At 66.4% G+C, this 57,671-nt stretch carries 48 protein-coding genes and 4 pseudogenes (2 of these 52 running past the window's edge); 20 read left to right on the top strand and 32 right to left on the bottom strand.

The genetic code is table 11. The annotated features are described in order from the left end of the window. The 6 genes and pseudogenes from MICSW_RS04860 to MICSW_RS04835 form a co-directional block, all read left to right on the top strand. Positions 1-146 carry the final stretch of a GntR family transcriptional regulator gene (locus MICSW_RS04860; RefSeq protein WP_292733238.1) on the top strand. 568 nt of this gene lie to the left of the window's left edge, so 146 of the gene's 714 nt are visible here — the last part of the coding sequence; the start codon falls outside the window, past its left edge; the stop codon is at positions 144-146. Next, positions 143-961 carry a 1-aminocyclopropane-1-carboxylate deaminase gene (locus MICSW_RS04855; RefSeq protein WP_464497114.1) on the top strand — a complete coding sequence of 273 codons (819 nt, stop codon included), beginning with the start codon at positions 143-145 and terminating at the stop codon, positions 959-961. The genes MICSW_RS04860 and MICSW_RS04855 overlap by 4 nt, the downstream gene beginning before the upstream one ends. Positions 962-1,001: 40 nt before the next feature. Next, complete coding sequence (locus tag MICSW_RS04850; RefSeq protein ID WP_464497110.1) at positions 1,002-1,967, top strand: IS481 family transposase; 966 nt, start codon at positions 1,002-1,004, stop codon at positions 1,965-1,967. A 7-nt stretch (positions 1,968-1,974) separates the two neighbouring features. Further along, a pseudogene (locus tag MICSW_RS04845) lies at positions 1,975-2,250 on the top strand (1-aminocyclopropane-1-carboxylate deaminase); the annotation flags it as partial. 94 nt (positions 2,251-2,344) lie between these two features. After that, positions 2,345-4,111, top strand: a complete 1,767-nt coding sequence (gene treS, locus MICSW_RS04840) for a maltose alpha-D-glucosyltransferase (RefSeq protein ID WP_464497107.1) — start codon at positions 2,345-2,347, stop codon at positions 4,109-4,111. After that, positions 4,108-5,553, top strand: coding sequence for a maltokinase N-terminal cap-like domain-containing protein (locus tag MICSW_RS04835; protein ID WP_292728934.1), 1,446 nt, complete (start codon positions 4,108-4,110; stop codon positions 5,551-5,553). The genes treS and MICSW_RS04835 overlap by 4 nt, the downstream gene beginning before the upstream one ends. A gap of 36 nt (positions 5,554-5,589) precedes the next feature. Here the strand turns inward: MICSW_RS04835 and ispG are convergent. Together ispG and MICSW_RS04825 are read right to left on the bottom strand one after the other, a co-directional pair. Then, positions 5,590-6,719 (bottom strand): annotated as a pseudogene (ispG, locus tag MICSW_RS04830) (flavodoxin-dependent (E)-4-hydroxy-3-methylbut-2-enyl-diphosphate synthase). An 80-nt stretch (positions 6,720-6,799) separates the two neighbouring features. Continuing rightward, positions 6,800-7,081 (bottom strand): 2TM domain-containing protein, encoded by a 282-nt coding sequence (locus MICSW_RS04825; RefSeq protein ID WP_228177682.1) that lies wholly within the window; start codon positions 7,079-7,081, stop codon positions 6,800-6,802. Between the two features lie 197 nt (positions 7,082-7,278). On the opposite strand from MICSW_RS04825, the gene MICSW_RS04820 reads away from it, so the two are divergent. Continuing rightward, positions 7,279-9,204 (top strand): anthranilate synthase family protein, encoded by a 1,926-nt coding sequence (locus tag MICSW_RS04820; protein WP_464497103.1) that lies wholly within the window; start codon positions 7,279-7,281, stop codon positions 9,202-9,204. A 30-nt stretch (positions 9,205-9,234) separates the two neighbouring features. Here the strand turns inward: MICSW_RS04820 and MICSW_RS04815 are convergent, their stop codons facing one another. Continuing rightward, positions 9,235-10,548, bottom strand: a complete 1,314-nt coding sequence (locus MICSW_RS04815) for a M50 family metallopeptidase (protein ID WP_375237154.1) — start codon at positions 10,546-10,548, stop codon at positions 9,235-9,237. Between the two features lie 64 nt (positions 10,549-10,612). Here MICSW_RS04815 and MICSW_RS04810 point away from each other — a divergent pair, with 64 nt between their 5' ends. The 4 genes from MICSW_RS04810 (at position 10,613) to pflA (ending at position 15,821) form a co-directional block, all read left to right on the top strand. Beyond that, the gene (locus MICSW_RS04810; RefSeq protein WP_375237153.1) at positions 10,613-12,256 is read left to right on the top strand and encodes a Mur ligase family protein; all 1,644 of its coding nucleotides are present in this window, start codon (positions 10,613-10,615) and stop codon (positions 12,254-12,256) included. A gap of 32 nt (positions 12,257-12,288) precedes the next feature. Beyond that, positions 12,289-12,552, top strand: a complete 264-nt coding sequence (locus tag MICSW_RS04805) for a GlsB/YeaQ/YmgE family stress response membrane protein (RefSeq protein ID WP_228177678.1) — start codon at positions 12,289-12,291, stop codon at positions 12,550-12,552. Between the two features lie 184 nt (positions 12,553-12,736). Next, positions 12,737-15,007: a formate C-acetyltransferase gene (pflB, locus tag MICSW_RS04800; protein ID WP_375237152.1), complete on the top strand. Its 2,271-nt coding sequence runs from the start codon at positions 12,737-12,739 to the stop codon at positions 15,005-15,007. A gap of 1 nt (position 15,008) precedes the next feature. Further along, complete coding sequence (pflA, locus tag MICSW_RS04795) at positions 15,009-15,821, top strand: pyruvate formate-lyase-activating protein (protein ID WP_228177676.1); 813 nt, start codon at positions 15,009-15,011, stop codon at positions 15,819-15,821. A gap of 123 nt (positions 15,822-15,944) precedes the next feature. Here pflA and dxr read toward each other — a convergent pair whose 3' ends face one another. Both dxr and MICSW_RS04785 read right to left on the bottom strand, forming a co-directional pair. Next, the gene (gene dxr / locus MICSW_RS04790) at positions 15,945-17,018 is read right to left on the bottom strand and encodes a 1-deoxy-D-xylulose-5-phosphate reductoisomerase (protein WP_464497083.1); all 1,074 of its coding nucleotides are present in this window, start codon (positions 17,016-17,018) and stop codon (positions 15,945-15,947) included. A 48-nt stretch (positions 17,019-17,066) separates the two neighbouring features. Further along, positions 17,067-18,017, bottom strand: a complete 951-nt coding sequence (locus tag MICSW_RS04785; protein WP_375236619.1) for an FKBP-type peptidyl-prolyl cis-trans isomerase — start codon at positions 18,015-18,017, stop codon at positions 17,067-17,069. Positions 18,018-18,204: 187 nt separating this feature from the next. Between MICSW_RS04785 and MICSW_RS04780 the strand changes: the two genes are divergently transcribed. Continuing rightward, positions 18,205-18,921, top strand: a complete 717-nt coding sequence (locus MICSW_RS04780; protein WP_228177825.1) for a lysophospholipid acyltransferase family protein — start codon at positions 18,205-18,207, stop codon at positions 18,919-18,921. A 9-nt stretch (positions 18,922-18,930) separates the two neighbouring features. Here the strand turns inward: MICSW_RS04780 and MICSW_RS04775 are convergent, their stop codons facing one another. Then, the gene (locus MICSW_RS04775; RefSeq protein ID WP_228177673.1) at positions 18,931-19,413 is read right to left on the bottom strand and encodes an OsmC family protein; all 483 of its coding nucleotides are present in this window, start codon (positions 19,411-19,413) and stop codon (positions 18,931-18,933) included. A gap of 83 nt (positions 19,414-19,496) precedes the next feature. Next, complete coding sequence (locus MICSW_RS04770) at positions 19,497-20,690, bottom strand: integrase (protein ID WP_228179575.1); 1,194 nt, start codon at positions 20,688-20,690, stop codon at positions 19,497-19,499. Between the two features lie 135 nt (positions 20,691-20,825). On the opposite strand from MICSW_RS04770, the pseudogene MICSW_RS04765 reads away from it, so the two are divergent. Beyond that, positions 20,826-21,814 (top strand): annotated as a pseudogene (locus MICSW_RS04765) (asparaginase). Positions 21,815-21,826: 12 nt separating this feature from the next. On the opposite strand, the gene MICSW_RS04760 reads toward MICSW_RS04765, so the two are convergent. The 18 genes from MICSW_RS04760 to prmC all read right to left on the bottom strand — a co-directional run bounded on the left by MICSW_RS04760 (position 21,827) and on the right by prmC (position 41,480). Continuing rightward, positions 21,827-24,625, bottom strand: coding sequence for an FtsK/SpoIIIE domain-containing protein (locus tag MICSW_RS04760; protein WP_228177671.1), 2,799 nt, complete (start codon positions 24,623-24,625; stop codon positions 21,827-21,829). Between the two features lie 95 nt (positions 24,626-24,720). Further along, a complete protein-coding gene (locus tag MICSW_RS04755; protein WP_464497068.1) occupies positions 24,721-25,497 on the bottom strand; it encodes a PP2C family protein-serine/threonine phosphatase in 777 nt (258 codons plus the stop codon). Positions 25,498-25,603: 106 nt separating this feature from the next. After that, positions 25,604-27,625, bottom strand: coding sequence for an ABC transporter ATP-binding protein (locus tag MICSW_RS04750; protein ID WP_292733212.1), 2,022 nt, complete (start codon positions 27,623-27,625; stop codon positions 25,604-25,606). Next, a complete protein-coding gene (locus MICSW_RS04745) occupies positions 27,622-29,355 on the bottom strand; it encodes an ABC transporter ATP-binding protein (protein WP_464497063.1) in 1,734 nt (577 codons plus the stop codon). Before MICSW_RS04745 ends, MICSW_RS04750 begins: the two co-directional genes overlap by 4 nt. A gap of 183 nt (positions 29,356-29,538) precedes the next feature. Further along, positions 29,539-30,240: a DUF5684 domain-containing protein gene (locus tag MICSW_RS04740; RefSeq protein ID WP_228177668.1), complete on the bottom strand. Its 702-nt coding sequence runs from the start codon at positions 30,238-30,240 to the stop codon at positions 29,539-29,541. A gap of 110 nt (positions 30,241-30,350) precedes the next feature. Continuing rightward, a complete protein-coding gene (locus MICSW_RS04735) occupies positions 30,351-31,103 on the bottom strand; it encodes a YaaA family protein (protein ID WP_228177667.1) in 753 nt (250 codons plus the stop codon). Positions 31,104-31,230: 127 nt separating this feature from the next. After that, a complete protein-coding gene (locus MICSW_RS04730; RefSeq protein WP_228177666.1) occupies positions 31,231-31,491 on the bottom strand; it encodes a F0F1 ATP synthase subunit epsilon in 261 nt (86 codons plus the stop codon). A gap of 2 nt (positions 31,492-31,493) precedes the next feature. Then, positions 31,494-32,942, bottom strand: coding sequence for a F0F1 ATP synthase subunit beta (gene atpD, locus MICSW_RS04725; RefSeq protein WP_228177665.1), 1,449 nt, complete (start codon positions 32,940-32,942; stop codon positions 31,494-31,496). 23 nt (positions 32,943-32,965) lie between these two features. Then, entirely contained in the window at positions 32,966-33,862 is an 897-nt protein-coding gene (locus tag MICSW_RS04720) for a F0F1 ATP synthase subunit gamma (protein WP_228177664.1), read from the bottom strand. Positions 33,863-33,884: 22 nt separating this feature from the next. Beyond that, positions 33,885-35,522 carry a F0F1 ATP synthase subunit alpha gene (gene atpA / locus MICSW_RS04715; protein ID WP_228177663.1) on the bottom strand — a complete coding sequence of 546 codons (1,638 nt, stop codon included), beginning with the start codon at positions 35,520-35,522 and terminating at the stop codon, positions 33,885-33,887. A gap of 72 nt (positions 35,523-35,594) precedes the next feature. Further along, entirely contained in the window at positions 35,595-36,383 is a 789-nt protein-coding gene (locus tag MICSW_RS04710) for a F0F1 ATP synthase subunit delta (RefSeq protein WP_292728370.1), read from the bottom strand. Continuing rightward, the gene (locus tag MICSW_RS04705; RefSeq protein ID WP_228177661.1) at positions 36,383-36,937 is read right to left on the bottom strand and encodes a F0F1 ATP synthase subunit B; all 555 of its coding nucleotides are present in this window, start codon (positions 36,935-36,937) and stop codon (positions 36,383-36,385) included. The genes MICSW_RS04710 and MICSW_RS04705 overlap by 1 nt, the downstream gene beginning before the upstream one ends. A 29-nt stretch (positions 36,938-36,966) precedes the next feature. Next, complete coding sequence (atpE, locus tag MICSW_RS04700; protein ID WP_292728372.1) at positions 36,967-37,200, bottom strand: ATP synthase F0 subunit C; 234 nt, start codon at positions 37,198-37,200, stop codon at positions 36,967-36,969. A gap of 42 nt (positions 37,201-37,242) precedes the next feature. After that, entirely contained in the window at positions 37,243-38,034 is a 792-nt protein-coding gene (gene atpB, locus MICSW_RS04695) for a F0F1 ATP synthase subunit A (RefSeq protein WP_464497032.1), read from the bottom strand. 165 nt (positions 38,035-38,199) lie between these two features. Beyond that, positions 38,200-38,667 (bottom strand): hypothetical protein, encoded by a 468-nt coding sequence (locus tag MICSW_RS04690; protein ID WP_292728376.1) that lies wholly within the window; start codon positions 38,665-38,667, stop codon positions 38,200-38,202. Further along, positions 38,664-39,821 (bottom strand): MraY family glycosyltransferase, encoded by a 1,158-nt coding sequence (locus MICSW_RS04685; protein WP_292733124.1) that lies wholly within the window; start codon positions 39,819-39,821, stop codon positions 38,664-38,666. Before MICSW_RS04685 ends, MICSW_RS04690 begins: the two co-directional genes overlap by 4 nt. Further along, positions 39,818-40,525 carry an L-threonylcarbamoyladenylate synthase gene (locus tag MICSW_RS04680; protein WP_464497023.1) on the bottom strand — a complete coding sequence of 236 codons (708 nt, stop codon included), beginning with the start codon at positions 40,523-40,525 and terminating at the stop codon, positions 39,818-39,820. Before MICSW_RS04680 ends, MICSW_RS04685 begins: the two co-directional genes overlap by 4 nt. An 88-nt stretch (positions 40,526-40,613) precedes the next feature. Next, on the bottom strand, positions 40,614-41,480 hold the full coding sequence (prmC, locus tag MICSW_RS04675; protein WP_464498237.1) for a peptide chain release factor N(5)-glutamine methyltransferase: 867 nt from the start codon (positions 41,478-41,480) through the stop codon (positions 40,614-40,616). Positions 41,481-41,618: 138 nt separating this feature from the next. Here prmC and cysK point away from each other — a divergent pair. Beyond that, positions 41,619-42,556, top strand: a pseudogene (gene cysK, locus MICSW_RS04670) (cysteine synthase A). A gap of 2 nt (positions 42,557-42,558) precedes the next feature. Next, the gene (gene epsC, locus MICSW_RS04665) at positions 42,559-43,137 is read left to right on the top strand and encodes a serine O-acetyltransferase EpsC (protein WP_464497018.1); all 579 of its coding nucleotides are present in this window, start codon (positions 42,559-42,561) and stop codon (positions 43,135-43,137) included. Positions 43,138-43,226: 89 nt separating this feature from the next. Here epsC and MICSW_RS04660 read toward each other — a convergent pair whose 3' ends face one another. Genes MICSW_RS04660 through MICSW_RS04650 form a run of 3 tightly spaced genes read right to left on the bottom strand, consistent with a single transcriptional unit; the run spans position 43,227 to position 45,883 of the window. Next, positions 43,227-43,712, bottom strand: coding sequence for a hypothetical protein (locus MICSW_RS04660; protein WP_292733116.1), 486 nt, complete (start codon positions 43,710-43,712; stop codon positions 43,227-43,229). Continuing rightward, positions 43,709-45,439, bottom strand: coding sequence for an amidohydrolase (locus MICSW_RS04655; protein WP_464497010.1), 1,731 nt, complete (start codon positions 45,437-45,439; stop codon positions 43,709-43,711). The genes MICSW_RS04660 and MICSW_RS04655 overlap by 4 nt, the downstream gene beginning before the upstream one ends. Positions 45,440-45,478: 39 nt before the next feature. Further along, positions 45,479-45,883: a hypothetical protein gene (locus MICSW_RS04650; protein WP_267189575.1), complete on the bottom strand. Its 405-nt coding sequence runs from the start codon at positions 45,881-45,883 to the stop codon at positions 45,479-45,481. Positions 45,884-46,020: 137 nt separating this feature from the next. Between MICSW_RS04650 and MICSW_RS04645 the strand changes: the two genes are divergently transcribed. Next, entirely contained in the window at positions 46,021-47,037 is a 1,017-nt protein-coding gene (locus MICSW_RS04645) for a sodium:calcium antiporter (RefSeq protein WP_464497006.1), read from the top strand. A 43-nt stretch (positions 47,038-47,080) separates the two neighbouring features. Here MICSW_RS04645 and prfA read toward each other — a convergent pair whose 3' ends face one another. Next, positions 47,081-48,163 carry a peptide chain release factor 1 gene (gene prfA / locus MICSW_RS04640; RefSeq protein ID WP_228177649.1) on the bottom strand — a complete coding sequence of 361 codons (1,083 nt, stop codon included), beginning with the start codon at positions 48,161-48,163 and terminating at the stop codon, positions 47,081-47,083. A 30-nt stretch (positions 48,164-48,193) separates the two neighbouring features. Next, positions 48,194-50,275 (bottom strand): transcription termination factor Rho, encoded by a 2,082-nt coding sequence (gene rho / locus MICSW_RS04635; RefSeq protein WP_464497001.1) that lies wholly within the window; start codon positions 50,273-50,275, stop codon positions 48,194-48,196. Positions 50,276-50,581: 306 nt separating this feature from the next. Here rho and MICSW_RS04630 point away from each other — a divergent pair, with 306 nt between their 5' ends. From MICSW_RS04630 to MICSW_RS04620, 3 genes are all read left to right on the top strand, one after another. Next, positions 50,582-50,788, top strand: coding sequence for a hypothetical protein (locus MICSW_RS04630; protein ID WP_464496987.1), 207 nt, complete (start codon positions 50,582-50,584; stop codon positions 50,786-50,788). Between the two features lie 114 nt (positions 50,789-50,902). Next, on the top strand, positions 50,903-51,685 hold the full coding sequence (locus MICSW_RS04625; protein ID WP_464496982.1) for a tyrosine-type recombinase/integrase: 783 nt from the start codon (positions 50,903-50,905) through the stop codon (positions 51,683-51,685). Positions 51,686-51,720: 35 nt separating this feature from the next. Further along, positions 51,721-52,038, top strand: a complete 318-nt coding sequence (locus MICSW_RS04620; RefSeq protein WP_464496977.1) for a hypothetical protein — start codon at positions 51,721-51,723, stop codon at positions 52,036-52,038. A 78-nt stretch (positions 52,039-52,116) separates the two neighbouring features. Here the strand turns inward: MICSW_RS04620 and MICSW_RS04615 are convergent, their stop codons facing one another. Then, entirely contained in the window at positions 52,117-53,877 is a 1,761-nt protein-coding gene (locus tag MICSW_RS04615; RefSeq protein WP_464496973.1) for an N-acetylmuramoyl-L-alanine amidase, read from the bottom strand. A gap of 192 nt (positions 53,878-54,069) precedes the next feature. Here MICSW_RS04615 and MICSW_RS04610 point away from each other — a divergent pair, with 192 nt between their 5' ends. Further along, positions 54,070-55,449, top strand: a complete 1,380-nt coding sequence (locus MICSW_RS04610; protein ID WP_464496969.1) for an O-antigen ligase family protein — start codon at positions 54,070-54,072, stop codon at positions 55,447-55,449. Between the two features lie 6 nt (positions 55,450-55,455). Here MICSW_RS04610 and MICSW_RS04605 read toward each other — a convergent pair whose 3' ends face one another. After that, positions 55,456-57,671 carry the 3' portion of a glycosyl hydrolase family 28-related protein gene (locus tag MICSW_RS04605; RefSeq protein WP_464496964.1) on the bottom strand. It continues 238 nt past the right edge of the window, so only the last 2,216 of its 2,454 coding nucleotides appear in the window; the start codon falls outside the window, past its right edge; its stop codon occupies positions 55,456-55,458.

Here is a 57,671-nt window from a genome sequence, read left to right as displayed (position 1 = left end):
GCTGCGCCCTCGGCGACGCGCTGGGCGCTGCGGAGATCGCCGAGTCTATCTGGACCTACCTGCTTACCGAGGGCGATGCCAACGTCTCGGACCCCGCCACCGCCGACACCGGCACGAGCAACGAAACCGAGGATTCCCACGCATGAAGCTCCATGAGTTCCCCCGCTACCCGCTCACGTTCGGACCGAGCCCGGTCCACCACCTCGCTCGCCTGAGCAACCACCTCGGCGGCGCGCAGATCTGGGCCAAGCGCGAGGATGTCTCCAGCGGCCTGGCGTACGGCGGTAACAAGGTCCGCAAGCTCGAGTACATCGTCCCCGACGTCATCGCCTCGGGCGCAGACACCCTCGTGTCCATCGGCGGTTACCAGTCCAACCACACGCGACAGGTGGCAGCTGTTGCGGCCCACCTCGGTTTGAAGGCCCGGCTCGTGCAAGAGAAGTGGGTGCCGTGGGAGGACCCCACCAACGACAAAGTGGGCAACATCCTGCTCACCCGGATGATGGGAGCAGACTCGCGCCTCGACGACGCGGGGTTCGACATCGGCATCCGGGACTCGTGGAAGACGGCGCTGCAGGAAGTCGAGGATGCCGGCGGCGTGCCGTATCCGATCCCGGCGGGAGCGTCAGAGCACCCGCTGGGCGGACTGGGATTCGCCAACTGGGCCTTCGAGGTCGCCGAACAGGAGAAGCAGCTCGGGGTCTTCTTCGACACGATCATCGTCTGCACGGTGACCGGGTCCACCCACGCCGGCATGATCGCCGGCTTCGCAGCCTTGGAGGAGCTGACCGGAGTGCGCCGCCGGATCATCGGGATCGACGCATCGGCAACGATCGAGAAGACGCGGGAGCAGGTAGCGCGGATCGCGCGGAACACCGCCAGCCTCATCGAACTAGGTGTACCCGGCCATGAGGTTGGTCCCCTCGTTGGGATTGTGAATGGGGAGGACCTCCGGGCTTAGTGGAGATATCTGACGTCTTCACGAAGCACACGGAGGTCCCATGGCCCACGCTAACGCCCGTCTGACCGTTCATGGCAGGCGGTTAATCATTGAACGTGCCCGAGCCGGCTGGAAGCAGGCGCACATCGCCGCGGCGATGGGAGTCTCACGTCGTTGCGTGAAGCGCTGGATCGAGCGTTACCGCGCCGAGGGCGAGGCTGGGCTGGTCGACCGTTCCTCGCGTCCGTACACCAGCCCGACGCGTACGAGTCCCGGGCGCGAGGAGGCAGTGCTCGAGCTGCGCCAGAGGGAGCGCATCGGGCGTGAGGAGATCGCCGCGCGACTGGGCATGTCGGCTCGGACGGTCTCGCGCATCCTCGCCCGTCACGGCATCCCGCCGCTGCGGGCGCTGGATCCGATCACGGGGGAGGTGATCCGCGCGTCGAAGACCACCGCGGTCCGTTACGAGCGGGACCGGGCCGGCGAGCTGGTCCACATGGACGTGAAGAAGCTCGGCAAGATCCCCGACGGCGGCGGCTGGAAAGCACACGGCCGCGCCAGCGGATCCATCCTGCGAGACCGGAACACGAAGGTCGGGTACGACTATGTCCACTCACTCGTCGACGATCACTCCCGGCTCGCGTACTCGGAGGTCCTGCCCGACGAGAAGGGAGCCACCTGCGCGGCGTTCCTGGAACGCGCGATCGCCTACTTCGCCGCCCACGGCATCCCCCGCATCGAGCGGCTCATCACCGACAACGCCTGGGCCTACAGGTTCTCGCTGCGCGAGGTCTGCGCCGCGCACGGGATCCGGCAGAAGTTCATCAAGCCGCACTGCCCCTGGCAGAACGGCAAGGTCGAACGCTTCAACCGCACCCTGCAGACCGAATGGGCCTACCGGCACGTCTTCCTCACCAACACAGACCGCACCGCAGCGCTTGCACCCTGGCTCGAGCACTACAACACTGGACGGCGCCACTCAGCCCTCGGAGGCCACCCGCCGATCACCCGACTGGCACCAACGTGATGACCCGGTACAACTAGGCCGCGACCTCCGAGACGACGAGATCCAGGTGCTCGAAGGCTGGGCTGGTGACCTGTACGGCATCCCGGTCGACTCGACAATGGCCGCGATGGCGCTCGGCGCGCAGCTGGAGGCCATGATCACCGACCCCGTCTACGAAGGAAAGTCCCTGGCCGGGCTGATCGACCTGGTGCGCAGCCGCGACATTCCCCAAGACTCGACGGTGCTGTACGCCCACCTCGGCGGGCAGCCCGCGATCAACGCCTATTGGCGCCTATGGGACTGAGCGCGCGAGCGCAAGGGGATGGCATCGGACAGGCGCGTGTGGCAGGTTAGGCAGACGACAGGCCCTCCGACATCCGGAACCACGGGAGGAACAGATGACCGCCGCGGAACCGACGACAAATACCGTCTCCATCCCGATCCTGACACAGGAGCCGTTCCCCGATACACCCGGAAGCGCGGAGCCTGAATGGTTCAAGACGGCGGTCTTCTACGAGGTCTTGGTCCGATCCTTCAAAGACAGTGACGGCGACGGAACCGGCGACTTCCGGGGCCTCATCGACAAGCTGGACTACCTCGAGTGGCTCGGTGTCGACTGTCTGTGGCTTCCGCCCTTCTTTCCCTCCCCCCTGCGCGATGGGGGCTACGACGTTGCCGACTACACCGGCATCCAGCCGGGGCTCGGAACTACCGAAGACTTCCAGGCCTTTCTGAACGCCGCGCACGAGCGGGGCATGCGGGTCATCATCGACTTCGTCATGAACCACACCAGCGACGAGCATCCGTGGTTCCAAGAGAGCCGCCGCGATCCCGACGGGCCGTACGGCGACTTTTACGTGTGGAGCGACACCGACGAGCTCTACGAGGATGCCCGCATCATCTTCGTCGACACCGAGCCGAGCAACTGGACGTGGGATCCGGTGCGGCAGCAGTACTTCTGGCACCGCTTCTTCTCGCACCAGCCGGATCTGAACTTCGACAACCCGCGGGTCCACGACGCGGTGCTGGACGCGATGCGGTTCTGGCTCGACATGGGGCTCGATGGGTTCCGCCTCGATGCCGTCCCCTACCTCTACGAGCGCCCGGGCACCAACGGCGAGAACCTCCCCGAAACACACGACTTCCTGAAGAAGGTGCGCCGCATCGTCGACCGCGAGTATCCGGGACGCGTGCTCCTGGCCGAAGCCAACCAGTGGCCGGCGGATGTCGTCGACTACTTCGGGGATCCGGACGTCGGCGGCGACGAATGCCACATGTGCTTCCACTTCCCGGTCATGCCGCGCATCTTCATGGCGGTGCGTCGTGAGTCCCGTTATCCCATCAGCGACATCCTCGCGGAGACTCCCCCGATTCCGTCCGGATGCCAGTGGGGGATCTTCCTGCGCAACCACGACGAGCTGACCCTCGAAATGGTCACCGACGAAGACCGCGACTACATGTGGAACGAGTACGCGCAGGATCCGCGCATGAAGGCGAACATCGGCATCCGTCGCCGCCTCGCACCACTGCTGGACAACGACATCGATCGCATCGAACTGTTCACCGCGCTGCTTCTCTCCTTGCCCGGCGCGCCGGTGCTGTACTACGGCGACGAGATCGGCATGGGCGATAACATCTGGCTCGGTGACCGCGACGGCGTGCGCACACCCATGCAATGGACCTCGGACCGCAACGCCGGGTTCTCCACCGCCAACCCGGGCAAGCTTGCCCTGCCCATCGTGCAGGACCCGGTGCACGGATACCTCGCTGTGAACGTGGAAGCGCAGCAGGAGAACCGCTCCTCGCTGCTCCAGTGGACGCGTCAGATGATCCAGGCTCGCAAGCGCCACCCGGCGTTCGGACTCGGGAGCTTCAACGACCTGGGCGGGTCGAATCCGTCAGTGCTTTCCTACACGCGCGAGCACACCAACGACGACGGCACCGTGGACGTCATCATCTGCGTCAACAACCTGTCGCAGTTCCCCCAGCCGGTCGAACTCGACCTCCGTCGCTTCGAGGGGCTCGTGCCGGTCGAGCTCGTCGGCGGCGTTCCCTTCCCCCGGATCGGTGAGCTGCCCTACCTGCTCACCCTCGGCGGTCACGGGTTCTTCTGGTTTCAACTGCACTCAACGGCCGACGATGCAGAGGAGGTGGGGCTGCTGTGACCGCGCCCGACGCCGCTCTCCTGGAGAGCTATTTGATACGCACCCGCTGGTTCGGCGGCAAGGGGCGGCCATTCGAGGTCGAACAGGTACGCAGCATCGCGGACGTGCCTGCTCGGCAGGGGCGGCCGTCTCTGACCGTTTACCTCCTCACGGTGACCTATCGCGATCAGGATGCCGACAGCGAGCTGTATCAGGTGCCGCTGAGCGGCTACCCCGACGTTGAAGAGCGAATCAGCCATGCCTACCTCGGGGGCATCGACACGGATGCCGGCCACATCCACCTCTACGACGCGGTGCACGACCGCGAGGCGATGCGCATCTGGCTGGACGGGTTCATCGCGGCGGAGGCCACGGGAACCGCGCAGGTCGATCGGCTGCGCTTCCACCGTGTCGCAGGCGGCGAACCCCTGGACGACTCGCTCGTCTCGTCACCGATGACCGGTGAGCAGTCGAACTCGTCGGCGCGGTTCGATGACACCGCGATCATGAAGCTGTTCCGCAAGGTGAGCCCCGGAACGAACCCCGACATCGAGATCCATGAGGAACTCACACGCGGCGGCTCCGAACACATCGCACAGTTGTACGGCTGGGTGGAGGTCGAGGTCGAGGGGCAGCTGCTGCAGACGGCGATGCTGCAAGAGTTCCTGGCGACTGCGACCGACGGATTCGAGCTGGCCGTCGCCAGCGTTCGCGCGCTCCTCGCAGATCCCGAGCAGCGTGCGGAGGACTCCGGAGGTGACTTCGCCGGCGAGGCCGCGCGTCTGGGTGCGGCCCTCGCGCAGGTCCATGCCCTGATGCGGTCGCGCTTTCCCGCCGAGCGCCGCGGTGCCGGCACCACGGCGGAGCTCGCCGACGCGATGCGGGGTCGCCTCGACCACGCGCGCCGGTCGGTCCCCGGGCTTGAGGCCAGCGTCCCGCAACTGCACGCCCTCTATGACGCTGTCGCCGCACTTGACACCCTCGAGGTTCAGCGCGTGCATGGCGACCTGCACCTCGGCCAGACTCTGCGTACCTCGCACGGATGGCGCATCGTCGACTTCGAGGGTGAACCGGGCCGGCCGTTCGAGCAGCGCTCTCTTCCGGATTCGCCGTGGCGGGATGTTGCCGGAATGCTGCGTTCGTTCGACTACGCGGCGGCGATGATCGAGGTGTCCTGGGCTTCGGACACCGATACCGATGAGGCGGGGGCTCTGCGAGCAGAGCGCGCGCGCGAGTGGTCAGCCCGCGCTCGCGAGCACTTCGTCGCGGCGTACGTCGCGGCTGCGGCATCCGATGACGGCAGCGACGGCGACACCGGCGCGGACCTCACCGGGCCTCACCGTGTGCTGCTGGACGCTTACGTCGCTGATAAGGCGGTGTACGAGGTCATGTACGAGATCCGCAACCGGCCCACGTGGGTTTCGATCCCGCTGGAGGCGCTCGAACGCGTTGCGAGGTCCTAGACTCCCGGACCCAGGCGCGTGGGAGTCCGGGGCTTCTCAGCTCGTGACGACCTGCGCAGTACCGAGGGGGCGTCGGGGCCCATCTCGTCGGCGAGCCGGTTGGCCTCTGCAATGAGAGTGGCGACGATCTCGGACTCGGGAACCGTCTTGATGACCTCGCCCTTGACGAAGATCTGACCCTTGCCGTTGCCGGAGGCAACGCCCAGGTCGGCATCCCGGGCTTCGCCCGGTCCGTTCACGACGCACCCCATGACAGCCACGCGCAGCGGCACCGTCATGTCTTTGAGTCCCTCGGTGACGTTGTCGGCCAGGGAATACACGTCGACCTGGGCTCGCCCGCATGAGGGGCACGACACGATCTCGAGCTTTCGCTCACGCAAGTTCAGCGACTGCAGAATCTGGTGCCCGACCTTCACCTCTTCGGCGGGCGGCGCAGACAGCGAAACGCGGATGGTGTCGCCGATCCCCTCACCCAGCAGGATGCCGAAGGCGGTAGCGGATTTGATGGTGCCCTGGAAGGCGGGACCGGCCTCGGTCACCCCGAGGTGCAACGGCCAGTCGCCCCGTTCGGCGAGCAACCGGTAGGCCTTGACCATCACAACGGGATCGTTGTGTTTGACCGAAATCTTGAAGTCGTGGAAGTCGTGTTCTTCGAACAGCGAGGCCTCCCACACCGCGCTCTCCATGAGCGCCTCGGGAGTCGCCTTGCCGTACTTCTCCAGCAGGCGCCGGTCGAGCGACCCGGCATTGACACCGATCCGCAGCGACACCCCAGCCGCTTGCGCGGCCTTCGCGATCGCCCCGACCTGGTCGTCGAACTTGCGGATGTTGCCGGGATTGACGCGAACCGCCGCGCAACCGGCGTCGATGGCTTGGAAGACGTACTTCGGCTGGAAGTGGATGTCGGCGATCACCGGGATCTGGCTCTTTGCCGCAATGATGTGCAGCACGTCAGCGTCATCCTGCGACGGCACTGCCACGCGCACGATCTCGCATCCGGATGCCGTGAGCTCGGCGATCTGCTGCAGCGTGGCGTTGATGTTGGTCGTCGGCGTCGTCGTCATCGATTGGACGCTGACGGGCGCATCTCCGCCGACAAGGACCTTACCCACCTTGATCTGGCGGCTCTTGCGGCGCGGAGCGAGGGTTTCGGGGACCTTCGGCATTCCGATGTTCACAGCTGGCACGGGACCAGCCTACGCATTCCGGCTGGGTGGCAGGCCGAGGTCGCCGAGGTGGGTCGGCGCTACTGCAGTCGGCGCATCTCGTCCTGGATCTTGCTCTCGGCGAGCGCGCCGCGGGTCGGACCGTACGCGTTGAAGCCCGCGAAGGCAACCCCGATCGCGATTCCAGCGATCGGCCAGGCGGGCCAGAAGTACCCCATCCCCGTCAGCGCCCAAATGAGAACAAAAAAGATGGAGAGCACCACCCATGTCGCCAGGGTGTACCAGAACCCCTGCTTTGCGCGAAGACTTGCGACCGCGCGCTGGCGGAGCTCGTCGGAACCACTACCCTGCGGATCTGTCATGTCTCGAATGTATTGCGAGCTGGCACCCGAGCGCCAGAGACTCGGCGCAGCGCAGCAGCGCTGTGGTAGTTTCGGCGCATGTTCGCGAGCACCCCATGGTGGCCCACCGTCTGAGGCGGTGTGCTCGTTGATCCTGAGACCGCCCCCGGGGCGGTCTTCTTTGTGAGGGTGGCCGCCCCACGACGAAAGACCGATCCATGACCGGGACTCCCCTTCCCTCCCTCGCCGGACTCGCCACCAGCGACATGCCGTTCGCGATCCTCGCCCGTGACTCCGCAACCGTCGAGGTGCTCACCGGCGAGGTTATCGACGTGGAGCTGCTGCGCGACATCCCGCTCCTGGCAGCCGACGGCACGCCGCGAGAGGTTCTCGCGCTCGTTCCGTTCCGACAGGTGAGAGAGCGCGGATTCGCGTGCCACGATGACGGCGCACCGTTGCGGTGTCTTGTCATCACGGAGCGCGCCACGTATCCGCGAGACGAAGCGCTGGCCGTCCTTCCCCACGACGTCATCCCGCTGCGGGACGCCGGGTTCGACATCGACGACGAGGCGTACGCCGACATCGTGCGCCGGGTCATCGCCGATGAGATCGGGCGCGGCGAAGGCGCCAACTTCGTCATCCGTCGCGATTTCACGGCAGATGTCGATGCTGACCCGCGGGTCGCGGCCCTCGCCTGGTTCCGGGCCCTCCTGGAGCACGAGCGCGGCGCCTACTGGACTTTCGCGGTGGTGACCGACGGCCACGTGGCGGTCGGAGCGAGTCCCGAGGCTCACGTGAGCGCCGAGGCAGGCATCGTCACGATGAATCCGATATCGGGGACATTCCGCCACCCCGAGGGTGGAGCCACCGTCGACAACCTCAGCGAGTTCCTGCGCTCCACGAAAGAGACCGAAGAGCTGTTCATGGTCGTCGACGAAGAGCTCAAGATGATGAGCGCCGTGTGCACGGACGGCGGACGCATCACCGGCCCGCACCTGAAAGAGATGTCCCGTCTCACGCACACCGAGTACATGCTGCGGGGCTCGAGCAAGCTGGACCCGCGCGACATCCTGCGCGAGACGATGTTCGCACCCACGGTCACCGGCTCCCCCATGCAGAACGCGTGCACGGTCATCACCCGTCACGAGACGACACCCCGCGGCTACTACTCGGGCGTCGCCGCATTGTTCACGCCACGCACGGACGCCGCCCCCGGCCAGGGAACTGACGCTGTCACCCACGACCTCGACGCCCCGATCCTGATCCGCACCGCCTATATCGAGAACGGACGCCTGCGGGTGCCTGTCGGCGCCACGCTGGTGCGCCACTCCGACCCCTACGGCGAGGTCAGCGAAACACATGGCAAGGCTGCGGGCGTGTTGGGCGCGATCGGCGCGATCCCGCGCGAAGTCCGGCCCGCTGTTGTGATTCTCGACGAGGATGCCCCCGCCGCTGCCCCTGCCCGGTTGGCTGACGACCCGACGATCGCCGCACTCCTGGAGTCCCGGAATGCCCGGCTCGCGCCGTTCTGGCTGAACCCGCAGGAACAGGCAGGCGCCGGACCGTTCGCGGGGCGGCGCGCGCTGGTCATCGATGCCGAAGACCGCTTCACGACGATGCTCGCGCACCAGTTGAGCCACCTCGGCCTCGACGTCTCGATTGTGCCATGGGATGCCGTTACCGATGACGACATCGGCGCGGCGGAGCTGCTGGTCTCGGGCCCCGGCCCCGGCGACCCGCTGGATCCCTCGTCGGCCCGCATGGCCCGGCTGCGAGAGATCATCGCGCGGCGCCGCGCGGCATCGGCACCGCTGCTGACGGTGTGTCTGAGCCATCAGATCCTCGCCAGCGAGCTCGGCATCGACCTCGCTCCGCTCGCGCAACCCCACCAGGGCCTGCAGCTGACCGTCGATGTCTTCGGGCAGCCCGCTTCGATCGGCTTCTACAACACGTTCACGGCGCGCTGCGCTTCGGGAACGACGATTGCCGGTGTGGAGATCGCAGCGGATCCGGCAACGGGCGACGTCTACGCCCTTCGGGGCACCGGATTCGCCTCGGTGCAGGGCCACCTCGAATCGATCCTCTCGCGCGACGGCATGTCGACCCTGCATCAGCTCATCGAGTGGGCCCTCGCCCCGGAGTGATCCCCGCGGCGCGTCGGCCGCGCGACTCGCTCAGCCGAAGAGCGGGATGGGGTTCACGAGGTCGGCGATGATCAGGACCGCGGTCATCGCGATCAGGGCTATCACCACGACGAACGTCAGGGGCACGAGTCTGGTCGCGTCGATCGGGGCCGGTTCAGCACGCCCGCGAATCCGCGCCCACCAGTTGCGGATGCCGCCCCACAGCGCCACGACGATGTGACCACCATCCAGGGGGAGAAGTGGCAAGAGGTTGAACACGAACAGCGCGATGTTCAGCGACGCCAGCAGCGACAGGATCACGGCGATGCGATTGACGACCGGGGCGTCGGTTGCCGCGACCTCTCCCGCGATCGCCCCGGCGCCGACGATACTGAGCGGCCCGTTCGGATCGCGCTCGGCACCGGTCACCAGCGTCGCCGCCGTTTCGTAGACCTTGACAGGAAGTTGCACGATGATCCCGGCAACGGTTCCGACATTGTCGACCGCAGCGATGGGGCCTGACCAGATCGGCTGACGCACGTAGTCAAGAGTCCCGGTGACGCCGATGACCCCGACCTGGTTCTCGACACGCTGCCCGTCCTGATCGACGACCTGACGGGTCACGGTGTCGGGTGTCACCGACAGAGTGAGACGCTGGCCGTCGCGGTCGACCACGATCGGTACGCTCTGGCCCGGAGCTGCCTGGATGAGGGCAGCTGCCGTGGCGAAATCAGAGACCTCCTGACCACCCACCGACACGATGACATCGCCGGGTTGGATGCCTGCTGCCGCCGCCGGTGACGGCGGATCGCCGGCCTGACATTCCTGGCCAGCCTCGGCGGGGACGCAGGCGCTCACCGACGCGACGGTGTTCGTCACGGTCTGCACACCGATGCCGCTGAGCACAAGCGTCATCAGAACGACCGCGAAAACCAGGTTCATGAGCGGACCACCGAGCATGATGATCACGCGCTTGTAGACCGGCAGCCGATAGAAGACGCGGTCGTCGCCGGCGCCGTCGAGTGTTTCGTCGTTCGCCGCGCGGGCATCCTGCACCATCGTCGCGAAAAAGCCGCCCCCGGCACGTCCCGAGACTGTTCCGCCGTCTGCAGCGCGCGCAGCCGGCGACGGGGGGTACATACCGGCCATGGAGATGTAGCCGCCGAGCGGTATCGCCTTCACGCCGTACTCGGTCTCGCCGCGTCGACGGGACCACAGCGTGGGTCCGAAACCGACCATGTACTGGCCGACGCGCACCCCGAATCGCTTCGCGGGGACGAGGTGGCCGATCTCGTGCAGCGCGATCGAGACCGCCAGGCCCACCACGAGCACGACGACACCGACGATGAAGGCGACCACATCCACGCCGCCACGCTATCGGCTCTGCCTTTGAGTCAGCCCAGTGCGCGGGTGAGAAGATGGAGGCGCCATGACGACAGATCCCGCGAACCTGCCGCCCGTGCTCCGGCCGCAGAACCCGCCCGCGCACCGCCTCGCGGACCTCGCGGCACACCTCGGAGCACCGATCGAGCAGCGCGGCGCCGGCGGCGATCAGGATGCGGACACCGACGCCTCGGCATCCGTCACCGGTCTCACCCTCGCGACCGCAGACCTTCGCCCCGGCGACCTGTTCGTCGCCGTCCAGGGCGGGACGCGCCACGGTGCGGAGTTCGCGACCGATGCCGCGGCACGAGGAGCCGTCGCTGTCGTCACGGATGCCGCGGGTCGCGAGCGTGCCCTGGCCAGCGGCCTGCCGACGATCGTTGTCCCCGACCCCCGCGGGAGCCTCGGCGCCCTGTCGGCGTGGGTCTATGCGACCGGGCCGAACGACACGCTTCCGATCCTGTTCGGCACGACCGGCACGAACGGCAAGACGAGCGTGTCCCACCTGCTCGAGGGCATCCTGACGCAGCTCGGCGTCACCGCCGGACTCTCATCAACCGCCGAACGCCACATCGCCGGCGATGTCATCGTGTCCCGCCTCACCACTCCCGAGGCCTACGAGATGCATGCCCTGCTCGCCCTCATGCGCGAGCGCGGCGTCGAGGCAGTCGCCATCGAGGTCAGCGCCCAGGCCCTGAGCCGCCAACGTGTGGACGGGATCGTGTTCGACGTTGCGGGCTTCACCAATCTCTCGCACGATCACCTCGACGACTACGCCGATATGGCTGAGTACTTTCAGGCCAAGCTCCCGCTCTTTCGCCCCGACCGCTCGCGCCGAGCCGTGATCTGCCTCGACTCGGCCTCCGGCGCCGACGTCGTCGCTGCCTGCGAGGTGCCCTACGTCACGATCGGAACCCCCGCGATCGCCGCCGCCCCGGATGCGGCAGCAGCAGCTGACTGGACTGTCGAGATCCTCGACGAACTGCCCGACGGCACACGTTTCCGCCTGTCGGGTCCCGGAGGTCGCTCGCTGTCCACGACGGTGCCGGTGATCGGGCGCCACATGGCCGCCAACGCAGCCCAGGCGATCGTCATGATCTTCGAGGCTGGCTACGACTGGGAACGCATCACGCGGGCCCTCGACAATGACGTCATCCGCGCGTACTTGCCCGGTCGAACCGAGCTCGTCTCTGGCCCCACTGGTCCCGCGATCTACGTCGATTTCGGCCACTCCCCCGATGCCTTCGAGAAGACGCTCGCCGCGGTCCGCCGCGTCACGCCGGGGCGCGTGCTCATGCTCTTCGGCGCCGATGGTGACCGTGACAAGAGCAAACGCCACGACATGGGCCGCACCGCGGTCGAGGGCAGCGACATCCTGGTCATCACCGACCACCACCCGAGATTCGAGGACCCGGATTCGATTCGGGCGACCTTGCTGGAGGGTGCACGGCGAGCGCGTCCGGATGCCGAGATCTACGAGTACTCGCCGCCCGAGCGGGCGATCGTCGAGGCTGTCGCGCTCGTCGGCGACGGCGACGCGATCCTCTGGGCAGGGCCGGGCCATCAGGACTACCGCGACATCCGGGGCGTCCGCACGCCATACTCGGCGCGCGAGCTGTCGCGCCGCGCGCTGCGCGAGGCCGGCTGGCCGGTGCCCGAGCCACGCTGGCCCGTTCCCTACCCCGACTGACCCCGCTTCGCCCGACTCGAGAGGACCGTCCCGTGGGTTTCTTCGCCTTCGCCATTCTCGGCATCCTGACGGGCATCATCGCCCGCATCATCCTTCCCGGCAAACAGGTCGGCGGCTGGTTCGTCGCGATCTTGCTGGGCCTGCTCGGCGCGATGGTCGGCGGGTGGATCGCCGGGCTGTTCGGACTGGATGTCTACACGACGTTCTGGAACTTCTCGGGCTGGGTGTTCGCGCTGATCGGCTCGATCGTGGTGCTCCTGCTGTTCGGTCTGATCTTCGGGCGCAAGCGCAGCTGACCACTTGTGGTCTGACCACAAACATGTGTGTGGTCAGACCACATGGATGTAGGGATTCGTGCATCTTTCCGACGGGGTTCCTTCGCGGGTCTAGCGTCGGTGTCAGAAGCACTCCCGCGGCGGCGTAATCCGTCGCCGAGACGAGTGACCCACACTTCGACACCCACGAAGGAGATGCGTCACCATGAGCACCGTAACCCCCACCCCCGTCGACCAGGCAGACGCGATCCCCGCAGCCTGGGACGGATTCGTCGCCGGCCCCTGGCAGGACGCCATCGACGTCCGCGACTTCATCCAGCGCAACTACACGCCCTACAGCGGTGACGCCTCGTTCCTGGCTGGGGCAACCGAACGGACGCAGCGAGTCTGGCAGACACTGACCGCGATGTTCCCCGCAGAGCGTGAGCGCGGTGTGTACGACGTCGACGCCACGACGCCCTCGACGATCACCTCGCACGCACCGGGCTATATCGCTCGTGACGACGAACTGATCGTCGGCCTGCAGACCGACGCCCCGCTCAAGCGGGCCATCATGCCCAACGGTGGATGGCGGATGGTCAAGGGTGCCCTGGAGACCTACGGCTACGACGTGCCGGCGGATCTGGAGAAGATCTTCACGACCTACCGCAAGACCCACAACGACGGCGTGTTCGACGTCTACCCGCCCGCCGTCCGCCGGGCACGCAGCAGCCACCTCATCACGGGGCTTCCGGATGCCTATGGCCGCGGCCGCATCATCGGCGACTACCGCCGGGTCGCACTGTATGGAACGGACGCCTTGATCGACGCGAAGAAGGCTGAACACGCCGAGCTCGACATGCACTTCTCGACCGAGGACATCATCCGGAGCCGCGAAGAGAACGCCGAGCAGATCCGCGCGCTGCAGGAGCTGACCCGGATGGCAGCAACCTACGGTTACGACATCGCGCGTCCCGCCGCGAACGCCCGCGAAGCGCTGCAGTGGCTCTACTTCGCCTACCTCGGCGCGGTGAAGGAGCAAAACGGCGCAGCGATGAGCTTCGGCCGCAACACCGGGTTCCTGGACGTCTACATCCAGCGCGACCTGGAGGCCGGCATCCTCGACGAAACGGGAGCGCAGGAACTCATCGACGACCTCGTCATCAAGCTTCGGATCGTGCGGTTCCTGCGCACGCCCGAGTACGACGCCCTGTTCTCTGGCGACCCGACATGGGTGACCGAGTCGCTGGGGGGCACGGGCGTTGACGGGCGAACCTTGGTCACCAAGACCGCGTTCCGTTTCCTGCAGACGCTGTACAACCTGGGCCCCGCACCCGAGCCCAACCTGACGGTGCTCTGGTCGGATGACCTCCCCCGCGGGTTCAAGGAGTTCTGCGCGAAGGTCTCGATCGACACGTCCTCCATCCAGTACGAGTCGGATGCCCTCATCCGGGGCCTGTGCGGAGACGATGCTGCCATCGCCTGCTGCGTCTCGCCCATGAGCGTCGGCAAGCAGATGCAGTTCTTCGGCGCCCGGGTGAACCTCGCCAAGACCCTGCTCTACGCCATCAACGGCGGCCGCGACGAGGTCACCGGCAAGCAAGTAGCTCCCGTCATGCCGGCAGTGGTCGGCGACGTGCTCGACTACGACGATGTGCGCGGCAAGTTCCGCACACTCATGGAGTGGCTTGCCGCAACCTACGTCGATGCGCTCAACTGCATCCACTACATGCACGACAAGTACGCGTACGAGCGGCTCGAGATGGCCCTGCACGACCGGGAGGTCCTGCGGACGATGGCCTGCGGCATCGCTGGGCTGTCGGTGGCGGCGGACTCCCTCTCGGCGATCAAGTACGCTCGGGTCTCCCCGGTTCGCGATGAGACCGGCCTGGTCACCGACTACATCGTGGAGGGCGAGTTCCCCACGTACGGCAACGACGACGACCGTGTCGATGACATTGCACGGGAGCTTGTGACCGAATTCATGGAGATGCTGCGCTCGCACCCGACCTACCGGGATGCCGTGCACACCCAGTCCGTGCTGACGATCACCTCGAACGTCGTCTACGGCAAGGCCACCGGCAACACCCCCGACGGGCGCCGCGCCGGAGCCCCCTTCGCCCCGGGCGCGAACCCGATGAACGGTCGAGACACGCACGGGATGCTGGCAGCTACCCTCTCCGTCGCCAAGATCCCCTTCGACCAGGCACAGGACGGCATCTCGCTGACCACGACCGTCGTCCCCGCGGGCCTCGGCCGGACCGCGGACGAGCGGGTCGCGAACCTCGTCGGGCTCCTGGATGCGCAGATGGCAGCTGGCGGCTACCACCTGAACGTCAACGTCCTCACGCGGGAAACGCTCGAAGACGCGATGGAGAACCCGGAGAACTACCCCCAGTTGACCATCCGGGTGTCGGGTTACGCCGTCAACTTCGTCCGACTGACCCGCGAGCAGCAGCTCGACGTGATCAGCCGCACCTTCCACGCGGGGGTGTGACATGGCCGCCGTCGCGCTTCCGCAGCCGGCGGTCCACGCGGGCCGCCTCGAGACGCACCACGCGCGTCTCGAGGCGGCCCGCGCCGGCGAGATGGGAAGCGTCCACTCCTGGGAGCTCGTCACCGCCGTCGACGGGCCAGGTACCCGGATGACGCTGTTCCTCTCCGGCTGCCCCCTGCGCTGCCAGTACTGCCAGAACCCCGACACGTGGCTCCAGAAGGATGGAACGCCGACCACACTCGCCGAGATCGTCACACGCATCCGCCGCTACGCCGGTGTATTCCGGGCCACCGGCGGCGGACTGACAATCTCGGGCGGCGAACCGCTGCAGCAGTCAGCCTTCGTTGCCCGCATCCTCCACGAAGCGGCAGCGGAAGGCATCCACACCGCCATCGACACGTCGGGCTACCTGGGCCGCAACGCGTCCGACGCGATGCTCGATGACGTGAGCCTCGTGCTGCTGGACGTGAAATCCGGCATCCCCGAGACCTACCGCACGGTCACTGGACGCGAGCTGCAACCGACGATCGACTTCGGTGACCGCCTTGCCGCGCGGGGGCTTCCCACCTGGATCCGCTTCGTTCTCGTGCCTGGACTCACTGACGCCGAAGACAACGTCGACGCCGTCGCCGAGATCGTCTCGCGGTGGTCGAATGTTGAGCGCGTCGAGGTTCTCCCCTTCCACCAGATGGGCGCATCGAAGTGGGACCGCCTGGGGCGCGCCTACAGCCTTGCCGAAACCCGCGCCCCCGAGCCAGAGCTGATCGAACGCGTGCGCGGCCAGTTCCGCGCCCGGGGCCTGATGACCTACTGACCGCCCCTCCCCCTCCCCCTCTGGGCGCGAACCCACACCCCCGGCCGCGAACCCCCACGTTCTCGCGCGCGACTCCTGTGGGTTCGCGCCGAGACCTGTGGGTTCGCGCGACGAGGAGGCGAGCTACAGGAGCTCGGCCGCTGTGCGCCGCGCCCAGTCTTCAGCGTCTGCAAGACTCTCTCGGGTCAGGGCGGCGGGGGGCTCGTGGGCCTCGACGACCCGCTCGACGGTATCGAGGATGCCGAGGAATCCGATCCTCCCGTCGTGGAAGGCATCCACAGCCACCTCGTTTGCAGCATTGAAGACCGCCGGATACGTTCCGCCGGCGCGACCCACACGCTTTGCCAGCTCGACTGCCGGAAAGGCCGTGTCCTCAAGCGGCTCGAAGCTCCAGGTGGTCGCGGTGCTCCAGTCGATGGGGAGGCCCACTCCAGCGATGCGATGCGGCCAGTCAAGACCGAGCGAGATCGGCAGACGCATATCGGGCGGGGATGCCTGGGCGATCGTGGAGCCATCACTGAACTCCACCATCGAGTGGACGACCGACTGCGGGTGCACGACGACCTCGATTTGCGCGTACGGCACGTCGAACAGCAGGTGCGCCTCAATCACCTCGAGTCCCTTGTTGACCAGGGTCGCCGAGTTCGTGGTCACCACGCGCCCCATGTTCCAGGTCGGATGTGCCAGCGCTTCGGCGGGTGTGACCGTCCGCAGCGCATCACGGGCGCGGCCCCGGAACGGCCCGCCCGATGCGGTCAGCACGAGTCGGCGGACCTCTGACCGTTCGCCCGAGCGCAGCGCCTGCGCGATAGCCGAGTGTTCGGAATCCACCGGCACGATCTGGCCGGGACGCGCGAGCGCGGTGACCAGCTCTCCTCCGACGATCAGCGACTCCTTGTTGGCGAGCGCGAGAGTTCGCCCCTCCTCAAGAGCCGCGATGGTCGGGCCGAGGCCAACCGAACCCGTGATGCCGTTCAACACGACATCGGCCTCGACGTCACGGACCAGCTGCTCTGCCTCGTGGATGCCGACAGCCGTGCTCTCGACACCGAACTCGCGGGCCTGCGCCTCGAGCACGTCGCGTTGGCTCCCGGTCGCCAGACCCACGACATCGAAGCGATCTCGGTTCCCCCGAATCACATCGAGGGCCTGCGTGCCGATCGAGCCGCTGGAACCAAGGATGATGACGCGGCGCATGGGCTCAGCCTATCGAGGGCCTCGCGATGCGCCGCGCCAGGGTAGCTCTCAGCCGGCCGCAGGCTCGCTGGAGATGATCTCCACGGCGAACACGAGCGTCTCGCCTGCCAGTGCATTGGTGTTGGTCACCGACGCTTCGCCATATCCACACAGGGGCGACATCGAAACGAGGACCGTCGAGCCGACCTTCTGCCCCTCGAGCGCCCGCTGGAAGCCGGACACGACCTGTGTCGTCTGGAACGTCGCGGGAGAGCCCTTCTCCCAGCTGGAGTCGAAGACGCTCCCATCGCTCCACTTCACCCCGGTGTAGTTCACCGTGACGCTGTCGCCGGGCTCGACGACAGCGCCGTCACCTTCGATGAGCACGTCGACGACAACACCACTGGGCGGGTCCGATGCCGGGATCGCGATGGCGGGAGCACCGCTCTCGTCGAACGTGACGGTCGGCATGGCCGTGTCAGCGTCCACGACCTGGCACCACTGATCAGCTGGCGTCACCTCGAGCACATCCAGCACATAGATCTGCGCCGCTGTTTCACCCTGCCCCGGAACTGCCAGAACGATCCGCGAACCCTGCGTGGCGCATCCGAAGAACTCGTCGATGCCCGTGCCGGCTTCCACCGGGATCGGGGCCAGCGGGGCAGAGTCGTCATATCCGGCCGAATCCACCTGCGCTCCCGTGTCACCGTCGAAAACGGTGAGGGCGTACGAAACATATGCGCCGTCTGTCAGCGCCGCTCCATCGCCCGTGATGGCGACGGACCGCTGCATCCCGTCAACGGCGATCGGTGTCGAGAAGGATGCGGTAGGAACTGTTCCGAAGTCTCCCTCCACCGTCACGGACTCGGAAACCGGGCCGGACTCGGCAGCTGCGGCGCACAGTCCGCCGTTGCCGGCGGTGGATGCCGTTGGGTCGCTCTCGGAGGCGGAAGTACAGCCTGCCAGAAGAAGGGCCGCGGTCGCGGCGACGGTCAGGGCGAGAAGGGAACGTGAGCGCACAATGGTCCTCTGCTGTGGGCGGAGCCCCCATCCTTTCGCACAATTCCTCTGTCTCTCCTGGGAATCGCGAGCCCGGCGCCATTCCGATCGGGGAATGAAACCGACGGTAACCTCGACGGGTGACCGTCGAACCCACCGCTCGCACGAACGCGGAGCCCCCGCCGACGGCAACACGACCCGTCGCCGCATGGGCATCACGTATGCGCTCGGACGTACGGTGATCACGCCGCTTGCCCGCCTGATCTATCGACCCCGTGTCGAGGGCAAGCATCTGGTGCCCCGAAGCGGACCAGTCATCTTCGCGAGCAACCATCTCTCGTTCATCGACTCGATCGCCATCCCTGTCGGCGCGCCGCGGCGGGTTCACTTCCTGGCGAAGTCGAGCTACTTCGAAGGCTCGGGCTTCTCAGGATGGGCCTCGCGGCAGTTCTTCACCTCCATCGGCGCGATACCCGTTCGCCGCGGTGCAGGTCAAGCAGCCCTCGACGCCCTGGAGCAGCAGCGCGCTCTTCTCGAGGAGGGAAGCGCCGTCGCGCTGTATCCGGAGGGCACGCGCTCGATGGACGGACGCCTCTACAAGGGGCGCACGGGGGTCGCCTTCCTGGCGCTCCAGACCGGCGCACCCGTTGTTCCCGTGGGGCTCATCGGCACCGACAAGGTCATGCCGAAGGGAGCCACGATGCCCTCCCCGAAGCACCGCATCACTGTCAAGTTCGGTCAGCCGCTGGATCTGTCCCATCATGGCGACTCGTCATCCGGTCGCGCCCGCCGCGGCGCAACCGATGAGATCATGGCCGCGATCCACGCGCTGTCCGGGCAGGAACTCGCGGGCGCGTACAACGAGGTTCAGCCCCAGTCGCCGATCGAACGCATCAAGCAGGTACTCCCGCACGAGCGCCGCTGACTCCCCGGCTCAACCGTCGATTCCCGCCACGAGCGTCGTAGGACGGTGGTGGACGGGAAAGTTGACCGAGTTCGCGATGAAGCACCACGTGTTGGCCTGCTGATGCGCAGCCTCGGCGGCGGCCCGCATCGACTCGTCCGCTACCGTCACAACCGGATGCAACGTCACCTCGCGGAAGCTCCCCCCACCGTGACCGTCTTGCACCATGACTCCGGTAGCGGTGTCTCGGTAAGCGACGACCACGACACCCGCTTGGACTGCCGCGTGCAGGTAGGACAGCAGGTGGCACTCGCTGAGGGAGGCGACGAGGAGATCCTCGGGGTTCCACCGCGATGGATCCCCCCGAAACGGCTTGTCGCTCGAGGCGAGAAGATCCGGCTTTCCCTCGATCCGCAGGGTCACGTCTCGGGCATAGTCCCGATAGCCCGCCGTGCCGACGCCACGGTTGCCGGTCCATTCCGCCCGGACGATGTAGTCGTGTTCACCCAGCATGGGGCAAGTCTGACACCGCCTTGCCTCACGTCAAGATGTCCGGGTGTGATTCGTGGTTGCCTCACGTGAAATGTCCGCGTGGGTCATGCGGCGGGTCGGGTTCCCTGGGTGCGGGCTGAGGCCAGTTCGATGAGTTGTTGCTGGATCTGGTTGATCCGTCGGGTGATGCGTGCCGGGTTCAGCTTGGCATGCTCGTGCTCGAGGCGCGTCTTGGTCTTGGCGTCGAGGATGCCGTTGTCCAGGAGTCGCTGGTACGGGGTCCGGGGGGTGTCGTAGATCCGCTTCTTTCGGCCGGATCTCGTGGCGGTCCAGCCGGTCGCTTTCACGCAGGGCAGCAGGTGGTTCTTGCGGGCCATCACCAGGTCCCATAGCTCGTTCAGCAGCGTCATTTCCGCGTCGGTCTCGTACCGGTAGCGGAACGCGTGTCTGCGGATCCAGTCGCCGTTGCGTTGCTCGATGTGCGCGTTGTCGTTGTGCTGGTACGGTCGTCCGCGGGTCAGGGGGATGTCGCGGTTGTCGGCCCAGGCGATCACTGACCAGTTCAGGAACTCGGATCCATTGTCGAAGTCCATCCCGGCGATCGGCACCGGCGCGTGCTTCGCGATCCAGTTCAGCCCTTCGTGCACGTGCACGAACGCCTTGTTGCGGACGGTGCGCATCATCGTCCACCCGATCACCGGGTCGGTCGCGTTCAACGTCCACAGGTGCTCGCCCTTGAGGGTGTGGCCGCAGTGCGCGACGGTGTCCAGCTCCAAGAACCCCGGCACGGTCAGCGGGGCATCCATCGCGGTGCGCTGCGGGATCGACGACCGCAGGATGTGCGACGGTTTCGTGCCTGACAGCGCGACCGGGTATGCGGCATCCTTGTGCGGTTTCAGGTACCGGTCGATCGTCGCCGCGGACATCGACCGCAGTTCGTCGAGCACCAGGTCGGTGACCCGAGGGCCGACCTTGCCGAGTTCACCGAACCGGACGAGCCGTTCCAAGGTGTCGTCCATGACCGCGGCGAGGTACTTGCCCGAGGGCTGACCGGACAGCCGCCAGACCTCCTGCAACACCACGAGCGCGTCGTAGGAGTACTTCCGCTCCCGCGGTTTGCGGGGCTGCCGGCCCGCGGGACCGGTCCGGGCGTTCGCGGATCGGATCGCCCGCCGCGCATGATCCCGCGTCCACCCGGTCGCCGCGACGAGCCCGTCGAGGATCTCGCCCTTCGCATGCTTGTCCGCCCGCACATACTCGCGGGCGAACTTCTTCGTGATCTCACGGCGCGCGGCCATCGACAACTCCTGACTCACACGGCCAGAGAACTACGCGGACATTCCTATCTGAGGCAAACGCCACCGTTCCCGGACCTTTTACATGAGTCAAGTCGGACACCTGCTCGGGGTCAGTGGCCCGGATAGGCTGTTCGAGTGCCTGAGACCCTCCCTGTTGCTGCTGCCGTCGAGCTCGCGCGGGTGGAACGAGGCGGATTCGTGGAATCCCGCCATGCCGGCGCGGCGATCGTCCTGAACCCCGAGGGTCAGGCCATCGAGCGGCTCGGCGACACCGACGCACCCATCCTTCCGCGGTCATCTTTGAAGCCGATCCAGGCCCTGGCGTGCCTTGCCGCGGGCGCGCAGCTTGCTGACGAGACGCTGGCGCTCGCGACCGCCAGCCATGCCGGAACCGACCGGCACGTCGCAGTGGTCCGTGACATTCTCGACGCTGCTGGGCTGGACGAGCGCAGCCTTCAGTGCCCGCCCGCGTGGCCATCCGACACGGCGACACGAGATGCCCTGGTCCGCGCCGGAGGAGAGCCCGAGCGGCTTCGTATGAACTGCTCGGGCAAGCACGCGGCAATGCTCGCGGCGTGCGTCGCACAGGGGTGGGACCTTGCCACCTACCTCGACCCCGAGCATCCGCTGCAGGTTCAGATTCGCGAACTCGTCGAGCGACTGACCGGCGAGCGTGTTCAGGCATCGGTCATCGACGGATGCGGCGCTCCGGTGTTCGCCCTCACTCTGTCGGGCCTTGCCAAGGCAGCGCACCGGATCGGCGGTTCTTCGGAGCGGTCGCCGTTCGCGCTGCATCGCAACGCGGCAGCGCTGGTCGGGGCAGTGCGCCGGCATCCCTGGACGATTGACGGCCCAGGACGGGCCGACACCATCGCGATCGAACAGACGGGAGTCTTCGCGAAGGGGGTGCCGAGGGCGTGATGATCATGGTCGCGCCGGATGGGACGACGGTAGCCCTCAAGATGCTCGATGGCTCCGCCCGGGCCTCGTCCATCGTCGCGCTGCGTCTTCTCGAGCGAACTGGCGCACTGAGCGCCGCCGACGTCTCACGCGCGCGGGAAGAGCTGCCCCTGCGGGTACGCGGCGGCGAGCGCGACGTCGGCATGATCTCCCCTGCGTTCTGATCGTCATCCGCATCATCCGAGCCGCACCCGACTGACCTCCCGCCCGGGTTCGAGGAGCCATCCGCGCAGCGCGCCGGGAAGACACAGGGGAGGAAGCTCTCGTCGCCCGGTGAGGATGCGGTACTCCGCCGCACACGATGGATCGACCAGAAGAGGACCCTGCGCGCGCAGGGTGGTCAGCGTCGTCCAGAACCTCTGCCACTGCTCGGGTTCAGCGCGCACGACGAGCGAGCGTCCAGGCTCCAGCGCCTGCGGGCTGCCTCCGGCGAGCGCGTGATCGGGTCCCGTGACCACCACGTCACGAGCCAGCCACTGCTCCTGGATGCGCTCAGCGCCGGGGGTGGCGCGCGTAACCCAACACGTCAGTCCGGCCGGCGGTCGCCAGGTTGACTCGTTCGGCACCCTCACCCCTCGAGAAGCAGTTTCGGCCTGGAATACCTGCACGAGCGTCCCGTCGAGTCGTCCTCGACCCGCCGAAGCTGTGGGATCACAGTGGCCCGGCACCCCGCCGGCAGAAAGGTAGTCGCTGCGCTGGGAATGGCGAAGCAGCAGGCGATGCGGCAGGAGATCGGCGACGCGAGCAATCGGCCCCGCGAGACGTTCCAGCCCGAGCAGGAACGGATGTCCCTCCCCGGACGAGCGGGCTATCGTTTCGAGGAGGCCTGCTGCGACATGGGCGTACTCCGACGGGAGCGCCGCCAAGACCGCGTCGGCGTCATCGACCACGACAGCGCCGCGCCGGGTAACGGCGACACGGTTCAGGACGTCCCAGGCTCGCTCGAGATCATCGGAATCGACCCAGGCCTCGACCTCGCCGATCTGGGCCGCGACAGTCTGCAGCGCAGTCGTCACGCCCGATCCGGCGGCTCCGACGACGCACAGGCCCCGAACTGATCTCGCGATCCCGACGGGTTCCTGTCGCTGCAGATGCGGCTCATCGGCGAGCCCGATGAGAAGCGTGTCGTCGTTCCTCCCGCCCGGAAGTGCCACCGTGACCGGGAGGGGCTCGAGCCAGGGCGCCTGTACCGGTGCGGCCTCGGAGCGGGCAGCGATTCGCGACACGAACTCGTCTCCCACCAGCGCGATGCGAATCGGCACCGGCCTGTGGTCTGTCGCGCGTCTGACGAGGGCGCTCCCGGCGCTACGCACGCCGGCAGGCACCCGACAGCCGCTGTCATCTCCGAGCATGAGGCGACTATCGGCAACATCGGCGGCCCGGAGAACAACGCGCAGCAGACAATTGGCCAGAAGCGCCTCACGAAAGACCCCGGTGGCGCGCTGCGTGCCCAAGATCACGTGGATGCCCAGCGCTCTTCCCCGCGCGGTGAGATCAATGAACAGGTTCGCAAGCTCGCTGTGAGAACTCAGTAACGCGGCGAACTCGTCGACGACCACGACCAGACGCGGCAGATCCGCAGCCCCCTCGGCGATATCTCGGACTCCGGCTGCCGCGAGCACGCCCTCACGCCGCCGCACCTCAGCGCGCAGGCTCTCGATCCCTCGCGTTGCCGCAGCCTCGTCGAGATCGGTCAGAACACCGGTGACGTGCGGGAGTCTCCGGAGCGATGAGAACGCTGTGCCTCCCTTGAAGTCCGCGAGGACGAAGACCACATCCTCTGGGCTGTAGTGCGCGGCCAGCGAGGCGACCCACGTTCGCAGTAGTTCGCTCTTGCCGCTGCCTGTCGTACCGACGACCAGCGCGTGCGGCCCGTCGCTGACGAGGTCGAGGCAGAACGCGCTCGCATTCGAGGTCCCGATGACGCTCACAAGGCTTCGAGCACCCGCTCCGGGCTCGGACGCTCGGTGCGGCTCGACCAGACCGTCCAGCGCGAGCTCGCCACTGTCCATCGCTGTCCGCGAGATCTTCTCGCGCAGGGAGCGAGCCAGAAGGCTCGCCTGGAACTCGGAGAGCATCTGTGGGCGAATCTCGAGACTGTCTTCACCGGTGTCCACTGTCGCGTGCGCCGATCCGGTAGCTCTCTGACCGAGCACAACCCGAACTCCGGCGCCACCTCCCCGCCCGATGAGGATCGAGGCATCAACCTCCCCGACGGGGCCGTCCCACCCACTTGAGACATCCAGCGCGATCCGGTGCTGCCCGGGTGTGAACCGATGCGGGAGTTCCTCGACCCACGAGAAACCACCCGGAAGGTCCCCGGTGATCTCAAGATCACCTGGCGGATGGACCAGACACAGTTGGACGAGCATCGCGCGCACCGCCCCAGCAACAAGTGGCTCGGGTCCGACCACGGCGAGGCTGCCGCGCAGCGGCACAGTCGCGGGGGCATCCGGCATCGTCAGGTTCGGCGTGCCGGCAGTTCGCGCGGCGACCTCGGGCGCGAACTCAGCCCGAAGGTCGGACACGTGCTCGGCGGCCACCGTGATCGGTATGTCGCCGCTTCCCAGCACGAGGTGGCCTTGGCGACCCTCGACCTCCCGCCACACCTCTTCCGGATTCTCCAGGAGCCGGCGGATGTCGGGCCAGGCTCGCCATGCACGGTCGCGACGACGGACGACCTCCTTTTCGATCGCCGCGCTCAGCGAGGCAGAGTCCGCCTCGGCTACAGCATCATCCCGGCGCCGCGCACGCCGTGCCGCCCACACGCGGTCCCCGAACCCCGCCACCGCCATCATCGGCGCGAGGGCAGCGAACCACAGGCTCAACACGGATCCGGTCACCGCCCACAGCGCCACTGCCCCGAGCACCGGCACCGCCGTCGCAAGGATCGGAAGACCGGTCGCGGCACGAGCGGGGGCGCGCAGCTTCGTCACGGGGGACAGGCGCTGCGCGGTTCCAGACGGTGAACGCATCACCCCAGCCCATCACCCGGATCGGCGCGATCGCGCTACCGGGCCCACCGTCGCGCCCGAGCGGAGCGATCGCCGCGTTGGGGAGGAACGGAACCTCAGGCCCCCGGGACGCGGGCGACGTTTACAACGACGATCGAGATGTTGTCGCGCCCGCCGTTCTCCAGCGCAGCATCCAGCATCGCCTCAACTGCCGCCGCCGGATCGGGATGTTCGGCAAGGAAGTGCTGGATGCCGAAGTCAGTGAGCTCCTTGGTCAGCCCGTCAGAGCAGATGACGAACCTGTCGCCATCGACCACGTCGAGGCGGACGTAGTCGGGGGTGACGCTCTCACTGGGTCCGAGCGCCCGCGTTATGACGTTTCCGTACGGGTGGTTCTCTGCCTCTTCCGGGCTCAGTCGCCCGGAGGCGATGAGCTCCTGGACGACCGAGTGGTCAGTCGTGACCTGCACAATCGCGCCATCGCGAAGCAGATAAACGCGAGAGTCCCCGATGTTCAGGGCAACCCAGGATGCCTCGGCGCCCGAGACGTCAAGGAACAGCCCGGTCACGGTGGTGCCGGTCGCCTCGTCGGTTGCCTCCGGACGAGCGGCGATGTCTTTCACCGCGCGCGCGAGGGCCTTCTCGATCGCCTTGGTGGAGACGGAGCCGGTGTCGGCCACAGCGTGGAGGCGTTCGACAGCGCTCGCGCTGGCGATCTCGCCACCGATGTGACCACCCATTCCGTCGGCGACGATGAACAGGGGGAACTCCGCGAGGACGGCATCCTGATTGACCTCACGCCGACGGCCCGTGTCTGTCACCGCGGCCCAGGCGAGCTCGAGGCGATCGCGTGCCAGGTCAACGGTGCGGGAATGGGCGGAAACCTCGGCCACGCGACCCTTTCCTCGTCGTTGTCGGTGCCGGCGCGAGGCACCGACCGTCACATACTAATCGAAGGTCAGACACGGGGCGGGGACGTGCGGCGGTGGTGGCGTGCAGTCACTCGCGTCCGACCGGTTCTGCCCCCTCGTCGGCGGGGGCTTCGAACTGAGCGTTGTAGAGCGCCCAGTAGGCCCCCCGCGCGCGCAGCAACTCCTCGTGCGTCCCCTGTTCGACGATCGCGCCGGCTTCCATGACCAGGATGAGGTCGGCATCTCGAATCGTCGAGAGACGGTGCGCGATCACGAACGAGGTCCGGTCGCGCCGCAGGCTGGACATGGCGCGCTGGATCAGGAGTTCGGTGCGGGTATCGACCGACGACGTCGCCTCATCGAGGATCAGGATGCGCGGATCAGCGAGGAAGGCTCGCGCGATCGTGACAAGCTGCCGCTCACCCACCGACAGATTCGTCGCCTCGTCGTCGAGCACGGTGTCGTATCCGTCCGGGAGCGCATGGACGAATCGGTCCACGTATGCCGCCGAGGCCGCCGCCACCAGCTCTTCCTCGCTCGCTTCCGGCCGGCCGTAAGCGATGTTCTCCCGGATCGTGCCCGCGAACAGCCACGTGTCCTGCAGCACCATGCCGGTGCGCGCCCGCAGGTCATCGCGCGTCATCCGTCGCGTATCGAGGCCTCCGTCTGGAAGCCCCGCCGCGGTGTCGAGCAGGATGCCGCCCTCATCCACGTCGTAGAAGCGCATGACGAGGTTGACAAGCGTCGTCTTTCCCGCACCCGTGGGTCCGACGATCGCGACCGTGCTCCCGGATGCCGCGCGCAGAGTCAGGTCATCGATGAGCGGCGTGTCGGCGACATAGCGGAAGGACACGTCGCGGAACTCGAGAGTGCTCGCGTCGCTCGGCACGGTCTCGGCTGGCTCGGGATCGTCGGTCTGCTCGGGCTCGTCGAGCAGTTCGAAGACCCGCTCGGCGCTGGCTACCCCCGACTGCAGCAGGTTCGCCATGGATCCGAGTTGGCTCAGGGGCTGTGTGAACTGCCGCGAGTACTGGATGAAGGCCTGCACGTCTCCGATCGAGAGCATTCCCCCGGCGACCTGCAGCCCGCCGACGACCGCGATCGCGACGTAGACGAGGTTACCGATGAACATCATGGCGGGCATGATGATTCCCGAGAGGAACTGCGCGCCGAAGCTCGCCCGGTACACCTCTTCGTTCTCGGCGGCGAAGTCGGTCTCGGCCTCACGCTGGTGCCCGAACACCTTGACGACCGAGTGCCCCGAGAAAGTCTCTTCGATGCGGGCATTGAGGACGCCAGTGGCCCGCCACTGCGTCACGAAGAGGGCCTGTGAACGGCGCGCGACCAGGACGGTGACGACGATCGTCAGCGGAATGGTGACCAGCGCGATGACCGCTAGAAGCGGCGAGATCACGAACATCATGACCAGCACGCCGATCACGGTCAGGAGCGAAATCACGACCTGCGACAGTGTCTGCTGGAGGCTCTGGCCGATGTTGTCGACGTCGTTGGTGACGCGGCTCAGCAGCTCGCCCCGCTGGACGCGGTCGAAATACGACAGCGGCAGGCGGTGGATCTTCTGCTCGACCTCGATGCGCAGGCGGTGCATCGCGCGCTGGACGACGCCGTTCAGGATGCGGGCCTGCAGCCAACCGAACAGGCTCGCGCCTACATAGACGGCGAGCACGAGCAGCAAGAGTTGGCCAAGGGCTGCGAAGTCGATACCCGCACCCGGGGTGAAGGTCATCGTCGAGAGCAGGTCAGCCTGCTCCTGCTGACCGTTCGCGATGAGCTGGTCCATGATCTGCTGCTGCGTGGTCCCCGGGGGAACATCCGAGAATTGCAGCGACACGAAACCAGCGAAAACGAGGTTGGTGCCCTCCCCCAGGAGCTTCGGCCCGATCACCGACAGTGCCACCGAAAAGACGCCCAACACGATAACGACGACCAGGAGCGCGTTCTCTCGGCGCAGATGCGCGAGCAGGCGCTTCGCGCTCGCGCCGAAATTCTGCGCCTTCTGCACGGGCATCCCCATCCCGCGTCCCATGGGGCCGCCCCCCATCGGACCGCGCGCGGGAGCTGCACCTGCAGCGGGACGAGGCGCGCTCATGCCGCTGCCTCCGCCGAGAGCTGGGAATCGACGATCTCGCGGTAGGTCTCGCACGTCCCCACGAGCTCATCGTGTCTACCGATGCCGACGATCCGACCGTGGTCGAGCACCACGATCTGATCGGCGTGCTGAATCGTCGACACTCGCTGGGCGACGATCAGGCGCGTAGCGTCAGGAAGTTCGGTGTCGAGGGCTCGGCGAAGCGCGGCATCCGTTCGCAGATCGAGGGCCGAGAACGAGTCGTCGAAGATGAAGATCGGCGGGTTCTTCACGAGCGCTCGCGCTATCGCGAGGCGCTGTCGCTGCCCACCCGAGACGTTCGTGCCCCCTTGCGCGATCGGTGCCTCGAGTCCCAGGGGGAAGGACTCGACGAACGAGCGCGCCTGCGCCAGCTCCAGGGCACGCCACAGACTTGCGTCATCGGCGGCGGCATCGCCGTACCGCAGGTTCGAGGCGACGGTTCCGGAGAACAGGAACGCCCGTTGCGGGACCAGCCCGATCCGCGCCCACAGTTCATCGGGATCGTACGAGCGCACGTCGACACCATCGACACGCACCTCCCCCGCCGTCACATCGAACAAGCGCGGCACGAGCCCGATGAGCGTCGACTTGCCGGCCCCGGTCGATCCGATGATCGCTGTCGTCGTGCCCGGCTCGACCGTGAAGGTGATGTCGTGAAGCACCGGATCCTGCGCACCCGGGTAGGCGAAGTCGACGTGCGAGAATTCGACCCGGCCGCGCGGCGCGGGGGCTGCCACGGCGACGGCGGGAGGCTCAACCGAGGGTTCCGTGTCCAGGACCTCGCCGATCCGCTTCGCGCAGACCGCGGCACGAGGGATCATGACGAACATGAACGTCGCCATCATGACACCCATGAGGATCTGCATGATGTAGGTGAGAAAGGCGAAGAGGGTTCCGATCTCGACGCCGTCGTTTTGCACCTGGAAGGCGCCGAACCAGATCACCGCAACGCTCGAGACATTGAGCACGAGCATGACCACGGGAAACATCAGCGCCATGAGGTTGCCCGCGCGAAGTCCTGTCGCCATCACATCGCGGCTCGCGACGTCGAAGCGCTGACGTTCGTGGTCTTCGCGGACGAAGGCGCGAACGACACGGATGCCGCTCAGCTGCTCGCGCATGATCTGATTGACGCGGTCGATCCGCTGCTGCATGACCGTGAACGCGGGAACCATTCGCACGACGATGAGTGAGACCAGGATCAGCAGCACAGGCACCGCTACCGCCATGAGCCACGACAGGCCGGGGTCCTGGCGAATCGCCATGATCACCCCGCCGATCGCGAGCATCGGGGCCGAGACCATCAGCGTCGCCGAAACCTGCACGAGCATCTGCACCTGCTGCACGTCGTTCGTGTTGCGCGTGATGAGAGACGGCGCGCCGAAGCTCCCGACCTCGCGCTGCGAGAACGCGACGACGCGGTGGAAGACATCGGCCCGCAGGTTCTTGCCCATTCCCATGGCAAGTCGCGACCCGAAGTACACGGCGATGATCGCGCACACGACTTGCACGAGCGAGATGACGAGCATGAGACCGCCGGTCGACCAGATGTAGGCGATGTCGCCGGTCACCACACCGTTGTCGATGATGTCAGCGTTCAGAGTCGGAAGCAGCAGCGATGCGATCGACTGAGCGAGCTGAAACACGATGACGGCGATGATGAGCGGCCACGCGGGTCGCAGGTATCGCACCAGGAGGGTCCAGAGCACGAGGAGGTCCTTCCACCGAACGGACGGTCGGGTCCCCGCGGACACGTCCTCGCTGACGCTACGCCCGGCATCCTGCGGCAGGCAAATCACTCGGCTGCGCCGTCAGCGAACGGCCGAGATTGCAACAGCCGAACGTGTGAGAGGCCCCCACCGTGCGGTGGGGGCCTCTGGGGTCAAGCGGGATTAGGCCTTGGGCTCTTCGGGCGCTGCGGGCGGCTCCGGGCTTGCCGGGGGCTGCGGTGCAGCAGCGGGAGGCGCGGCAGGGGGTGCGGCCGGAGGAGCGTATCCGGTCGGCGGAGCCGGCGGTGCCGCGTAGCCGGCTGCGGGGCTGGTTGCCGGGTTCGCGGGGTAACCACCGGCCGGAACCTGCGAGGGGATGCCGTCCCAGTTCGTACGGTCTGCCAGGAACCCGTTGCCCGCCCAGGGCGCGGCCGGGATCGCCGTGTTCCAACGCGACTTGTCGAAGGCCGCGATACCGAGCCAGACGATCGAGAGGAAGAAGTAGAGAATGAGCCAGACTGCCTCTTTCTGCAGCTTGAGGCCAACGCGCCAGGCAGCGAGCAGCGTCAGCACGAACGCGGCGAGGCCGATGAGCTGGCCGATGACGGGGATCCAGCCGAGCAGGATCGCCGCACCGATCGCGTAGAGGAGCAGCCAGGGGCTGAGGTCGCCGAGCTTGAGGAAGATCATGCCGTTGTAGACGGGCACCCACGCGCGCCACTTGCCCTGCACGCCAGCCTTGTCGAAGATCCTCATCAAGAAGAACGAGGTCAGGACGTAGCCCGCTGCGGCAAAGATGATCCAGAAGAAGGCGAAGAAGATCAGCAAGCCGATCGACGCGCCGTCGTTGTAATAGACGACCGAGGCGCCTACGTTTTCGAACATGAACGTTCCTCCCGAACGGTCAGGACTCGCACCTCGAGCCGGTGCGCGACGGGGCACTCGCCCGCTGCACCACATGCTAGCGATCCTTGAGCGTAGCTGTCAGTAGATTCTCAGCGTGGGGGCAAGATGAGCGTCATGACGTCGCCGTCGGGGGCCGTCTCGAACCCGGCGTCGCTCGCCCATCTCACGAACTGCGCTGTGTCCGCGAGGTCGGCGCTGGACTCCGCGAGAGCGCGGGTGAGCCGGCCCTTAGCGGCTTTGTTGAAGTGATTGAGCGCTCGCGTCTGCCCGTCCGGAGCCCGCGTCAGGACTCGCACGTAGGCGCTCCGCCCGACCGGTGCAGCCCCGAGCGCAACGTAGGCCTCGGACCTCAGGTCGAGCACAAACCCGCGGGTGTCACGGGCGAGCGCTGCCGCGACGGGACCGGCCCAGAGGCGCCGCTGCGAGGCGAGGCCGGGAAGACTGATGCCCGCACCCAGCCGGTAGGACGGAATGGGGTCCAGAGCACCGACCAGGCCGAAAGGCGCGGAATGGATCACGACATGGTCGCCGAGCCAGCGCCTGGCAGACGAGTCGAGACTCGAGGCATCCAGAGCGTCGAAAAGCACTCCCGTGTACCTGTCGATCGCCGGCATCGTCGGGGAGGTGCGCAGCGACCGGTTCGTTTCGATCTCGCCGCGCTGCTTCGGCCCGAGCTTCAGGACCTTGGCTGCGGCATCCGGGTCATCACTCAGCCGCACCAGCGCGTCGATCACCGACTCGCGGATCGGCGTGAGTTCAGAAAACGCCAGACGGGATGCATCCCACGGCGCACCCTCTCCGCCTGGTCGCTTCGTCTCCGAGGGAGGCAGCAGGATCAGCACCGCATCTCCTCACCGAGAAAGGCGAAATCGCCGAGGTAGGACGGATGACGGTGCATTCGTCCTACCTCGGCGATTCTTCCTACGCCCGTTCAACGCGGCCTAGGCCTACGCCGGGCGGATGCTGATGTCAGGCGACGAGAGCAGCGTTGCCGGCCACGATCGTGACGACATCGCTCTCGATGGAGAGGAAGCCGTCCTGAGCGTTCGCGACGACCTTGCTGCCGTCATCCTTCGTGATGCGCACCTGGCCCTCGGCGAGGATCGCGAGCACCGGCTCGTGACCCGCCATGAAGCCGATCTCACCCTCGACGGTCTTCGCGACGACGAGGGATGCCTCCCCCGACCACACTTCGGCGTCGGCGGAGACGAGGCTGACGTGCAGCGGCATGATCAGCCGTTCTCCTTCTGGATCTGCGCCCAGCGCTCTTCGACGTCGGAGATGCCACCCACGTTGAAGAACGCCTGCTCGGCCACGTGGTCGAAGTCGCCCTTGACGATCGCGTCGAACGACTCGATCGTCTCCTTGATCGGAACCGTGGAGCCCTCGACACCGGTGAACTTCTTGGCCATGTAGGTGTTCTGCGAGAGGAACTGCTGGATGCGGCGCGCACGCGACACGACGACCTTGTCCTCTTCGGAGAGCTCGTCGACACCGAGGATCGCGATGATCTCCTGCAGTTCCTGGTTCTTCTGCAGGATCTGCTTCACCGCGGTTGCCACACGGTAGTGGTCTTCACCGACGTACCGCGGGTCCAGGATGCGGCTGGTCGAGGTCAGCGGGTCGACCGCGGGGTACAGACCGCGCGAGGCGATCGCACGCGAAAGCTCGGTGGTCGCATCGAGGTGGGCGAAGGTCGTAGCCGGCGCTGGGTCGGTGTAGTCGTCGGCGGGGACGTAGATCGCCTGCAGCGAGGTGATCGAGTGACCGCGCGTGGAAGTAATGCGCTCCTGGAGCACACCCATCTCGTCGGCGAGGTTCGGCTGGTAACCCACAGCGGAGGGCATGCGGCCGAGAAGCGTCGAGACCTCGGAACCTGCCTGCGTGAAGCGGAAGATGTTGTCGATGAACAACAGCACGTCCTGCTTCTGCACGTCACGGAAGTACTCGGCCATCGTCAGCGCCGAGAGCGCCACACGAAGACGGGTCCCCGGCGGCTCGTCCATCTGACCGAAGACGAGGGCGGTCTTGTCGAAGACACCTGCCTCTTCCATCTCGTGGATCAGGTCGTTACCCTCACGGGTACGCTCACCGACACCGGCGAACACCGACACACCACCGTGGTCCTGCGCAACACGCTGGATCATCTCCTGGATGAGGACGGTCTTGCCGACGCCCGCACCACCGAACAGACCGATCTTTCCACCCTGCACGTAGGGGGTCAGCAGGTCGATGACCTTGATGCCGGTCTCGAACATCGTCGTCTTGGACTCGAGCTGGTCGAAGGCCGGCGCCTTGCGGTGGATGCCCCACCGCTCGGTAATCTCGATCTTCTCGCCCGGCTCGGCGTTGAGGACCTCGCCGGTCACGTTGAACACGTGGCCCTTGGTCACGTCGCCGACCGGCACCGAGATCGGGCCGCCCGTGTCACGGACTTCCTGACCACGGACGACACCGTCGGTGGGCTTGAGCGCGATGGCGCGGATGAGGTCGTCGCCAAGGTGCTGTGCGACCTCGAGGGTCAGCTCGCTGGACTCGCCCTCGATCGTGATCGTGGTGGTCAGCGCGTTGTAGATGTCGGGGATCGAGTCATGCGGGAACTCGATGTCGACGACGGGGCCGGTGACGCGCGCGACGCGGCCGACGACCGCGGTCTTCTCGGCGGTTGCGGTGGGAGTCATGGTCATTCTCTTTCGTGTCAGGTCTACTTGCCCGACGCCAGAGCGTCGGCGCCGCCGACGATCTCGGCGATCTGCTGCGTGATCTCGGCCTGTCGCGCGTTGTTGCGCAGGCGGGTGTAATCGGTGATGAGCTTGTCGGCGTTATCGCTCGCGGATTTCATGGCCTTCTGGGTCGCGGCGTGCTTTGCCGCCGACGACTGCAGGAGCGCGTTGAAGACGCGGCTCTGGATGTACACCGGCAGCAACTGGTTCAGCACGGTTTCGGCATCCGGCTCGAACTCGTAGAGCGGGTACACCTGCGCGGATACCGACTCCTCGGCCTCGACGACCTCGAGCGGCAGCAGGCGGACCTGCTCGGGGCTCTGGGTCATCATGCTAACGAAGCGGTTGTAGACGAGGTGGATCTCGTCGACCCCTCCTTCGTCACCCCCGCGGTCGTAGGCATCCAGCAGCGCTGCCGCGATCTCCTCGGCGGTGTGGAAGTGCGGAGTGTCGGTGTCACCGGTCCACTGCGCCGCGCTTGCCATCTTGCGGAACTGGAAGTAGCCGACTGCCTTGCGTCCGACCAGGTAGAAGACAGGTTCCTTACCCTGGTCGCGCAAGAGCTGTGCAAGCTCCAGACCCTCGCGGAGGATCTGCGAGTTGAACGCGCCGGCAAGTCCACGGTCGGAGGCGAAGATCACCACGGCCGAGCGCCGGATGACCTCGCGCTCGGTCGTGAGCGGGTGATCGACGTTCGAGTGCGTGGCAACCGCCGACACCGCGCGGGTTACCGCGCGAGCGAACGGAGCTGACGCCCGCACGCGACCCATCGCCTTCTGAATGCGCGAAGCCGCGATGAGCTCCATCGCCTTCGTGATCTTCTTGGTCGTCTGGGCAGAAGAGATCTTCTGCTTGTAGACCCGGAGTTGTGCGCCCATGGTTTATCGCCCTCGCGCGCCCTTAGTGGCGGCCCTTGACGATCTTCTCCTGGTTGACGTCCTCGGCCTGCGCGGCGCCGACCTCTTCGTGGCCGGGCTTGGAGATCGCCTGACCCTTGCCGGAGCGGAACTCCAGCACGAAGTCGTCGACAACCTTCTCGAGCTCGGCGACGGTGTCGTCATCCAGCACGTTGGTCTCGCGAAGACGGTCGAGGATCGTCGTGTTGCGGCGCAGGAAGTCCAGCAGCTCGCGCTCGAAGGGCAGCACATCCTCGACCTCGATCGTGTCGAGCTTGCCGTTGGTGCCTGCCCAGATCGAGACGACCTGCTCTTCCACCGGGTACGGCGAGTACTGCGGCTGCTTGAGCAGCTCGGTCAGGCGCGCACCGCGGGCCAGCTGTCGGCGGGATGCCGCATCCAGGTCGCTCGCGAACATGGCGAATGCCTCGAGCGAGCGGTACTGAGCGAGCTCGAGCTTGAGCGTTCCCGAGACCTTCTTGATCGACTTCACCTGGGCGTCACCACCCACGCGCGAAACCGAGATACCCACGTCGACCGCGGGACGCTGGTTCGCGTTGAACAGGTCGGACTGCAGGAAGATCTGGCCGTCCGTGATCGAGATCACGTTGGTCGGGATGTAGGCCGAGACGTCGTTAGCCTTGGTCTCGATGATGGGCAGACCCGTCATCGAGCCCGCGCCCAGCTCGTCCGAGAGCTTCGCGCAACGCTCGAGCAGACGCGAGTGCAGGTAGAAGACGTCGCCGGGGTACGCCTCGCGGCCCGGCGGGCGGCGCAGCAGCAGCGACACGGCACGGTAGGCCTCAGCCTGCTTCGACAGGTCGTCGAAGATGATCAGGACGTGCTTGCCGCCGTACATCCAGTGCTGGCCGATGGCCGAGCCGGTGTAGGGAGCCAGGTACTTGAAGCCGGCGGGGTCTGATGCGGGAGCTGCGACGATCGTCGTGTACTCCATGGCACCGGCATCCTCGAGCGCGCCCTTGACGGAGGCGATCGTCGAACCCTTCTGACCGATGGCGACGTAGATGCAGCGCACCTGCTTTGTCGGGTCTCCCGACGCCCAGTTGTCCTTCTGATTGATGATCGTGTCGATCGCGATCGCCGTCTTACCGGTCTGGCGGTCGCCGATGATGAGCTGACGCTGACCGCGGCCGACGGGGATCATCGCGTCGATCGCCTTGATACCGGTCTGCATCGGCTCGTGCACGCTCTTACGCTGCATGACGCCCGGCGCCTGCAGCTCGAGGGCGCGGCGGCCTTCCGTGGCCACCTCGCCGAGACCGTCGATCGGGTTGCCGAGCGGGTCGACGACGCGGCCGAGGTAGCCGTCGCCGACGGGAACCGAGAGCACCTCGCCGGTACGCGTGACCTGCTGACCCGCCTCGATGCCGGCGAAGTCGCCGAGGACGACGACACCGATCTCGTGCTCGTCGAGGTTCAGGGCCAGGCCCTGCGTGCCGTCGGCGAAGGTCACCAGCTCGTTGGCCATGACGCCGGGGAGACCCTCGACATGGGCGATGCCGTCGGCGGCGTCGATAACGGTGCCGACCTCGTTGGCCGCTGCCCCGGAGGGCTCGTAGGCCGCGACGAAGTCTTTCAGCGCGTCACGGATGACGTCGGGGCTGATGGAGAGTTCTGCCATGGTCTTCCTTCGTTAAGGTCCTTCTCGGGTTCCGTGCGTCGGACCCGAAGTCTGCGCCTGTCGGCGGTGTCGTTAGCCGGCCAGTCGCTGACGGAGGTCGGCGAGCCGGGAGGAAACACTCATGTCGATGACGTCATCGGCGATCTGCACGCGCAGGCCGCCGACCACTGTCGGGTCGATCACGGTGTTCAGGGAGATCTTGGTGCCGTAGCGACGGCTGAGCAGCTCGGTCAGGCGGCTCGCCTGTTCCGCGCTCAGCGCAGCCGCTGCGGTGACCGTGGCGACAGCGCGGCCGCGTTCGTCGGCGACGATGCGGATCGCGCGCGACAACAGCTGGCGCACACGGCGCTCGCGCGGCTGCTGCACAAGCGAAGACGCGACGAGGACCGTCGCCTCGCTCGCGCGTCCGGTCAGCAGCTTTGCTACGAGGTCGCCCTTTGCCGAGGCATCACCGAGGCGACTCCCCAGTGCGAGTTCGAGCTCCGGGTTCGCCGCGACCGTGCGGGAGAACTCGAACAGCTCGGACTCGACGTCTGCATCGGACGCGATCGTGGCGGCGCGCACAGCGAGCTCCTCGATCCCGTCGATGAGATCGGATGCCGATGACCACCGCTGCTGGACGGCGTTGGTGAGCAAACCGACTGTCGCCGGAGCCATCGACGGCCCGAAGACATCGGTGATCACCTTCGCGCGGGCGGCGGGCGCCGCCGCTGAATCGGCCAGCGCGCCGCTGAGCTGCGAGGTCTGGCCGAGCTCACGCGCGGCGACGAAGAGCTCGCGGGCGACGGTCAGGTCGACGCCACGAGCCGCAGCCAGCGCCGCGGTCGTTTCCGCGAGCGCCTGATTCGTCGCGCTACCCATTACTTCGCCGCCGTCTCGGATGCCTCGAGATCGGCGAGGAAGCGGTCGACGACGGCCTTGGCCTTAGCGTCGTCCGACAGGGTCTCACCGATCACACCGCCGGCGAGGTCGAGGGCCAGGGTGCCAACTTCGCCGCGCAGCGACACGAACGCGGTCTGGCGCTCGGCGTCGATCTGAGCATGCGCGGCAGCCGTCAGGCGCGCGGCCTCGGCAGACGCGCTCTCCTTGGCCTCGGCGACGATCTTCTTGCCGTCCTCGCGGGCGGCGTCGCGGATTTCACCAGCCTCGCGGCGGGCATCAGCCAGCTGCGCGGTGTACTCCTCGAGGGCGGCCTCAGCCTTGCGCTGGGCCTCGTCGGCCTTGGCGATGTTGCCTTCGATCGCCGCAGAACGCTCGTCGAGCAGCTTTTTCATCCGCGGCAGAGCGTACAGCCAGAACAGCACGAGGATGACGATGAAGCACACCGACGACCAGATGATGTCGTACCACGCCGGGATGAGCGGGTTGTGCGCAGCCCCCTCTTCGGCGGCGTACGTGACAAGAGCCGTGAGCATCCTGTCTCCTTAAGGCTGGGTGAGTCGGATCAGACGAAGATGAAGTAGGTGGCGATACCGATGAACGCCAGCGCCTCGGTGAAGGCGATACCGATCCACATCAGCACCTGGAGGCGACCGGCGAGCTCGGGCTGACGAGCGACGCCCTCGATCGTCTTGCCGACGACGATGCCCACGCCGATGGCCGGGCCGATGGCGGCGAGGCCGTAGCCCATCGTCGCGACGTTGCCGGTGACCTGGGCGAGAACCGTAGTTGCGTCCACGGATTTTTCCTTTCGGTTGAGGGCGGCTTCGGGCCGACCCGCTTAGTGCTCTTCCGCCACCGCGAGCTGGATGTAGACCGCGGTGAGGAGGGCGAAGACATAGGCCTGGAGGACGGCCACCAGGATTTCGAACAGAGTGAAGACGAACCCGAAGGCGAGGCTGCCGGCTGCCAGAGCCGACCACCAGCCACCGAGGTCGAAGAGGAAGAACTGGGTAGCCGCGAAGAAGAGGACGAGCAGGAGGTGACCGACCATCATGTTCATAAGCAGACGGAGAGTCAGCGTCACCGGACGGATGATGAAGGTTGAAATCAGCTCGATCGGGGTGACGATGATGTAGATCGGCCACGGAACACCCGAGGGGAACAGCGAGTTCTTGAAGAAGTTCTTCGGGCTCTTGCGGATACCGGCGTAGATGAACGTCACGTAGCTGATGATCGCGAGCACCAAGGGCACGGCGATGACGCTGGTGCCGGCGATGTTCATGAACGGGATGATTCCCGTGATGTTCATGAACAGGATCATGAAGAACATCGTCGTGAGGATCGGCAGGAACCGCTGGCCGTCCTTCTTGCCCAGGAGATCTTCGGCGATGTTGACGCGCACGAAGTCCAGGCCCATCTCGACCAGGCTCTGGAAGCGCCCGGGGACTACCCGCATCCGACGGGTGCCGAGCCAGAAGATGAGGACGATGACGATCGTCGCGAAGAACTGGATGAGGTTGATGCGCGTGATCGAGAGAGCCTCGATCCCGAAGAGCTGGAAGATCGGCTCCGGGAAGAACTCATCGACAGACGGTCCGTGGAAACCCCCGCCATCTTCGGCAGTGGACACGATAAGGCTCGCAGCTTGAGTAAACAGCGCTGGCTCCAGCTTCGGGGCACCGGGGATAAGCCGTTGCGACGATGGGCGATGAGTTGGCGGTCCCGGCAGCGCTCGTCAGGCGAACGGGCGGGCGCAACACAACATTAGCAAACCCGAAGGGCTCCCGGCGCCGCGTCACTCCCTTCCGGAGGTGTCCTCCGGGTCGGCGGTCGGCAGTTTCGTGTCACTTGCGTACGGCAACCGCATCCGAGTGAGCACGATGACGTCGACGGCGAGCGAAGCGAGGATCCCCGCGACGATGGCAAGGAAGAACACGAGCGAGTTCACCCACGGCTGGTCGCGCACCACGAACAGCACGACCAGGAACACGATGAATTTCAGCAGCCAGCCACCGAGCACGATGCCGAAGAAGATCGGAACGTACAGGTCGGTTCCGAACCACCGGTTGGCGATCAGGATGCTGACACTCGTGATCCCGAGGAACACCGCTGCCAGCAGCACGCCGAGCAGCGCACTCCAGAGCCCGGACTCGCCGGCGGCGAGGTAGCCGACGAGGGCACCGACCACGGCGAGCACGCCGGTCACGATCGCCGACCAGATCACCGTCGTACGCAGGATCGGGGTGCTTGACACGGTGCTCACGAGGCCTCCTGGGCGGTGGTGACGGGTGCGGGGCGGCGCCCCGGGGGCATGAGGGTGACAACGAGGCAGGCGATAGCGCCGACGACTCCGAACCCGACGCCCAGGAGGTACTCCCCCGGCCAGTCGGATGCGGTTCCGATGTACATCAGCAGCATCGCAAGGCCAATGATCGCCGTCCAGGCATAGAAGATGAGCACTGCCGTACGGTCGCTGTGGCCCATGTCGAGCATCCGGTGGTGCAGGTGCTTACGGTCGGGCGAGAACGGCGACTTCCCGGCGCCGACACGACGGATGATCGCGAGACCGAAATCCAGCAGCGGCAGCAGCACGATCGTGATCGGCAGCAGGATCGGGATGAACGCGCCGAGCAGCTGCGACCTTCCGAAGTTGTCGGGATCGAGCTGTGACGGGGTGATCTGACCGGTGATCGCGATGGCCGACACTGCCATCAGCAGGCCCAGCATCAGGGCTCCGCTGTCTCCCATGAAGAGCTTCGCGGGCGTCCAGTTCAGCGGAAGGAACCCGATACAGGCCCCGATGAGCGCTGCGGCGATGAAGGATGCGAGGTTGAAGTAGGTGGTCGCGCCGGCGTCTCGGACGAGCAGGTACGAGTACGCGAAGAAGACCCCGTTGGCGATGAGGGCGACACCGGCGACGAGCCCGTCGAGCCCGTCGATGAAGTTGACGGCGTTCATGACGATCACGATCGACAGGACCGTGAGCACGAAGCTCATCCAGCTCGAGCCGACGGTCAGCCCGCCGATCGGCAGCGAGAGGATCTGCAGCTTGCCGAACCAGGCGATGATTCCCGCCGCAGCGAACTGCGCGCCGAGTTTGATCATCCAGTCGAGGTCCCAGATGTCATCGGCAACACCGACGAGCACGATGAGCGTCGTTGCGCCGAGGATCGCCCACACCGCAGCGGGGTCTGCCCAGAAGATCGAGAAGAACGGATGCTGCGACGACGCCAGGAACGCCGCGACGATGCCGAGATACATGGCGACGCCACCCAGGCGCGGCGTGGGGGTCTTGTGGACGTCTCGCTCGCGGATGCCGGGGTAGAGCTTGTAGCGCATGCTCAACTGCCACACCGCCCACGCCAACACGAGGGTGATGGTCGCGGTCAGGATAACGACGAACAGGTATTGCTTCACGCGAATCCGGCGTCGTCGGCATCCGTCTCGACCGGTGCGGCGGGGTCCTCGAGCAGATCGCCGATCACCTCGCGGATCTCATCGGCGCTCACGGCGCCGATCCGAAGGATTCGCGCGGTTCCCGGCTCGCGTCGCGCCAGTCCCGTGGCGTCGAGGATCGTCGAGGGGACTCCCGTGGCGACGGGGCCCGAATCCAGGTAGATGTCGATCCGGTCACCGAGCATCTGGTGTGCGCTCAGCACGTCGACGGCAGCAGCCTCGCCGGTCAGATTCGCACTGGAGACCGCGAGCGGACCGGTCTCTTCGATGAGTTCGAGAGCGATGCGGTGATCGGGCATCCGAACCGCAACGGTGCCGCGGGTCTCCCCCAGATCCCAGGTCAACGAAGGCTGAGCGGGCAGCACGATCGTGAGCCCTCCCGGCCAGCACTTCTCGATGAGTCGCTCCACCGGCTCCGGCAGGTCGGCAACGAGTGCGCGCACCATGGCGGTTCCCGCAACGAGCACGGGCGGTGGCGATTCTCGAGTGCGGCCCTTGGCATCCAGCAGCCGCTGCACAGCAGCAGCACTGAAGGCGTCGGCGGCCACGCCGTAGACGGTGTCGGTGGGGATGACGACAAGGGCGCCCCTGCCGATCGCTTGGCGCGCCTGTCTCATGCCGGGCAGGAGCTGGGCGTCGTCGCGGCAGTCGAAGATGTCGGACATGGCCTGCTCAGTCTACGGAAGCGGCGAGCTATTCCGGGAAGCGCGGACGCTGGGGGAAGCGCGGAAGCGCGGCGGGAAGCCCGGGCGGCTACGGATGCAGCGCGGTGGTGACTCGATCGCGGCGCGTGAGATCCGTGTGGGTGGCGGGCGCTCGCCAGCCGTCGGCGCTCAGCAGTTCGCGGATCTCAGCGCCCTGGCTCTCACCGTGCTCGATCGCGACGATCCCGCCCGGGTGAGCAAGGCGAAGCGCCGTCGCACTGACCTGCCTGACGATGTCCAATCCATCTGCTCCTCCATAGAGCGCGGTCGGCGGATCGAACCACCGCACTTCGGGGTCACGGGGCACCGCGGCATCCGGGACGTACGGCGGGTTACTCACGACCACTGATGCCGTCCCGTCGAGGTCGGGAAAGGCGCGCGCGAGATCGATGAAGGCGAGGGTGGCGTTCTCGGCACCGACGTCGGCGAAGTTCTCCTTGGCCCAGACGAAGGCATCGACGGCGTTCTCGGCGGCGAAGACTCGGGAGTGCGGAGCCTCCGTCGCAAGCGCGAGGGCTATAGCCCCCGAGCCGGTGCCGAGGTCGACAGCGATAGGTGAGGGTGATGCCGCCGCGAGCAGCGCATCCAGCGCGATCTGCACGAGCGTCTCGGTCTCGGGCCGCGGTACGAACACCCCTGGCCCCACCCGCAGCTCGAGGTGGCGAAACGGCGCGGTGCCGGTGATGTGTTGCAGCGGCTCCCGACTCGCACGGCGCGCCACAAGGTCTCGGAAGCGCGTGTCGGATGCCTCGTCCAGGGTGTCGCCGCGAAGGGCGGCTGCCTGCAGCTCACCGCGGCCCACGCCCAGCATGTGCGCCAGCAGCAGCTCGGCATCCACGCGGGCATCCGCGATCCCGGCAGCAGTGAGCGTATCGGTGGCGTCCGCGACAGACACGGCGATCTCGCGGGGACACATGTCATCGGAAAGATTCTGGGCAGGCATGAGCGCCCCAAGCTTAGGACCCCGGGACGTTCTTCGTCACAATCGGGCCCCTGCCGGTGAGGCTCGCCTAAGCTGAATGGTCGTCACCCACGTCGCCCGAAAGGCCCCGAAATGACCGGCATCCACAACGACATCACCAGTGCGTTCGGAAACACCCCGCTCGTCCGCCTGAACCGCGTCGCGGAGGGCGTCGATGGCACCGTGCTGGCAAAGCTCGAGTTCTACAACCCCGCATCCAGCGTCAAGGACCGCCTCGGCATTGCGATCGTGGATGCCGCCGAAGCCTCGGGCGAGCTCCCCCGGGCGGCACGATCGTCGAGGCGACCAGCGGCAACACCGGAATCGCGCTGGCCATGGTAGGCGCGGCACGCGGCTACAAGGTCATCCTGGCGATGCCCTCGTCGATGTCGACCGAGCGCAAGCTTCTGCTCAAGGGTTACGGCGCCGAACTCGTGCTGACCGACCCGGCTCAGGGCATGAAGGGCGCTGTCGCGAAGGCCGAGGAGATCGCCGCCGAAACGCCGGGTGCGGTTCTGGCCAAGCAGTTCGCCAACGAGGCGAACCCCGCCATCCACCGCAAGACCACCGCTGAAGAGATCCTGCGTGACACCGACGGCAAGGTCGACTACTTCGTTGCCGGTATCGGCACGGGTGGCACGATCACGGGCGTCGGCCAGGTCCTCAAGGAGCGCGTGCCCGGCGTCAAGGTCGTCGCTGTCGAGCCGAAGGATTCCCCGCTGCTGACCGAGGGGCGCCCCGGTCCCCACAAGATCCAGGGCATCGGCCCGAACTTCATCCCCGAGATCCTCGATCAGGATGTCATCGATGAGGTGATCGACGTCGAGTTCGACGACGCGATCACCACCGCCCGCGCCGTGGGCACGAAGGACGGCATTCTCGTGGGCATCTCCAGCGGTGCTGCAGTGTGGGCTGCCCTCCAGGTCGCGGCCCGACCCGAGGCTGCGGGCAAGAACATCGTCGTGGTCATCCCCTCCAACGGCGAGCGCTACCTGTCAACTGCCCTGTTCGAGCACCTGCGCGAGGACTGAGCGTGGGAGTGCTCCACGTCGTCGCCCGCGTCCGCGAGGACATCGCTGCGGCGAAGCTTCGAGACCCCGCAGCCCGCAGCGGTCTCGAAATCGCGGTGCTCTACTCGGGCCTGCACGCGATCTGGGCGCACCGCATCAACCACTGGCTATGGACCCGCAACGCGCGCTTCCTTGCGCGCGCCGGGTCACAGCTCACTCGCTGGCTCACCGGCATCGAGATCCATCCCGGAGCACGGATCGGTCGCCGCTTCTTCATCGACCACGGCATGGGCGTCGTGATCGGCGAAACTGTCGAGATCGGCGATGACGTCCTGCTCTACCACCAGGTCACGCTGGGCGGACGGCAGCGCGAGGGCGGCAAGCGCCACCCCACAATCGGCGACGAGGTGGCAGTCGGCGCCGGCGCGAAGATCCTCGGCCCGATAACGATCGGCGACCGCTCGGTCGTGGGCGCGAACGCCGTGGTCACGCGGGACGCGCCGGCCGACAGCATCCTCACCGGCATCCCGGCGAAAGCCCGCAAGCGCAAGGACGGCATGGACACCCGCGCCATCCTGACCATGCCCGACTACCAGATCTGACTCTCACGCCGGTCGTGCGCGGCGCCACCGGCCCCGAGGTTCGCAGAATCGCACGAAGTTCGCAGGATGCCGCGACAATTGTGCGAACTTCACGCCTTTCTGCGAACTTCGCGCGGGGCGGCTTCGCTCGTGCGTGCGTGCGTGCGTGCGTACGTACGTGCCTGAATCTGGGCGCGGCGAGGAAACCGGGATTGCGGAACAGCTGCATCGGGAAGAACGGATGCGCGCCGCGCAGTTCCACCACAGCGAAGAGGGCCAGCAGCGCGGCACCCGAGGCCAGCGGTGCCCACGTGAGCGGCGAGGTGAGCCCCTCGCCGGCATGGGACACGCCGGCCGATCCGGTCGGCGAGGAGGCCGGTGGAGATGACGGTAGCCGCAAGCATCAGGGTTGACACGCTGGCAGCGATCGCCTGGAGTCCGGCATCCATCTGCAGCGCGCGAGCGGACTCGACCAGCGCCGTGCTCGCGATCGTGGGATCAGCGGTCTGGACCCCACCCATGATCCCCAGCAGCGGGATCGCGAGCGCCGTCTGCCGACGGGAGACTCCCGCGCCGACAGCGGAGGCAGCGCTCACGCGTCGGCTCCGGGAAGGTGACAGCACGCCGGCACGCCGTACGTACGCAACTGCGCGAACGCGGCGTCGTCGACCTGGTGGGATGCCGCGGCAAACTCCCCGAGATCGATGCGAGAGCCGCCGAGCCATGTGCCGAGGACTCCGATGGCACCGATCTTGTCGGGCACCACGGCATACGGATCAGCATCGAGCTCGACGAAGTCAGCGAGCTTGCCGACCTCGATGGAGCCAATCTCATGCTCGCGCCCGAGAGCGAACGCGGCGTTGACCGTGTGTGCGCGCAGCGCCTCATCCAGCGTCGCTGCCTGTTCGGGGGCATGCAGGTTTCCGGACGAGCACCGGCGAGTGACTGCAGCCTGCATGTTCAGCAGCGGCGTGGGAGGCGTGACAGAACCGTCATTGTGGAACGAGACGGGCAGGCCCGCGTCGAAGGCATCCCGGAATCGCTGCCAGGACCCACCCACGGCCGGCTCGAACATGCCCCCGTCGAGCAGATCGCCCCAGTAGTAGAACTGGAAGGGGCCCATCGAGGGCACGGCGCCGATCGAGGCCATCCGGGCGAACTGGTCGGCGCACGCACCGCCGATGTGTTCGATCCGCCAGCGGTGATCGCTCTCGATCATGTTGTGGCGGCCGAGCACCGTCGTGAAGGCATCCAGCACGATGTCGATCGCGATGTCACCATTCGCGTGGAACGCCATCTGCCACCCTTCGCCGACGTGCGCCTCCAGCAGCGCGTCAAGCTGGTCGCGGGTGTAGTTCATCATCTTCTCGCCGGGGATTCCGGGCGCGATCCCCGCGGCTCGGGTGACCTCGGTGTCAAGGTACGGCGAGCTCATCGCGACGTTGCCGACCCACGGCGATCCGTCGGCCCAGAGCTTGATTCCCTGCTTGCGCAGCATGTCGTCGGGGGCAGCTGAGGTGAACCGATCTCCGCAGTCTGCCTCCGTCGACATGTGGTACAGCGAGATCCTGAGCGGGCTATTGGGGAGCGAGGCAAGAGCTTCGTACGCAGGCTTCAGCTCGGTCTTGTACGTGTGTTCCGAGGTCGAGGTGATCCCCGCTGATGACAGCAGCACGTAGTACTCAACGGCGCCCTGCAGCGGATGCGGCCCCTTGGCGATCGCCTCGAGAACGGGAGCTGCCTGCGCCATCGCCGCGGGGATCTCGGTGGCCACGCCGTTGAGGGAGCCGTCGGCATTACGGCCGAAGAAACCACCCGCGGGGTCCTCGGGCGGGTTCTTCACCCAACCGAGGTGCTCAAGGACCGCGGTCGTGACATAGGACGTGTGGCCCGAGTTGCCGAACACCATCACCATGCGGTTCCCGAAGATCGCATCGAGTTCGGACGCTGTCGGATCGGCGTGCTGCTGCAGCAGGCCATCGAAGCCGAAGAACGCGAGCGGCTGGTCAGCGGGCGTCTCGTCGATGGCCTTCCGGAAGGCTGCGACGACGTCATCCCACGTGGGCGCGAACCACGGCGCAATCCAGTACGCCGGAGGCATCGTCGCCATGCCGCTGAGAACCGGATGCGAGTGCGGCTCGACGAACCCGGGCAGCAGAGCGGCGGCGCCCGTATCGTGCACTCTCGCCCCGGGCAGCGCCTGCTGACAGTCAGCCGCTGTTCCTACCGCGACGATGCGCCCGTCCGAAACGGCGACAGCCTCTGCTCGGGTGCGCGCTGGATCCATCGTGATGATGGTGCCCGCGGTGACGATGACGTCCATGTCTCCCCCACGGTCTGCCGCCTCCGGCGGCGGCTCTCGCTACTTCTCGGAGCGACGCTCCTCGACCTTCTTCTTGATGAAGACCATCGGCAGCAGCCACGTCGCGAGGGCAGTGACCAGCCACACGATGACGGGCGCGAGAATCCAGGTGAGCACGAAGGGCTCACCGATGCTGATACCGCCTCGGGGGATGAGCACGACGATCACGAGCGCGACGAGGGTCGAGATGATTCCGATCCCGCCGAGCAGGGCCGGCGCGTTGCGCTTGGCGACCGTCGCGATCCACGGCGAGAGCACGCTCTGGAGCACCGCGAAGATCAGCACGGCGAGGACGAAGCCCCACCAGTCAGCCCAGTCGATGCGGAAGCCCGGAAGCAGCAGGTCGGCGGCGATCAGCCCGACAGCTGCGGATAGCACGAAGATCAGGGCGCGGATGAGGAACATGACCACGCCCCGACAGTAGCGCGTCGACCCACGCAGCGACAGGATGCCGTGCGGCGCCGCTCCGGGAAAGTCAAGGCCTGCGGCTCTGTGCGCTCCTCTTGCTACCGTGTGTGGCTGCGAATCGCGGAAGGGGCGCCGTGGACGGGACGTGGGGACTGTGGCAGAGTGCGGTTGCACTCACCGCTTCGATCGTCGTGCTCTGGTTCGCCGGTACCCGTCTTGCTCGCACTGCCGACGAGCTGGCGGGCCGGACCGGAATGGGGCGTGCGATCGCGGGAGCTGTGTTCCTCGGCGCGGTGACCTCGCTGACCGGCATCATCACCACGATCACCGGAGCGCTCGCCGGGGATGCCGGGTTCGCGCTTGCCAACCCGGTAGGCGGGGTGGCGATTCAGACAGTCTGGCTGGCGGTGGCCGACCTCCTCTACCGGCGCGCGAACCTCGAGCACGCCGCGGCCTCGCTCGAGAATCTCGGGCAATCTCTGACCCTCGTCGCACTGCTGACGATTCCGGTGATCGCCTACGCGACACCCACCCTCTCGTGGGGATGGATTCACCCGCTGTCACTTCTGATCCCGGTGATCTACGTTTACAGCCTGTTTCTGCTGCGACGGATGCGGGCCGACGAGATGTGGAGTCCGCGCCGGACGTCGCAGACGGTTGACGACGATGACACGACGCAGCCGACGACATCTCTCCCCCGCCTGTGGGTCACCTTCGCGGGACTCGCCCTCGTCACGGCAGGGACCGGATGGGTCATCGGCCGCGCGGGGCTGGGAGTTGCGGCGGCGACGGGGTGGCCGAGCGATGTCACCGGGTTCACGGTGACCACTGCCATCAGCTCGCTGCCCGAACTGATCACCCTCATCGCGGCGGTCCGGATGGGCGCTCTGACCCTCGGGGTCGGGAACATCATCGGCGGGAACGTGTTCGACACGCTGATGATCTCGATAGCCGATGTGTCGTACCGCGACGGCACCATCTACGAGGCCGCAGGTCCGTCGAGTCTGGTGCTGTTGGCGGGAACAGCGTTCATGTCAGCGGTCCTCGCGATCGGGCTTCTCGTGCGCGATCGTCGCGGCATCGGATTCGAAGGGGTCGCGATTCCCGGCGTCTACCTCGGGACGATTGGCCTGGCCATCGTTGCGCGGTAGAGACCGTCGGGGCGGGCTATGCGGCCAACCGGGTGGCGGGGAATCAGTTCCCGCCTGACCCCAGAGCCGCGAGCCGTTCCTCCTCGTCGGCGGCGATGCACGACGCGATGATCGGCTCGAGGGCACCGTCCATCACCTGATCAAGGTTGTAGGCCTTGTATCCGGTACGGTGATCGGCGATGCGGTTCTCGGGGAAGTTGTACGTGCGAATGCGCTCGGAGCGATCCATCCCTCGGATCTGCGAGCGCCGGGCATCGGATGCCGCGGCATCCCGCTCCTCCTGCTGCTTGGCCAGCAGCCGGGCTCGCAGCACGCGCATCCCAGCCTCGCGGTTCTGCAGTTGCGACTTCTCGTTCTGCATCGACACCACGATTCCGGTTGGCAGGTGCGTGATCCGCACCGCGGAGTCCGTCGTGTTCACCGACTGGCCACCCGGACCTGACGAGCGGAAGACATCGATCTTCAGGTCGTTCTGATCGATGTGGATCTCTTCGGGCTCGTCGACTTCGGGAAAGACCAGCACACCGGTGGTCGACGTGTGGATCCGCCCCTGTGACTCGGTGGCGGGAACGCGCTGGACGCGATGCACACCCCCCTCGTACTTCAGGTGGGCCCACACTCCCTGCGCCGGATCGCTCGAGGAGCCCTTGATGGCGACCTGGACGTCCTTGAACCCGCCGAGGTCTGACTCGTTGCGCTCGAGCAGTTCGGTCTTCCACCCCTTCGAAGCGGCATACTGCAGGTACATCCGCAGCAGATCAGCGGCGAACAGGGCGCTCTCTGCGCCGCCTTCGCCCTGCTTGATCTCCATGATCACGTCGCGTGCGTCATCCGGGTCGCGCGGAATCAGGAGCCGTCGGAGCCGTTCCTGGGTGTCGGCGAGGCGCTCTTCGAGGGCCGGGACCTCTTCGGCGAAGGCGTCGTCTTCGCGCGCGAGGTCGCGGGCAGCGACAAGGTCGTCGGATGCCGCCACCCACGCATCGTGGGCAGCGACGATCCGACTCAATTCCGCGTACCGCCTATTGACCCGCTTTGCGCGGGCGGGGTCCGCGTGCACCGCCGGATCGGACAGCTCAATCTGCACCTCGCGGTGCTCGTCGATCAGCGCACGGACGGAGTCGAACATCGCCGGCTCGGCCATCTCGATGCCGCCGGGTCAGCGGATGCTGTTCTCGTGCCCGTGACCGTGTCCGCCAGCGCCGTGACCGTTGGAGGTCGGCGCCGGAATCGACTTCTGCATCTGCACGAGGAACTCGACGTTGGACTGGGTTTCCTTGAGCTTGCCGAGCACGACCTCGAGCGCCTGCTGGGGGTCCAGGCCCGCGAGAGCGCGACGGAGCTTCCAGGTGATCTTGACCTCATCGGGCGAGAGCAGCATCTCTTCGCGGCGCGTGCTCGACGCGTTGACATCCACCGCGGGGAAGATGCGCTTGTCGGCAAGCTGACGGTTCAGACGCAGCTCGCTGTTGCCCGTGCCCTTGAACTCTTCGAAGATGACCTCGTCCATCTTCGAACCGGTCTCGACCAGCGCGGTCGCGAGGATCGTGAGCGATCCGCCGTTCTCGATGTTGCGAGCAGCGCCGAAGAAGCGCTTCGGCGGGTAGAGCGCCGAAGCGTCGACACCGCCGGTGAGGACGCGCCCAGAGGTCGGCGCCGAGATGTTGTAGGCGCGGCCGAGGCGGGTGATCGAGTCCAGCAGCACGACGACGTCATGGCCGAGCTCAACGAGGCGCTTGGCGCGCTCGATGGCGAGCTCGGCAACGGTCGTGTGGTCTTCGGCGGGACGGTCGAAGGTCGAGGCGATGACCTCGCCCTTCACGGTGCGCTGCATGTCGGTGACCTCTTCGGGCCGCTCGTCGACGAGCACGACCATGAGGTGGACCTCGGGGTTGTTCGTCGCGATCGCGTTCGCGATCTGCTGCAGCACGATCGTCTTGCCAGCCTTGGGCGGCGCGACGATGAGGCCGCGCTGGCCCTTACCGATCGGGGCCACCAGGTCGATGATCCGCTGCGTGAGCTTTTCGGGCGCCGTCTCCAGGCGCAGGCGCTCCTGCGGGTACAGCGGCGTGAGCTTGCCGAACTCGACGCGGTTCGCGGCGTCGTCGACGGACAGGCCGTTGACGGCATCCACCTTGACGAGGGCGTTGTACTTCTGACGGCCGGTCTGCTCGCCCTCGCGGGGCTGCTTGATAGCGCCGACGACGGCGTCACCCTTGCGCAGGTTGTACTTCTTGACCTGGCCGAGCGAGACGTACACGTCACTCTGGCCGGGAAGGTAGCCGGTCGTGCGGACGAACGCGTAGTTGTCGAGCACGTCCAGGATGCCGGCGATCGGAATCAGGACGTCGTCCTCGCCGACCTCGGGCTCGAACTCGTCGTTCTGGTTCGGACCGCGGCGCTTGTTGCGCTGCCGGCCACGACCGCCAGACGAACCGCTGTCGTCATCAGAACCGGTCGACGCCGACTGCTCGGCACCGCCCGAAGAACCACCGTTGCCGTTGCCGTTGTTACCCGCTCCGTTGCCGCTGCCCCCGGATGCCCGGTTGCGGCTACGACTCCGGCTGCGGCTGCGGCTGCGGCTGGGTGTGGACTCCTCGCTGGCGTCGTCGGAGGACTCGGCATTCGTCGCCGACTCGTCGGTCGCTGCGGCCTCGGCTGACGCGGCATCGGGTGCGTCGCTGTTGTCCGCACTCATGTTTTCGTCCGCGGGCTTGTCCGTGGTTTGGTCCGCGGAGTTGTCGTTCGACGCTTCAGCCGGCTTCTCGGCCTGCGGCTCAGCCGGCGTCTCTGCCGGCGTCTCAGAGGCGGACTTGTCAGCCGTCGTTTCGGCGGCGACGTCGGTGCTCTTGGCCCGGCGAGGCGCACGCTTGCGTGCCGGCTTGGCCGGCGCTTCCGCGGGCTTCTCCTCCGCCGGGGCTGCCTCGTCTGCTGCATCTGCCGGAGCGTCGGCGGCGGGCTGCTCGGCAGCCTCGCCCGCGGGTCCCGCCGCGGCGGCTTCGGAAGCCGGAGCAGCATCGGGTGCCTCGGCTGCCGCGGGCTCCGCTGCCTCTGCCTCAGATCCCGGAGCGTCGGCCTCTGCCTCGGCTGCCGGCGCGCCTGCGTCGGGTGCTGCCTCGTCGGTCGATGCCTCCGAAGCTGCGGTTTCGGTCGGTGTGGCGGCCTCCTCGGCCGCGGGGGTGGTCTGGTCGACAGCGTCGCTCTCGGACGCGTCGGTCTGGACCTCGGAGATGGACTCCACGAGTACTCCCTTGTGTACCTAATGTGCGGTGAATCGAATGATGTGCGGATCCGCACGGATGAAGAAGCCGCCGCGATGGGCTCGACGTGCTGAGCGGGACTCAGCGTCTCGTGCTCATCTGCCTCTCCTCGATTCCTTCCGGGCAGAGATGTCCGGATTCGGGTGATCGAGGGAATTGCGGAGGCTTCGCAGATATGCGGCGGGGGCCAGATTCACAAGTACGTGGAACCCCCCGCGTGCTCCTTCACTGTACCACCTGCGTCCGCGACGCACGTCCAGCGCACCCAACTTCGAACGGTGGGCCGCGTGATGACTCCTGCCGAGAAGCTCGGGCACCGGGCACGAGCGAACCGAATTCACACCGCGATCGGTCCGGCGTGGCAGGCGTCCTGCTCGTGCGGATGGGAAGGTCGCCGGTACTACACGAAGGGCGCGAGCGAAACCGCGCGAGCGGAGCGCTGGTCCCACGAGATCAGCGTCGAAGATGGCCTGGTCGCCCCAGCGCGCATGTAAAGGCACACACGTCACCAGCATGCCTGAACGCGGTTACATCCGTTCGGATAGATTCTCAGCCCGACACTCAACGACGAGTGCCGAGGGCGAACAACGCGGAACGGCAGGTGCAACATGGACGGACTACTCGACCAATTCATCGACTACCTCCACCGCCGCCGACGCGCACCCGTCACCATCCGGAAACGCCGCGCCGTCATCGCCCGACTCCTCACCGAAATCGACCCCTACACGGCAACACTCTTCGACCTCGACGAATGGGTCCACACCCACTGGACCGCCGACGAATCCCTCAACGCCGCCGTATCCGGGCTCCGAGGATTCTTCCGGTGGATGCACGCCTCCGGCCGACGCCAAGACAACCCCGCCGCTGAGCTCGAAACCGTCACCGTTGAACGTCGACCCGCACGAATAGCCACAGACACCGACATCCTCGCCGGCATCGCGAACGCCGACCCCCAAACCGAAATGATGATCCGCCTCGCCGCCGAATGCGGACTCCGCAGACACGAAGTCGCTAAAGTCCACACCGACGACATCGAAGCCGGAGCATGGCTGCACGTCATCGGCAAAGGCGGGAAACACCGCGTCGTACACCTCACCCCCGAGCTTCAAACCCTCATCCGCCACGCACCAGCCGGATACCTGTTCCCCGGAGGAACGGACGGGCACCTTCACCCGAACACCGTCTACGAACACATCCGCCGCGCTGTCGGCGCAAACCCCCACTCACTCAGACACCGGGCCGGGACCGTCGTCTACGAGGGCACCGGCCACGATCTCCGTGTCGCACAAGAATTCCTCGGTCACTCGTCCCCCGAAATGACCGCACGCTACGTGCACGTCACACGACCCGACCTGCTCCGCGCCTCCCAGGCGTCGCGCCTCGCGGCGTAGACGCGCACTCGGGCTCCCCGGTACGATCCGGTGGCATGAACCGCCGCGCAGCAATCGCTACCGTCACCCTGGCTGCGATCACCTTGACCGGATGCGCCACTACCACGCCGGAGGATTTCGCGGATGCGTGGGATACGTGCGTCAGCGCGTACGGAGCGCTGCCACGCGAGCTCGACGTGCTGGCAGAACAGAACCCTGGCACGAAGGTGGACCGGGAGACACCATGTGAGAACTGGGTGGAATCCCAAGGTGAGGACGGTTTCGTGGACTTCTGGGGAGACCCGGACGAGTACATGGACTTCGTAGTTTCCGCTGCCAAGGTTGATGCCCTCGCATCCCTGCAAGACCAGTAACCCAGGAACGACAAAAGACGCCCCCGGACCCCGTCATCGCGTGGATGACAGGCCCGGGGGCGTCAGTGTGTTGTGGTGTTACTGCTTCTCGGTCTTGGGGACGTTCGCGAGCGCGAGACCGCCGAGCAGCGGCAGCAGGTAGCCGAGACCCGCCTTCGCCCCGGCCAGTGCGACCTCGATGGGTGGGAGGCCAGCCGCGGCGGCGGTTGTGACCGCTTCGACGACTTCGCTGGTCGTCCACACCGCGGCACCGCCGAGCACGATCGACGCGTACAGGATCACCCGTGCGCGGGCGGACTGGATGATCGCCCCGATTGCTGCGGCCACGTTCGCCGGGTTCACGTTCGCTGGGAGTTCCGGCGGCGTGTACGTCGGCCGTTCCGGCTCGGGCTGTTCGGGCATGGGATCCTCCTCCGGTGTCTCCGGGACAGGTTCGGGCTGGGCGGGTTCCGGGTCAACCGGCGCGGGCTGCTCACCGTGACCGTTGATCCGATTCGCCGCCGCGACGATCCGCTCGAGGTCGAGGGTGCCGGGGCATTCGGTCGCGACCCAATGGTTGTGGGGGTACACGTTCACGCCGACCTTGAGCTCGCCGAGCTGGTGGCGGGCCGCGATGTCAGCGACCAGACGCGCGGACAGGTCGTACACGGCGTCCGTGATGGGCCGGTCGGGTCCGCCCTCGTGCTCGATCGAGATCCCGTTCGCGTTCGAGTAGGCGTCGCCGTCGCCGTGCGCGTACTCCGCTTCGGGGACGTACTGGTGGATCTCGGTCTGCCCGATCCCGTACTGGGTGGAGGTTCCGGTGCCGCGGCCGTCCTTGATGGTGCCGGGGTTCTGGAAGTGCGCGTCGGTCCCGGCGAGGGTGCCGTCCATCCAGTGCAGCGTGATGTGCGTCTTCACCGCAGCCGGTTCCCGATACCGGTAGTTCGGGGAACCGACCCACGTAGCAAGCGGCGAATCCGGGGCGCGGTTCTTCCACGGCTGCGCAGGGTCGAGCTGCGGGGTTGCCGGCGGCGCGGTCGGTGTCGACGGCACCGTGGGGAACGCGCGGCCGTCCGTGATCGGCCCCCACTTCGCATCCTTCTCGAGGCCCTCTGCGCGCTGGAAGCGGTACGTCCCGCACGAGCACTGGTTGCCCCAGTCGTCGTCGGCAGCCCAGTTGTGGAACAGGCCCCGACCTTGGAGGTACTGCTGGATCTCTTTCGTGGACCGGGAGACTTGTTTCTCGCCGGCGATGATGATCCGCGCAACGCCGGAGGTGTCCGGGCCGAAGATCGAGTCCGCGAGCAGGCCCACCCACTCCTGGAACGTCTTCGTGCCCGCCTTCGTCTTCGGGCCAGGGTCGTTGTCGATCGCACCGTCGTACAGGCCCAGGGAAGCGAGGAACCGTTGCGCCTCGTCGGTCGGCATCGCACCATTGCCTGCGGATGCTGTGGTGGCTCCGGTGTGTTCGAGGTGCCACGGCTCGTTGTAGTGGTCGTACCCGGCGGGGTCGAAGTTGAACCGGTGCGCGTTGTCGCGGATCCACTTCGACCTGGGGTTCCCGTACCGGGTGACCCCGGCGTCGGCCCCGCTGTCTCGGATGTCGATCGCGCGAGGCCCGATCGGGTTCGTTTCGACGTGGAACGCTTTCGGGTCGTCCGGGTGCGCCGCGCGGACACTCGACCGGCCACTGTCGTACGCATCCCAGAGCGCCTTCTGCTCCGCCCACGTCCGCACACCCGACGAGATGATCAGGTCGAGGCCGAAGACGCGACGGAACTCTGCTTCGAGACGGGAGTAGTCTGCCGCGACGTTCGCAGCGACACGCTGCCCGTCGACGATCACGTAGGTGGTCACGATGCTTCCCTCCTGGGAACGACGAAGGCCCCCACGACGGGGGCCTTCAGAGGATGGTGCGCTCGGTCGGAATCTGAGCTATTGGGATGTTAGTCGCAGCCCAACTATGTTGCTGGGTTGCGGGATGCCAAAGTCATGTGCGGGATACCGGAGGTGACCAGTTCGTAACGCCCTCGCGGTAGCATGGCGCCCGTGACGCCACTCGGGATACTTCTGATCGCTATCGCTGCGGTCAGTATCGCCAAGGGGAAGGGACTTACCGCGCCTCTCGCCATCGGCGCAGCGCTACAGGCAGGCGCGATGCTGACTGTCGCCGGGGAGTCGCTACCGGTCTTCTACGCCTTCGCGATTCCTGCTACTGTCGCGGCGCTCTTTGTTCGTGCACGATTCGGAGCTGACAAGCCGTCGCCGATGCGGGAATGGTGGGCATTTGGCGCATGGGCGCTCCTGATCACACTTATCGGACCCGTGATCTTCGAGGGGGTTCTCGTCCTGAGCCCCAGCGTGGGCGTGAACACTGCTGTCACTGACCCTCAGCCGCTCGTATGGTCAACTTCCAACGCCGCTCAAGCGGCTTACCTCGTGCTCGGCCTCGGCGCGGCGGCTTACCTCTACCGGGTCGGAGCTGGCATCGCCACAGTAGTGCTCTGTTTTCTCACAGGAACCGTGCTCAGCTTCGTGCGACTCATGCTCATCCAAGTCGGAGCGACATGGATGGACGGATTCTTCGACAACAGCCCCGGCTTCGTCTACATAAACCGGCTTCCGACCGGGGAGCCTCGGTTCCGAGGTATCTTCGCCGAGCCCTCTGTGCTCGCCACATTCTCGACGGCCGCCGCTGCGTTCTTCCTGGTTCTCGCGATCCAAAGGAAAGGATGGCAACGCTGGGCCTCGTTCGCGGCTCTAGCGATGGCATCCGTAAACCTGGGTAACTCGACCTCCACCACTGCAATCGTGGCACCGCTGATCGTCGCTCTGGTTCTCCTGGCCTGGGTGATGTTGCGCTTCCTCACCGGAAAGATGAAGGTTCACCCGCTCATCATGATCGGGGTGTTTGCCGCCGTTCCCGTGGTTCTTGTCGTAGGAGGACAACCGATTTTCGCCGCGCAGGCGGAGCTCACGGACAAACTCACGACGTTCTCGTTCTTCGTGCGAAGCACAGCTGACCTGTATTCCATCACTTCACTGGTGGCAGACAGCTTTGGCTTGGGTGTGGGCCTAGGAAGCACCCGCCCCTCGTCGTTCCTGCCTTCCCTTATCTCGACAACCGGGATAGTCGGGCTCGTGCTGTTCTTTATCGCGCTCATCGCGCTGATTGTTCGGGCATGGCGCAACCCCGAAGCTCGGCCTGTGGCTGGCGCGTTGGTCGCTTGGATCATCGGCCGCAGCATCGCCGGTGCAGACCTTGGGAGCCCCGCACTGATCTGGCTGCTGGTCGGCGTGCTCGCTTCGCTAGCGTCGAGGGTCGATCGCACCACGTTGCGGAGCCACGGGCGTGCAGCACGCCGCGGCCCTTGGGCGAACCGAGCGGCGCAGGGCAGTCCTATCGGTTCACCCAAGGGCACACTATAACTTTCGTCACTCCGGGTTTCGCACGACCACCTTGGATGCCACGGAAGCGGGGACGGTCAACTTTCCCGAAGGCGTCCATGGCATGGCATCCAGGATGAGGCGGCGCTGAATGGCGTCCGCACTGTCACGCACGACGAGCTGCTGACCCAGTACGTCGTCGTCCTGATCGATGAAGCCCCGGATCGATGCGTCCTTCACCCCGTCAATGTAGAAGAGGTCACCCCAGTAGTTGACAGCATGTATCTGATCGAAAGCCAGACCGATCGGAAGCATTGCATCATTTGGTGTGATGCCGTCCAGTTGCAATCCTCGCGACACGCGAACCGCTGCCCTACCCGGTGGGACCGAGTTGATCCGAAGCCGATCTACCGAGACACCGGAAACGAGCCCCTCGATGCGGAGCAAGTCATCGTCGAACCCGTAGTACGGCGTGGAGCCCTGCATCGGCCCATGGAGCATGAAATTATTGAATTGAACGCGACGCAACTGCGTGGGATCGGCGTCGTTGTTCACGTTGCTGATCTTGGCGTGCGTGTAGTTATAGACGAGCCAGAGGTCGTTGAAATCGAGCTGGTTCGTACCGTCACCCCCGCCCGGTGCAATTTCTGGCTTGTTCGTGATCCAGAAACACGGAGCTGCGGTGCTTGGGTCGCCGCCCGCTATCACTCTTACATCGTTGAAGGTTGACTCACGAATTGCGCCGCCGCGCCCGTGGGTGCCGTTGGTCGGAGAGGGGTCGCCTAGACGGAAGGTCCCTCGGAACCCGTACGCCACGACCCGCGTCATCGTGAGTTCGTCCACACCGTTCCGAGTCACGAACGGGTCGCAGACGAACGACCGATCGTGCACGAACGACAGATCGTGAATGTCAGCGCCCTGATTCAACACGGTCACGTCCAGGGATGGCAGCGTTCCACCCACGAGGTCCATCTGACCGTGACGGTTCAGATCATCAACCACAACCAGCGCGGAACCGGAAAGGTCCGCGGTCGGCGTCAGATAGCTTCGCCAACGACCAGCCCCACCCAGCCCTACCGGGTGATAGATGTGCAGCTGTTCTCCCAGGCTGAACTTCCCAGGTGGCACATACACAGGATGCCCAGCCCCAGGCATCTCCGCTGACATCGCAGACGCGAGGGCTTCCTGCAAACAGGCGGTATCTTTGCTCGCGTTCCCGACACCAGCAACACCAGCCGTCGAGTATCCGAAGTCGCGGATATCGCCATCGCCGGGACGCCAGCGTGGGTCTCCACCATCCGACACCCAGACCATGTTCGCCCCAGCCGGGGAGATGCCAGGTGCGCGAACGTTCACGCCATCCCAGGTGCCCTCCATACGAGGAGCGGGATCGACCTTGAACGTCGCAACAACGGCAGCCCAATTCCCGCCCGTGCCGGTCGCCGAGGCATCCGCAGACTCTTCGGCGGCGACTTCCTTGGTCATCAGATCCAACCGCTTATCCGCGGAGCCAAGTGTTGTACGCGTAGAACCCACCGCAACATAGTCGCTCCCCGGCGCGGCAGCCGTGGTGAAGCCAGAACTTACCGCGAACACTGACACCGACGCCTCATCCGGGGTAGTCGCGTCAACGGCAACACCACCGCTTCCTGTCGCGAATGTTGCTGCGCCGAATCCCTCGGGGTGTAGCACGCCCCCGAATCCAACCGCGGCGACGGCGATCCGGGCAATGTTGTGTCCGTGCAGTTCTCTGATCGTGATTGCCATACCGGCTTTGAGGGGCTCGGAGACGACACAGTAGGCGAGGAGGATTCCGAAGGTCGTGCTGAACTGCTCCTGACCAACAATCACCCAGTGGTTTCCGCGGCTATCGCTAACGGATACTTGCAGGTCACCGTAATCGTGGACAGATTGCGGAAGATAGGAGAGCGCGAGAACGATGGTTGACCCTGCGGGGATATCTTGCGTGAGTAACGGTGAGATTCGGGTCTCGACCCCAGATCCTGCCGTGTTGGCGATCGCAACAAGACCAATGTCGGCGAGACCTTGCCGATACACAGGCGTGCCGGGTCGAGACTCGGCGGCGATCGTGGCACCGGGCGCGAGTACAACTGGTGCCCCTAATGCAGCGTTTAGTTCAGGTGACGCCGCCAACGCCGCACGCCCCGCCTCCGTGTTCGGGACCGCTTCGTCGGCCTTCCCGAGCGAGGTCTGCACGGCCTCCTCGAGGTCCGTTGCCGGCACGCCAGCCTCGGGGAGCTGGT

This window comes from Microbacterium sp. SW12 (genome assembly GCF_055391095.1).
The sequence above is the reverse complement of the archived record's forward strand: the minus strand, read 5'-3'. Positions and strand labels throughout refer to the sequence as shown.

Coding starts and splice junctions, on each gene's coding strand:
- MICSW_RS04855 (WP_464497114.1), top strand. CDS start 143: ATGAAGCTCCATGAGTTCCCCCGCTACCCGCTCACGTTCGGACCGAGC.
- MICSW_RS04850 (WP_464497110.1), top strand. CDS start 1,002: ATGGCCCACGCTAACGCCCGTCTGACCGTTCATGGCAGGCGGTTAATC.
- treS (WP_464497107.1), top strand. CDS start 2,345: ATGACCGCCGCGGAACCGACGACAAATACCGTCTCCATCCCGATCCTG.
- MICSW_RS04825 (WP_228177682.1), bottom strand. CDS start 7,081: ATGACAGATCCGCAGGGTAGTGGTTCCGACGAGCTCCGCCAGCGCGCG.
- MICSW_RS04820 (WP_464497103.1), top strand. CDS start 7,279: ATGACCGGGACTCCCCTTCCCTCCCTCGCCGGACTCGCCACCAGCGAC.
- MICSW_RS04810 (WP_375237153.1), top strand. CDS start 10,613: ATGACGACAGATCCCGCGAACCTGCCGCCCGTGCTCCGGCCGCAGAAC.
- pflB (WP_375237152.1), top strand. CDS start 12,737: ATGAGCACCGTAACCCCCACCCCCGTCGACCAGGCAGACGCGATCCCC.
- pflA (WP_228177676.1), top strand. CDS start 15,009: ATGGCCGCCGTCGCGCTTCCGCAGCCGGCGGTCCACGCGGGCCGCCTC.
- dxr (WP_464497083.1), bottom strand. CDS start 17,018: ATGCGCCGCGTCATCATCCTTGGTTCCAGCGGCTCGATCGGCACGCAG.
- MICSW_RS04780 (WP_228177825.1), top strand. CDS start 18,205: ATGGGCATCACGTATGCGCTCGGACGTACGGTGATCACGCCGCTTGCC.
- MICSW_RS04775 (WP_228177673.1), bottom strand. CDS start 19,413: ATGCTGGGTGAACACGACTACATCGTCCGGGCGGAATGGACCGGCAAC.
- MICSW_RS04770 (WP_228179575.1), bottom strand. CDS start 20,690: ATGGCCGCGCGCCGTGAGATCACGAAGAAGTTCGCCCGCGAGTATGTG.
- MICSW_RS04760 (WP_228177671.1), bottom strand. CDS start 24,625: ATGCGTTCACCGTCTGGAACCGCGCAGCGCCTGTCCCCCGTGACGAAG.
- MICSW_RS04750 (WP_292733212.1), bottom strand. CDS start 27,625: ATGAGCGCGCCTCGTCCCGCTGCAGGTGCAGCTCCCGCGCGCGGTCCG.
- MICSW_RS04740 (WP_228177668.1), bottom strand. CDS start 30,240: ATGTTCGAAAACGTAGGCGCCTCGGTCGTCTATTACAACGACGGCGCG.
- MICSW_RS04730 (WP_228177666.1), bottom strand. CDS start 31,491: ATGCCGCTGCACGTCAGCCTCGTCTCCGCCGACGCCGAAGTGTGGTCG.
- atpD (WP_228177665.1), bottom strand. CDS start 32,942: ATGACTCCCACCGCAACCGCCGAGAAGACCGCGGTCGTCGGCCGCGTC.
- MICSW_RS04720 (WP_228177664.1), bottom strand. CDS start 33,862: ATGGGCGCACAACTCCGGGTCTACAAGCAGAAGATCTCTTCTGCCCAG.
- atpA (WP_228177663.1), bottom strand. CDS start 35,522: ATGGCAGAACTCTCCATCAGCCCCGACGTCATCCGTGACGCGCTGAAA.
- MICSW_RS04710 (WP_292728370.1), bottom strand. CDS start 36,383: ATGGGTAGCGCGACGAATCAGGCGCTCGCGGAAACGACCGCGGCGCTG.
- MICSW_RS04705 (WP_228177661.1), bottom strand. CDS start 36,937: ATGCTCACGGCTCTTGTCACGTACGCCGCCGAAGAGGGGGCTGCGCAC.
- MICSW_RS04680 (WP_464497023.1), bottom strand. CDS start 40,525: ATGTCCGACATCTTCGACTGCCGCGACGACGCCCAGCTCCTGCCCGGC.
- prmC (WP_464498237.1), bottom strand. CDS start 41,480: ATGTGTCCCCGCGAGATCGCCGTGTCTGTCGCGGACGCCACCGATACG.
- MICSW_RS04655 (WP_464497010.1), bottom strand. CDS start 45,439: ATGGACGTCATCGTCACCGCGGGCACCATCATCACGATGGATCCAGCG.
- MICSW_RS04650 (WP_267189575.1), bottom strand. CDS start 45,883: ATGTTCCTCATCCGCGCCCTGATCTTCGTGCTATCCGCAGCTGTCGGG.
- prfA (WP_228177649.1), bottom strand. CDS start 48,163: ATGTTCGACTCCGTCCGTGCGCTGATCGACGAGCACCGCGAGGTGCAG.
- MICSW_RS04625 (WP_464496982.1), top strand. CDS start 50,903: ATGGACGGACTACTCGACCAATTCATCGACTACCTCCACCGCCGCCGA.
- MICSW_RS04620 (WP_464496977.1), top strand. CDS start 51,721: ATGAACCGCCGCGCAGCAATCGCTACCGTCACCCTGGCTGCGATCACC.